The 56,743-nt window shown below is 54.9% G+C and carries 56 protein-coding genes, 1 tRNA gene, 1 pseudogene and 1 riboswitch (1 of these 59 cut by a window edge); of the genes and pseudogenes, 30 read left to right on the top strand and 28 right to left on the bottom strand.

Going from position 1 to position 56,743, the window contains the following annotated elements; translation table 11 throughout:
- From dtd to H7848_RS12875, 9 genes are all read right to left on the bottom strand, one after another.
- A protein-coding gene (gene dtd, locus H7848_RS12915; protein ID WP_208352185.1) for a D-aminoacyl-tRNA deacylase crosses the window boundary here: on the bottom strand, positions 1-193 show its beginning. It extends 245 nt beyond the left edge of the window; the window shows 193 of its 438 coding nt (coding positions 1-193); its start codon is at positions 191-193; its stop codon lies off the left edge, out of view.
- Entirely contained in the window at positions 190-1,116 is a 927-nt protein-coding gene (locus H7848_RS12910) for a carbohydrate kinase family protein (protein WP_208352184.1), read from the bottom strand. Before H7848_RS12910 ends, dtd begins: the two co-directional genes overlap by 4 nt.
- Positions 1,116-2,228, bottom strand: a complete 1,113-nt coding sequence (locus tag H7848_RS12905) for a TFIIB-type zinc ribbon-containing protein (RefSeq protein ID WP_208352182.1) — start codon at positions 2,226-2,228, stop codon at positions 1,116-1,118. The genes H7848_RS12910 and H7848_RS12905 overlap by 1 nt, the downstream gene beginning before the upstream one ends.
- A 104-nt stretch (positions 2,229-2,332) precedes the next feature.
- Complete coding sequence (locus tag H7848_RS12900; RefSeq protein ID WP_208352180.1) at positions 2,333-3,439, bottom strand: SPFH domain-containing protein; 1,107 nt, start codon at positions 3,437-3,439, stop codon at positions 2,333-2,335.
- Between the two features lie 19 nt (positions 3,440-3,458).
- Complete coding sequence (locus H7848_RS12895; protein WP_237072735.1) at positions 3,459-4,409, bottom strand: DUF2927 domain-containing protein; 951 nt, start codon at positions 4,407-4,409, stop codon at positions 3,459-3,461.
- Positions 4,410-4,412: 3 nt separating this feature from the next.
- Positions 4,413-5,606 (bottom strand): toxic anion resistance protein, encoded by a 1,194-nt coding sequence (locus H7848_RS12890; protein WP_208352178.1) that lies wholly within the window; start codon positions 5,604-5,606, stop codon positions 4,413-4,415.
- A 24-nt stretch (positions 5,607-5,630) separates the two neighbouring features.
- Complete coding sequence (locus tag H7848_RS12885) at positions 5,631-6,515, bottom strand: 5-bromo-4-chloroindolyl phosphate hydrolysis family protein (protein WP_208352177.1); 885 nt, start codon at positions 6,513-6,515, stop codon at positions 5,631-5,633.
- A 149-nt stretch (positions 6,516-6,664) separates the two neighbouring features.
- Complete coding sequence (locus H7848_RS12880) at positions 6,665-7,483, bottom strand: TerC family protein (protein ID WP_208352176.1); 819 nt, start codon at positions 7,481-7,483, stop codon at positions 6,665-6,667.
- A gap of 78 nt (positions 7,484-7,561) precedes the next feature.
- On the bottom strand, positions 7,562-8,338 hold the full coding sequence (locus H7848_RS12875) for a pseudouridine synthase (protein WP_208352175.1): 777 nt from the start codon (positions 8,336-8,338) through the stop codon (positions 7,562-7,564).
- Between the two features lie 66 nt (positions 8,339-8,404).
- Between H7848_RS12875 and H7848_RS12870 the strand changes: the two genes are divergently transcribed.
- A complete protein-coding gene (locus tag H7848_RS12870; protein ID WP_237072734.1) occupies positions 8,405-8,866 on the top strand; it encodes a nucleoside deaminase in 462 nt (153 codons plus the stop codon).
- A 352-nt stretch (positions 8,867-9,218) separates the two neighbouring features.
- Here H7848_RS12870 and H7848_RS12865 read toward each other — a convergent pair whose 3' ends face one another.
- Positions 9,219-9,650 carry a DUF1489 family protein gene (locus H7848_RS12865; RefSeq protein ID WP_208352173.1) on the bottom strand — a complete coding sequence of 144 codons (432 nt, stop codon included), beginning with the start codon at positions 9,648-9,650 and terminating at the stop codon, positions 9,219-9,221.
- A gap of 74 nt (positions 9,651-9,724) precedes the next feature.
- On the opposite strand from H7848_RS12865, the pseudogene H7848_RS20400 reads away from it, so the two are divergent.
- Together H7848_RS20400 and H7848_RS12860 are read left to right on the top strand one after the other, a co-directional pair.
- A pseudogene (locus H7848_RS20400) lies at positions 9,725-9,934 on the top strand (ribonucleotide reductase N-terminal alpha domain-containing protein); the annotation flags it as partial.
- 87 nt (positions 9,935-10,021) lie between these two features.
- Complete coding sequence (locus H7848_RS12860) at positions 10,022-13,150, top strand: LAGLIDADG family homing endonuclease (RefSeq protein WP_473774354.1); 3,129 nt, start codon at positions 10,022-10,024, stop codon at positions 13,148-13,150.
- A 302-nt stretch (positions 13,151-13,452) separates the two neighbouring features.
- On the opposite strand, the gene arsC is transcribed toward H7848_RS12860, so the two are convergent.
- The 3 genes from arsC to H7848_RS12845 are packed head-to-tail and all read right to left on the bottom strand — an operon-like array spanning position 13,453 to position 14,890.
- Positions 13,453-13,875: an arsenate reductase (glutaredoxin) gene (gene arsC / locus H7848_RS12855; protein WP_208352169.1), complete on the bottom strand. Its 423-nt coding sequence runs from the start codon at positions 13,873-13,875 to the stop codon at positions 13,453-13,455.
- Positions 13,872-14,558 (bottom strand): MIP/aquaporin family protein, encoded by a 687-nt coding sequence (locus H7848_RS12850; RefSeq protein WP_208352166.1) that lies wholly within the window; start codon positions 14,556-14,558, stop codon positions 13,872-13,874. Before H7848_RS12850 ends, arsC begins: the two co-directional genes overlap by 4 nt.
- Positions 14,555-14,890, bottom strand: a complete 336-nt coding sequence (locus H7848_RS12845; RefSeq protein ID WP_208352164.1) for an ArsR/SmtB family transcription factor — start codon at positions 14,888-14,890, stop codon at positions 14,555-14,557. The genes H7848_RS12850 and H7848_RS12845 overlap by 4 nt, the downstream gene beginning before the upstream one ends.
- A gap of 187 nt (positions 14,891-15,077) precedes the next feature.
- Between H7848_RS12845 and rpsD the strand changes: the two genes are divergently transcribed.
- The 5 genes from rpsD to H7848_RS12820 all read left to right on the top strand — a co-directional run bounded on the left by rpsD (position 15,078) and on the right by H7848_RS12820 (position 20,218).
- The gene (gene rpsD, locus H7848_RS12840) at positions 15,078-15,698 is read left to right on the top strand and encodes a 30S ribosomal protein S4 (RefSeq protein ID WP_208352161.1); all 621 of its coding nucleotides are present in this window, start codon (positions 15,078-15,080) and stop codon (positions 15,696-15,698) included.
- A gap of 159 nt (positions 15,699-15,857) precedes the next feature.
- Positions 15,858-17,525 carry an ArnT family glycosyltransferase gene (locus H7848_RS12835; protein ID WP_208352160.1) on the top strand — a complete coding sequence of 556 codons (1,668 nt, stop codon included), beginning with the start codon at positions 15,858-15,860 and terminating at the stop codon, positions 17,523-17,525.
- Between the two features lie 85 nt (positions 17,526-17,610).
- Positions 17,611-18,696: a histidinol-phosphate transaminase gene (gene hisC, locus H7848_RS12830; RefSeq protein ID WP_208352158.1), complete on the top strand. Its 1,086-nt coding sequence runs from the start codon at positions 17,611-17,613 to the stop codon at positions 18,694-18,696.
- On the top strand, positions 18,696-19,613 hold the full coding sequence (locus H7848_RS12825; RefSeq protein WP_208352156.1) for a prephenate/arogenate dehydrogenase family protein: 918 nt from the start codon (positions 18,696-18,698) through the stop codon (positions 19,611-19,613). The genes hisC and H7848_RS12825 overlap by 1 nt, the downstream gene beginning before the upstream one ends.
- Complete coding sequence (locus H7848_RS12820; protein ID WP_208352154.1) at positions 19,610-20,218, top strand: extensin-like domain-containing protein; 609 nt, start codon at positions 19,610-19,612, stop codon at positions 20,216-20,218. Before H7848_RS12825 ends, H7848_RS12820 begins: the two co-directional genes overlap by 4 nt.
- A 7-nt stretch (positions 20,219-20,225) precedes the next feature.
- Here H7848_RS12820 and H7848_RS12815 read toward each other — a convergent pair whose 3' ends face one another.
- The gene (locus H7848_RS12815; RefSeq protein WP_208352152.1) at positions 20,226-20,612 is read right to left on the bottom strand and encodes a hypothetical protein; all 387 of its coding nucleotides are present in this window, start codon (positions 20,610-20,612) and stop codon (positions 20,226-20,228) included.
- 84 nt (positions 20,613-20,696) lie between these two features.
- On the opposite strand from H7848_RS12815, the gene hemF reads away from it, so the two are divergent.
- A complete protein-coding gene (hemF, locus tag H7848_RS12810) occupies positions 20,697-21,590 on the top strand; it encodes an oxygen-dependent coproporphyrinogen oxidase (protein WP_208352149.1) in 894 nt (297 codons plus the stop codon).
- A gap of 2 nt (positions 21,591-21,592) precedes the next feature.
- Here hemF and H7848_RS12805 read toward each other — a convergent pair whose 3' ends face one another.
- On the bottom strand, positions 21,593-22,924 hold the full coding sequence (locus H7848_RS12805; protein ID WP_208352146.1) for an extracellular solute-binding protein: 1,332 nt from the start codon (positions 22,922-22,924) through the stop codon (positions 21,593-21,595).
- A 217-nt stretch (positions 22,925-23,141) separates the two neighbouring features.
- On the opposite strand from H7848_RS12805, the gene H7848_RS12800 reads away from it, so the two are divergent.
- The 12 genes from H7848_RS12800 to H7848_RS12745 all read left to right on the top strand — a co-directional run bounded on the left by H7848_RS12800 (position 23,142) and on the right by H7848_RS12745 (position 33,683).
- Positions 23,142-25,052: an ATP-binding protein gene (locus H7848_RS12800; RefSeq protein WP_208352144.1), complete on the top strand. Its 1,911-nt coding sequence runs from the start codon at positions 23,142-23,144 to the stop codon at positions 25,050-25,052.
- The gene (locus tag H7848_RS12795) at positions 25,049-25,438 is read left to right on the top strand and encodes a response regulator (RefSeq protein WP_208352142.1); all 390 of its coding nucleotides are present in this window, start codon (positions 25,049-25,051) and stop codon (positions 25,436-25,438) included. The genes H7848_RS12800 and H7848_RS12795 overlap by 4 nt, the downstream gene beginning before the upstream one ends.
- Before the next feature lie 50 nt (positions 25,439-25,488).
- A riboswitch (cobalamin riboswitch) is annotated at positions 25,489-25,690 on the top strand.
- A 114-nt stretch (positions 25,691-25,804) separates the two neighbouring features.
- On the top strand, positions 25,805-27,598 hold the full coding sequence (locus tag H7848_RS12790; RefSeq protein ID WP_208352141.1) for a TonB-dependent receptor plug domain-containing protein: 1,794 nt from the start codon (positions 25,805-25,807) through the stop codon (positions 27,596-27,598).
- Complete coding sequence (locus H7848_RS12785; RefSeq protein ID WP_208352138.1) at positions 27,573-28,397, top strand: ABC transporter substrate-binding protein; 825 nt, start codon at positions 27,573-27,575, stop codon at positions 28,395-28,397. Before H7848_RS12790 ends, H7848_RS12785 begins: the two co-directional genes overlap by 26 nt.
- On the top strand, positions 28,394-29,383 hold the full coding sequence (locus H7848_RS12780; RefSeq protein ID WP_208352137.1) for a FecCD family ABC transporter permease: 990 nt from the start codon (positions 28,394-28,396) through the stop codon (positions 29,381-29,383). The genes H7848_RS12785 and H7848_RS12780 overlap by 4 nt, the downstream gene beginning before the upstream one ends.
- Positions 29,380-30,126 carry an ABC transporter ATP-binding protein gene (locus H7848_RS12775; RefSeq protein ID WP_208352135.1) on the top strand — a complete coding sequence of 249 codons (747 nt, stop codon included), beginning with the start codon at positions 29,380-29,382 and terminating at the stop codon, positions 30,124-30,126. Before H7848_RS12780 ends, H7848_RS12775 begins: the two co-directional genes overlap by 4 nt.
- Positions 30,123-30,779, top strand: a complete 657-nt coding sequence (locus H7848_RS12770) for an adenosylcobinamide amidohydrolase (protein WP_208352133.1) — start codon at positions 30,123-30,125, stop codon at positions 30,777-30,779. The genes H7848_RS12775 and H7848_RS12770 overlap by 4 nt, the downstream gene beginning before the upstream one ends.
- On the top strand, positions 30,772-31,548 hold the full coding sequence (locus tag H7848_RS12765) for a cobalamin-binding protein (RefSeq protein ID WP_208352132.1): 777 nt from the start codon (positions 30,772-30,774) through the stop codon (positions 31,546-31,548). Before H7848_RS12770 ends, H7848_RS12765 begins: the two co-directional genes overlap by 8 nt.
- The gene (locus H7848_RS12760; RefSeq protein ID WP_208352131.1) at positions 31,538-32,188 is read left to right on the top strand and encodes a MotA/TolQ/ExbB proton channel family protein; all 651 of its coding nucleotides are present in this window, start codon (positions 31,538-31,540) and stop codon (positions 32,186-32,188) included. The genes H7848_RS12765 and H7848_RS12760 overlap by 11 nt, the downstream gene beginning before the upstream one ends.
- Positions 32,188-32,565 carry an ExbD/TolR family protein gene (locus H7848_RS12755; RefSeq protein WP_208352129.1) on the top strand — a complete coding sequence of 126 codons (378 nt, stop codon included), beginning with the start codon at positions 32,188-32,190 and terminating at the stop codon, positions 32,563-32,565. Before H7848_RS12760 ends, H7848_RS12755 begins: the two co-directional genes overlap by 1 nt.
- A gap of 3 nt (positions 32,566-32,568) precedes the next feature.
- Positions 32,569-32,949, top strand: coding sequence for an ExbD/TolR family protein (locus H7848_RS12750; protein ID WP_208352126.1), 381 nt, complete (start codon positions 32,569-32,571; stop codon positions 32,947-32,949).
- Between the two features lie 23 nt (positions 32,950-32,972).
- Complete coding sequence (locus H7848_RS12745) at positions 32,973-33,683, top strand: energy transducer TonB (RefSeq protein WP_208352124.1); 711 nt, start codon at positions 32,973-32,975, stop codon at positions 33,681-33,683.
- Between the two features lie 5 nt (positions 33,684-33,688).
- Here H7848_RS12745 and H7848_RS12740 read toward each other — a convergent pair whose 3' ends face one another.
- The 3 genes from H7848_RS12740 to hemE form a co-directional block, all read right to left on the bottom strand.
- Positions 33,689-34,486, bottom strand: a complete 798-nt coding sequence (locus tag H7848_RS12740) for a hypothetical protein (RefSeq protein ID WP_208352122.1) — start codon at positions 34,484-34,486, stop codon at positions 33,689-33,691.
- On the bottom strand, positions 34,486-35,559 hold the full coding sequence (locus H7848_RS12735) for a hypothetical protein (RefSeq protein ID WP_208352120.1): 1,074 nt from the start codon (positions 35,557-35,559) through the stop codon (positions 34,486-34,488). Before H7848_RS12735 ends, H7848_RS12740 begins: the two co-directional genes overlap by 1 nt.
- Before the next feature lie 88 nt (positions 35,560-35,647).
- On the bottom strand, positions 35,648-36,679 hold the full coding sequence (gene hemE, locus H7848_RS12730; RefSeq protein WP_208352118.1) for a uroporphyrinogen decarboxylase: 1,032 nt from the start codon (positions 36,677-36,679) through the stop codon (positions 35,648-35,650).
- 98 nt (positions 36,680-36,777) lie between these two features.
- On the opposite strand from hemE, the gene hemC reads away from it, so the two are divergent.
- Complete coding sequence (gene hemC / locus H7848_RS12725; RefSeq protein WP_208352115.1) at positions 36,778-37,728, top strand: hydroxymethylbilane synthase; 951 nt, start codon at positions 36,778-36,780, stop codon at positions 37,726-37,728.
- A gap of 53 nt (positions 37,729-37,781) precedes the next feature.
- Positions 37,782-37,858 (top strand) — tRNA-Met (locus H7848_RS12720).
- A 110-nt stretch (positions 37,859-37,968) separates the two neighbouring features.
- Here H7848_RS12720 and H7848_RS12715 read toward each other — a convergent pair.
- From H7848_RS12715 to H7848_RS12700, 4 genes are read right to left on the bottom strand one after another with little or no spacing between them, the layout of a single operon-like run.
- Positions 37,969-38,748, bottom strand: a complete 780-nt coding sequence (locus tag H7848_RS12715) for a heme ABC transporter ATP-binding protein (RefSeq protein ID WP_208352113.1) — start codon at positions 38,746-38,748, stop codon at positions 37,969-37,971.
- Positions 38,749-39,807, bottom strand: coding sequence for a FecCD family ABC transporter permease (locus tag H7848_RS12710; RefSeq protein ID WP_208352111.1), 1,059 nt, complete (start codon positions 39,805-39,807; stop codon positions 38,749-38,751). It abuts the gene before it with no gap.
- On the bottom strand, positions 39,808-40,650 hold the full coding sequence (locus H7848_RS12705; RefSeq protein WP_208352108.1) for a heme/hemin ABC transporter substrate-binding protein: 843 nt from the start codon (positions 40,648-40,650) through the stop codon (positions 39,808-39,810).
- Positions 40,647-41,696: a hemin-degrading factor gene (locus tag H7848_RS12700; protein ID WP_208352105.1), complete on the bottom strand. Its 1,050-nt coding sequence runs from the start codon at positions 41,694-41,696 to the stop codon at positions 40,647-40,649. Before H7848_RS12700 ends, H7848_RS12705 begins: the two co-directional genes overlap by 4 nt.
- Positions 41,697-41,913: 217 nt before the next feature.
- Between H7848_RS12700 and H7848_RS12695 the strand changes: the two genes are divergently transcribed.
- From H7848_RS12695 to H7848_RS12670, 6 genes are all read left to right on the top strand, one after another.
- Positions 41,914-43,890, top strand: a complete 1,977-nt coding sequence (locus H7848_RS12695; RefSeq protein WP_208352103.1) for a TonB-dependent receptor domain-containing protein — start codon at positions 41,914-41,916, stop codon at positions 43,888-43,890.
- Positions 43,891-44,055: 165 nt separating this feature from the next.
- Entirely contained in the window at positions 44,056-44,478 is a 423-nt protein-coding gene (locus H7848_RS12690; RefSeq protein WP_336512098.1) for a hypothetical protein, read from the top strand.
- Positions 44,475-45,134: a MotA/TolQ/ExbB proton channel family protein gene (locus H7848_RS12685; RefSeq protein ID WP_208352101.1), complete on the top strand. Its 660-nt coding sequence runs from the start codon at positions 44,475-44,477 to the stop codon at positions 45,132-45,134. The genes H7848_RS12690 and H7848_RS12685 overlap by 4 nt, the downstream gene beginning before the upstream one ends.
- The gene (locus H7848_RS12680; protein ID WP_208352100.1) at positions 45,121-45,507 is read left to right on the top strand and encodes a biopolymer transporter ExbD; all 387 of its coding nucleotides are present in this window, start codon (positions 45,121-45,123) and stop codon (positions 45,505-45,507) included. The genes H7848_RS12685 and H7848_RS12680 overlap by 14 nt, the downstream gene beginning before the upstream one ends.
- Positions 45,507-45,893 carry an ExbD/TolR family protein gene (locus H7848_RS12675; RefSeq protein ID WP_208352098.1) on the top strand — a complete coding sequence of 129 codons (387 nt, stop codon included), beginning with the start codon at positions 45,507-45,509 and terminating at the stop codon, positions 45,891-45,893. Before H7848_RS12680 ends, H7848_RS12675 begins: the two co-directional genes overlap by 1 nt.
- Positions 45,890-46,693, top strand: a complete 804-nt coding sequence (locus H7848_RS12670; RefSeq protein WP_208352096.1) for an energy transducer TonB — start codon at positions 45,890-45,892, stop codon at positions 46,691-46,693. The genes H7848_RS12675 and H7848_RS12670 overlap by 4 nt, the downstream gene beginning before the upstream one ends.
- Here the strand turns inward: H7848_RS12670 and H7848_RS12665 are convergent.
- The 6 genes from H7848_RS12665 to H7848_RS12640 form a co-directional block, all read right to left on the bottom strand.
- Positions 46,690-47,775 carry a DUF1513 domain-containing protein gene (locus tag H7848_RS12665; protein WP_208352092.1) on the bottom strand — a complete coding sequence of 362 codons (1,086 nt, stop codon included), beginning with the start codon at positions 47,773-47,775 and terminating at the stop codon, positions 46,690-46,692. The two genes, H7848_RS12670 and H7848_RS12665, sit on opposite strands and share 4 nt — an antisense overlap.
- 1 nt (position 47,776) lies before the next feature.
- Entirely contained in the window at positions 47,777-48,778 is a 1,002-nt protein-coding gene (locus tag H7848_RS12660; RefSeq protein WP_208352090.1) for an imelysin family protein, read from the bottom strand.
- A gap of 1 nt (position 48,779) precedes the next feature.
- Positions 48,780-50,288 (bottom strand): di-heme oxidoreductase family protein, encoded by a 1,509-nt coding sequence (locus tag H7848_RS12655; RefSeq protein ID WP_208352087.1) that lies wholly within the window; start codon positions 50,286-50,288, stop codon positions 48,780-48,782.
- A gap of 48 nt (positions 50,289-50,336) precedes the next feature.
- Positions 50,337-51,551 carry an imelysin family protein gene (locus tag H7848_RS12650; RefSeq protein WP_419555510.1) on the bottom strand — a complete coding sequence of 405 codons (1,215 nt, stop codon included), beginning with the start codon at positions 51,549-51,551 and terminating at the stop codon, positions 50,337-50,339.
- Positions 51,552-51,850: 299 nt separating this feature from the next.
- Positions 51,851-53,431, bottom strand: a complete 1,581-nt coding sequence (locus tag H7848_RS12645; protein ID WP_208352082.1) for a PepSY-associated TM helix domain-containing protein — start codon at positions 53,429-53,431, stop codon at positions 51,851-51,853.
- Positions 53,428-53,754: a hypothetical protein gene (locus tag H7848_RS12640; RefSeq protein WP_208352080.1), complete on the bottom strand. Its 327-nt coding sequence runs from the start codon at positions 53,752-53,754 to the stop codon at positions 53,428-53,430. Before H7848_RS12640 ends, H7848_RS12645 begins: the two co-directional genes overlap by 4 nt.
- A 294-nt stretch (positions 53,755-54,048) precedes the next feature.
- Here H7848_RS12640 and H7848_RS12635 point away from each other — a divergent pair, with 294 nt between their 5' ends.
- Entirely contained in the window at positions 54,049-56,103 is a 2,055-nt protein-coding gene (locus H7848_RS12635; RefSeq protein WP_208352077.1) for a TonB-dependent receptor, read from the top strand.
- The last annotated feature ends 640 nt before the right edge of the window (positions 56,104-56,743 follow it).

Here is a 56,743-nt window from a genome sequence, read left to right as displayed (position 1 = left end):
AGCGGTTTATTTTGCCTGCCTCATCCTGAAAAATCCGCAGTTTGCTGACCTTGTCCGCCAGTTTGTGCGCGTGATCTTCTGTATCACCCTGCATCGCGCAAACCAGGATCATCATACCTTGCCCGATCTCGCCGATTACGGCGCCCCCAACGCTGACGCGGGCGTCTGTGACACGCTGCAGAAGTGCCCTCATTCCAGATCCCAGGACCACGGCGGGTTGGCACCAGCCCGGCTGACAGTGACGGCCGCCGCGCGGGTGGCCAGTTGCAGGGCCTCGGCCACGATATCATCGGTCGTGAAAGACAGCCACTGTCGCCGCAGCTTGTTGTGCTTACGCAGCACCGACAGGAAACCGGCGTTGAACGTATCGCCCGCCCCCACCGTATCGACAACATCGACCTTTTCGGCGGGCTGATGGATTGCCCCGCTTTCGCGATAAACCGTGGCGCCCCCTGCCCCCTGGGTCAGACAAACCATCGCCGGGCGCCCGGCCAGCAGGGTCTGGATCTGATCGTCAACCGGGGTGTCACCGCCCAGCCATTTCAGATCTTCCTCGGACACCTTGACGATATCCGCGGCCGCCATCAGGCGTTTCATGCGAGTGCGATAGATGCCCTCGTCAGGAATGAAGTCGGGGCGCACGTTTGCGTCAAGAACAATGGCGCGCTCCTCCTCGGCCTCCCACATGTAAAGGGTCTCATAGACCGAGGCGCAAGGTTCAACGGCCAAGGAAATGCCCCCAAAGAACAGCGCCGTGACGTCGTCAGGAATTTCAGGCAGATCGTTACTGCCGATCATCCGACCGGCGGTGTTTTCGTCGTAAAAGGCATATTCAGCCTGGCCGTCTGTCAGCGTGACAAAGGCCAGCGTCGTTGGCCGGTCGGAATAGGCCACAAGGCTGCTGTCGACATTGCTTTCGCTCAGCGCAGCGGTCAGACGCTGGCCAAACAGATCATTCGACAATCCGCTGAAAAACCCCGTCCGCGTTCCAAGTCGGCCCAAAGCAATCGCCGTGTTGAAAACCGATCCGCCGGGATAAGGCGCAAAAGCGGCCTCGCCCCCCGTGGTCTGGCGCGGCAACATATCGATCAGGGCTTCGCCCGCACATAAAATCACTATAGTTCCCCACTTATTGCGATCACATAGCCGATAGCGCCGGCTGCGATCACGCCCAGTACAACAGCCACCGCGATCTTCCACGCAGACCATGGCCGTTCCCCCCGGACACGACCTGTACAACCGTTCACAACAAAACGATAGGTCTTGCCCTGATATTTATAAGCCGCCAGCCAGACGGGTAGCAGAATATGCTTGAAGGTCACGTCGCGGATGCTGGTGTTCATATCGTGGATGCGCTGCCGGTCACCGCCGATGTCAAAACGCACATCGCGTTCGATGATCCGGTTCATGATCTGCTGCGCTTCGGCAAAGCCTTCGTCCAGTTCGACGGTGTAACCTTCAGCCCGGAAACCGGCCAGGTATTCGGGCTGATAGGGTTCAAGCTGCGACAGATCCCAGGGCTGCAGCGCATCGGTATAGCGTTTCGGCAAACTGCGAGAGGCCAGGACAATAACGTCATCAAAGAACCGCGCGACGCGGCCCGACACATTGCGCCAGCGGATTTTGGCGACCCGTTCGGTGCGGCGTTCGCCATTCACCGTGCGCGTGCGGGTTTCGTAGTACACCGTGCCGCGCTGGCCGGAATAGCTGGTCTTGGTGTCGGCATCGAAGGTCCAGTAGGGCACGTATATGCCCTGCATCCTGCGGCCCTTGCGGGCGAAGTCCTGCAGGCCGTTTGGCGCAAACCACAGACTGCCCAGCCATTGGGTCATCGCATCACGCGCCTGATCTTCGTCCAATATGAACGGCAAAACGGCCTTGGGTTTGATATGCCTATGCTGCCCCGTGCCCGTCACCACGGGTGTCGCGCAGAACGGGCATTCGGTCGCGTGGGTCTTTTCGTCAAATTCCACCTGCGCACCGCAATTGGTGCATTGCAGAACGCGGGTTTCTTCGATCTCGTCTTCTGGCAGATCAGCGGCCAGGGCGCGGCGATAGTCCAGTTCCTGAATGGCAGTGCCTTTATAGGCCGCGTTTTCCAAAGTGGCCTGATTGCCGCAATGGTCACAGATCAGGCGGTCCGTGCCGGGGTCAAAGCGAAAGTCCGCCCCGCAATTGTCGCAAGGGAAGCGGTGTTCGGTGGGGGCTGTGGGTGAAGGTGAGGACATCTAAAACACTTAAGTGCTGGGGGCCCAGCCTGCCCGAGGGTGGCGCAACGGGGGCGGGTCGGCGCGGCCCGGTGGTGCCCACCGGGCTGGATAGTGCGTTGAAATCAAGCCCCCGGTGGCGGTGGCGGCGGCATAACGGTGAAAAGCTGGGCCAGTTCGGTCACATCGCCCGCTTTCATCCAGCCGTCCTGACCGGCGGTCCAAACAAATGTCTCGCGCGTCAGGCTGCCGTCGCTGGCCATGCGGCCCAGATCGGCCTTGGAAAACGGGCCCTTGGTCTGACCACCTTCGGCTGTGTGCCAGACGTGTTCGACCGGGGGTGGTGGCGGTGCCGCCGCCGCTGGCTGGCCACCCCATGGGTTCGCCTGCGCCATCTGGTTGGCCATCGCCATACCCATCCCCATGCCAAGGCCCGCGCCCATGTCGCCACTGCCGGGCTGATTGGCCGCTGCGGTCATGGCCTCGGCCGCTGAAAACTGGGTGTATTTGCCCAGATCACCGATCATGCCCATCGACGTGCGCTTGTCCAGCGCCTGTTCGACAGCGGGGGGCAACGAGATATTTTCGATATAAAGCTCGGGCAGCATCAGGCCATAACCGGCAATTGTTTCAGAGATCGCGCTGGCGACCAGTTTGCCCATATCGCCCGTATTCGCCGCCATATCCAGAACCGGAATGCCGGAGGACGCCACAACCTTGCTGTATTCCTGCACGATGATATTGCGGATCTGAAAGCTGATCTCGTCCATCGTGAATTCGCCGTCGGTGCCGACGATTTCCTGCAGGAACTTGCCGGGATCGGTCACACGCACGCTGTATGTACCAAAGGCCCGCAGGCGCACGGGGCCGAATTCAGGATCACGCAGCATGATCGGGTTCTTGGTGCCCCACTTCAGATCGTTGAAGCGGGTGGTGTTAACAAAATAGACCTCGGACTTGAAGGGGCTGGAAAAGCCGTGATGCCAATGCTGCAACGTCGTCAGGATCGGCATATTGTTGGTTTCCAGCATGTAAAGGCCGGGGGTAAAGACATCGGCCAGTTGCCCCTCGTGCACGAAAACCGCCGCCTGCCCTTCGCGCACCGTCAGTTTGGCGCCGTATTTGATCGCATAATCATGCCGTTCAAATCGCCAGACCATAGTGTCGCGGGTGTCATCCGTCCAATGGATGACGTCGATCAATTCACCTTTCAGAAAATCCAGAATGCCCATATTGGTGTTCTCCTTAATCCTAGACAGGACCGCCCATTAGTTCAGCCGCAATGCGTTCGACCACCGGGCGTGCTTCGTTGGCAGTCATCCCACTTGTCAGGCGGGGATCGTAAAGCATTTTCAGCAGCAATTCATCATGATTGGTCAGCAGACCGAATTCCTCGTCATCGTTGAAGATTGACGGACGGGCGAAGGCGCTGTCATTGGCCAACCCCATGCCCTGAGCCAGTTCTTCGTGAATACAGGACAAACGCAACAATTCGGGGTGTTCGCCACGAATGACGGCAATCGCCTTGGAATAGGAACTGCTTTCGACAGTGTCGGCAAAGGCAAACACCAGACAAAGCGTTGATCGCGGCATATCGACGACCGTCCGCACCGCCGCTGGCGAGATGCCCGGAACAATCTGCTTCAATCGCGGCGCCAGGTCACGCCTGTCATCTTCATTGACGATGAAAACATAGAAATTCGGGCGCACATCCGTCAGAACAATGGGCACATTGGTCAAACCTGACAGCCGTTCGGCATAGCTGTTGATCACGCTGATATCAGACGCACGCCGGGTCGCCGCCACCGTTGCGCCGAATTCGACATCCATCCGAATGGGCCTGTCCCACCGCCGCAACCGGCTTTCGGTTTCCCGCGCCACCATGATGTCGCCCGAGGGACGGTATTCATCAAAAAGCGCGATGCGGATGAAGTTCTCGATCAGACTGCGGGTGTTGAATGGCGTATCCCGCCCACCACCGTCCTGCCGCAGCAAACCTTGCGATACCAGATCCCGTTCCAGCCGTGCATAGTGACCTTCCAGCGCAAAGCTGTCGGGTGACCGGCGCGGGGGGGGCGCCTGCACGGGCTTGGGCGCAACCTGGGGCGCTGGCGGCGGGCTATCTTCGACCTGAACACATCCAGCAACCACCAGAAATCCGGCGCCACTGAAAACCAACAGGAAAAGGCGGATATGGTGCAACGATCAGCCCTGTTGTTCAGCCGGTTCCTGGGCCGGTTTCTCGCGCAGCTTGCCCGCACTGGCCGCAGCCAGCGTGTCACGCAGTTCGACTTCCATTGTCTGCAGTTCTTTTTCGGCATCGGCGCGTTTGCGCTTGCCTTCGTCAGCGATCTGCAGGCTTTCCTCGATCGTGGCGATCAGATCGGCGTTGGCGGTCTTGACGGCCTCGATATCAAAGACACCGCGCTCGATCTCTTCGCGGATGGTTTTGTTGGCCTCGCGCAGGTTCGCGGCATTAGCAGTCAGCAGTTCGTTCGTTAGATCATTGGCGTCACGCACAGCCTGGGCTGCCTCGGACGACCGCTGGATGGTGATCGCCTGCGCCAGCTGGTTTTCCCAAAGCGGCACAGTATTCACCAGCGTCGATTTGATCTTGTTGACCAGCGATTTGTCGTTTTCCTGAACCAACCGGATCGAGGGCAACGACTGCATCGTGACCTGCCGCGTCAGTTTCAGGTCATGCACCCGGCGATCCAGATCATCACGGGCGGACCGCAGATCGCGCAGTTCCTGTGCCTTTAGGACCTGTTGATCTTCAGGGGCCGCGTTTACCTCGGCCTCTTTTGCGGGGATCACGGTGCTGTCCAGTTCTTTCAGCTTTTCTTCGCCCGCGGCGATGTAAAGCGCCAGTTCGTCATAGAATTCCAGTGTCTTTTCATAAAGCCGGTCCAGAGATTCAATATCCTTCAAAAGCACATGTTCATGCCCCAGAAGATCGTCGGTGATCTTGTCGATCTGGTCCTGCACGTTTTCGAACTGTGCCATGAATTTCGCGGCCGGTGCGGCGCGGCCCAGCAGCTTTTCCCACCAGGACAGCTTGCGGCGGACATCCAGTTCATTCACCGAAAACCCGCGAATGGTCGAGACGATATCGCGCAGGCTGTCGCCCGCAGGCCCGACATCCTTGTTGCGCACACCGGCCAGCATCGACTGGCTGATCTGCTGCAATTCCCCTTGGGATTTTGATCCGAATTCGATGATCGACTGCGTGTCGGTCATATCGATCTCGGCCATACGTTTTTGAATTTCCGCGCTGGCGGGCGCATCGGCCTGATCCAGAGTGATCAGTTCACCCCTGGGTTCGGGCAAGACCACTTCGGTGATCTTTTCGACCTCTTGCAATGTCGCCTCGGCCTTTTTGCGGATGTCTTCTGACATAATCTATACTCCCTTGTCCCTGACCTATTCGATTTTCAGGCCTTCGCGCTGCAATCTGTCGCGCAGCACTTTGATTTCAATGTCCATATCGGTCCGATCATCCAGCAGCATCTTTTCGGTACGGGCCGAGAAGTTCTGCTCAAGTTCGGTCAAAAACTCTTCGTAGTCCGCGCGAATATCGGCTTCGCGTTTCTTACTGTAAAGATCGGCGAATTTCACGGTCGCATCGCGGGCCCCCAGCAAATAAACGCTAAGATATTTGCGGGCGCCTGCCAGATCGCGCGGGTCTTCCTCGATTGTGCGGAACATCTTGCGGGCGGTCTGGACAAAGCGGTCAACGCGGGCGTCCAGCCTGCGATCTGCCGCCCGCTTGATGGCATCCTGCATGGCGGTCAGATGCTTTTCGGCATCTTCCACAGCACGGGCGACGCGGGTCTGCTGATAGGTATCGATGCCCTCCATCCCCTTGTCGCGCAGGGGGTCCAGACCAAAGGCAAAACTGTGCAGCGCGGTACCTGCAATTGCAAAAATGATCGGCGCAATCAGGTTGTCCAGCCCCGAAAAGCCCGCCACGGCCAGCCCGGCGCCTGTCAGCACTGACGCGAAGATCTTGCGTGGAATGGCGGGGCGTTTGGCGACCTTGCGCGCCTCATAAGCCTCTTGTGCGATCATGCCTTCGCGCGTCAGCCAGGCCGCCAGGATCAGAATGCCAAAGGCCGACAGGTTCAGTGCCAGTCCGACAGGATCAGACCAGAACGCCCGGATCGCCAGCGGAAACGGTGCAAAAAACAACAGGTTGACGCGACCGCCGACGCGGGTGCGCTTTTTGCCGGTAAAGGCGTTCGGTTCATCAGTGGATGTGCGGGGCTGCCCGTCTGGGCTGTACTTCCCGCCAAAACGCTGCGCCATTATGCGCCCCCGAAAATCGCTACATAGAAAATCAATCCAATCAACAGAAAGAATGCAACTTTCTGCAACCCGGTCTCAGACATCAATACCCCCGGTTTGGCACCACATATGGTAAACATAGGTGATGCCAGTTGATCTTACCAGTCAATTCAATACCGCTGGCCTGTGCGGCGTTCGGCATTCAGCTTACGCGTATAACCCGATTGCAGGATTTCCACAGCAAACAGCACGATGACCGCGAAATAGAAGGTCGTTTTCGACATGGGCACCAATGGATATCCAAAGATTTTCAGCTGTAGATCATCGTCGTGCATGGCATGCGATGCAGCAACGCCGGCCTCGCCCAACAGCACCACACCGACGATCAGCAGGATAAACAGGCCCAGAACCTCGTACATCCGGTTCTTCTCAAGAAAGCGCGTCACGCCGTCGGCCAACAGCAGCATCGCCAGCCCCGACAACAGGATCGCGGCAGCCAGGATCGGGAAGACATCCGTGATTGCAATGGCCGATAGAACCGAGTCAAAGCTGAAGATCAGGTTCATGAAGACGATCAGCAGAATGACCTGCACCGCGGATTTGCCTGACTTGCCTTCGACATCGGTGCCCAGGTGTTCGATGGTCAACATGTGGCTGATTTCCTTGACCGCCGTATAGATGATGAAAATCCCGCCAAGAATAAAGACGCAGGTCGCAAAATTCACGCCCCCCTCCAGAACGCCGGTCCAGTTGAAGATGTAAAACGGCTCGGCCAGCAGGCTGATCAGATTAACCATGGCAAACAGCAGAATAACCCTAAGGGCGACAGCGATAATGATCCCCCAGAACCGCACCGCCTTTTGCTGCGCGACTGGCGCACGCTGGCTTTCGATGCTGATGTAAAGCAGGTTGTCAAAGCCCAGAACCGCCTGCAGGAAACACAACATCAGCAGGTTTCCGAGGTTTTCGATGGTTAATAAATCAGCCATAGTCACATGTCCCAAAAATCATTGTTTGGCCGCAGCAATAGCGCCACGACATGGAAAAGCAACAATTCTTAAGGATTATCAGTTCCGTTTGCGTCGTTGCCGTGTGGGTTTGGGCTTGGGCGTTTCGCGCAGGCCAAGCTGATCCTTGACGACGCGCTGCTTTACCTCTTCGACCATGCCCGGCTTCAGATCGCGCAGCTGAAACGGCCCGTAACTGACACGCAACAACCGGTTGACGGTCAGGCCAATCGCCTCTAACGCGCGTCGGATTTCACGGTTCTTGCCTTCACGAATGCCGATGGTCAGCCAGACATTAGCGCCCTGCTGGCGGTCGATTTGCACGTCCATCGGCTGGTATTTCACGCCCTCAACCTCAATCCCGCGGCGCAGCGGAGCCACAGTGTCATCGGTGGGCGCACCTTTGGCTCGCACGCGATATTTGCGCAGCCAGCCTGTCGATGGCAACTCAAGCCGCCGTTTGACCTCACCATCATTGGTCAACAGCAACAGCCCTTCGGAATTCAGATCAAGCCGCCCGATGGACATCACACGCGGCATAGTTTCGGGCAGTTTGTCAAATATCGTCTCGCGCCCCTTTTCATCGCGGGCCGAGGTCACAAGACCCACCGGTTTGTGATACAGCCAAATGCGCGGCGGATCCGGTTCGGCCAGGGGCTGGCCGTCAAACGTAACCTTGTCGGTGGCCGTCACATTCAGCGCCGGGCTGCTGATCTTGCGCCCGTTGACGGTCACGCGACCGGCTTCGATCATCTTTTCAGCCTCACGACGCGAGGCGATCCCAGCGCGGGCCAAAACCTTGGCGATCCGGTCGCCTTTGGGGGTATCGTCTGTCATGGGCCGGGCTTAACCCGTTTTTGCGCCCCTTGCCAGCGGTGGTTTTTGCAGGCAAGGGACGGGCATATGTTTCGCAGTTTCATGGATATCGCGCTGGAAGAGGCACGGATGGCGGCTGACCGCGGCGAAGTGCCTGTGGGCGCCGTTCTGGTCGATCCTACGGGCCAGATCGTGGCACGCGACGGCAACCGCACGCGCGAACTGTCCGACCCGACGGCGCACGCCGAAATCCTGGTCCTGCGCACGGGATGTCAGGCCGCAAAAAGCGAACGGCTGCCGGGCCACGACCTTTATGTCACGCTGGAACCCTGCCCGATGTGCGCCACCGCGCTGTCCGCCGCCCGCATCGCGCGGCTTTACTACGGCGCGCCCGACCCGAAATCCGGCGGCATCGCCCAAGGTCCCCGGGTATTTTCCCATCCGCAATGCCACCATGTTCCGGAAGTCTATGATGGTATTGGTGCACATGACGCAAAAAAGCTGCTGGAAGGTTTTTTCCAAAAACTCAGACACAGCGAAGACCGATAAATCGCGTCGTGAGTATTTGGGCCAAGAAGAAGGAGGTTTAGTGCTCTTAATGCCTTCTTCTTGGTCCAAATACTCAAATCCCAGCGTACGCAGCCCCAACCAGATGTTAGCATCTGAGGCCTAAAACCCATTTCCACGATATCGTAATAGAAATGGTTTTCCAGAACTTGTGTTTTGGCTTCACGACCCAAACCACAAGCCGCCTGAAAGATCATGCATGAGACATAGGGTGGGGGCGTTGCGATCCCTTTCTGGCAAAACCAACCTTTCAAGACGGTGGCGCCACCTTTCTTACCAGATCAGACCCGAAGACCCTGCCGCCGAAAGGCGCAGCGGGGCAAAGGGCGTTTTTTCACCGCACGCCGATCTCGGACAACGCAGCCGTTAGTGATGGTGGCAGCGATTCTTCGTTCTGACGTTCTTGACCCAGATCGCGCGGAGCGTCCGTAGCGGACAAATACCGCCAGCCCTGAAACGGGCGCTTGTTCATAGCCTCGGTGCGGATCAGGCCCGGTTCCAGCACGATACCGCAGCGACGAATACCATCCTGACCAATCACTTCGTCCAACCGCAAAATCTTTTGACGGCACAGGATCACACCTTTGATCACCCAGTAAATCGATCCGCCGGCCAAAATCTCGGCCTCGCGCTTTGGCCACATCCGTGTGACATGGCGTGGCAACCCGTCCGGCCCCTTGGCCGCGCGTTGTCTTTGCCAGTTCGCCAGGCTTTCAACATTTTCACTGCCGACGCTGAGTTTTACAAGGTTCACATATTTTGCCATTACGCCCCCAGATATGGTGACTATCTGTCAACCTAACCTAGCTGTTGCGCAGATCAACCAAAAGCCCTATCGTCATGACCCTGCCCATCTATCCAAGGACCGCCCACATGAGCCGTTTTGCCGCCCCCATAGCCGAGCAGATCTGGGACATGAAATACCGCTTTAAACAGGCGGACGGAACACCAATTGATCTGACGGTCGAAGACACATGGCGGCGCATTGCGCGGTCTTTGGCGGTGGTCGAAAAAGACCCCGCGAAATGGGAAGATAAATTCTATAGCGCCTTGGAAGATTTCAAATACTTGCCCGCCGGCCGCATCACCGCAGGTGCGGGCACGGAACGATCCGTGACGCTGTTCAACTGCTTTGTCATGGGGACAATCCCCGACAGCATGGGCGGCATTTTCGATATGTTGAAAGAGGCCGCGCTGACCATGCAGCAGGGCGGCGGGATCGGCTATGATTTCAGCACGATCCGCCCCAAGGGCGCCGATGTCAAAGGGGTGGCCGCCGATGCCTCGGGGCCCTTATCCTTTATGGACGTCTGGGATGCCATGTGCCGCACGATCATGTCAGCGGGCAGCAGGCGCGGGGCGATGATGGCCACCATGCGCTGCGATCACCCCGATATCGAAGATTTCATCACCGCCAAATCCGACCCCGTCCGCCTGCGCATGTTCAACATGAGCGTCCTTGTCACCGATGATTTCATGAAGGCCGTCAAAGCCGATGCCAGTTGGGACCTGCAGTTCGAGGGCCGCGTCTATCACACGATCGAGGCGCGCGATCTGTGGAACAAGATCATGCAATCGACCTATGATTATGCCGAACCTGGCGTGATATTCATCGACCGCATCAATGCGATGAATAACCTGAATTACGTCGAGACGATCTCAGCCACGAACCCCTGCGTCACGGATGATACTTGGGTCAGCACCACGGACGGGCCGCGACAGGTGACAGACCTGATCGGCACGCCCTTCACGGCTTTGGTTGATGGTACACCCCATCACTCGGGGCCAAAGGGGTTTTTCAAAACGGGCCATAAGCCCGTCAAACAGCTAAAAACCGAGTGTAGGCGCACCCTGCGGTTGACCGCGGATCACCTTGTCCGACGTGTAGCCAGTAAAACCCGCTGGCACCTGGACACCGAATGGACGACTGCCGCCGATCTGAACCCGGGTGATGAGGTGATTATACATAATCACCAAGACGTGTCCTGGGGTACGGGCTGCGACAGCGACCTGGGCTATCTATTGGGCGCACTGATTGGGGATGGAATGATCAAGGATGATAAGGCCGTCATTTCCGTCTGGACCCAGGCCGCTTGCATGAATGGCGACCCTGTCGCCCTTGACCCGGTCATGACGCATATCGAGGCACTGCTGCGCCAGATGCCCGCCCGCGCGGATTTCGCTGGTTGGACGACGATTGCCGACCGGAACGAACATCGCATTTCAACAGCCGCCCTGAAAACCTTTGCCGCCGACTATGGCGTTGTTGCGGGAAATAAGACGCTGACGGATGCCATCGAACGCGCACCGGCAGATTTTGGTGCGGCCGTCTTGCGGGGGCTGTTCGACGCGGATGGATCAGTGCAGGGCACGCAGGCCAAGGGGGTCTCGGTCAGACTGGCCCAAAGCGATCTAGCCCTTTTGCAGCGGGCGCAGCGGATGTTGGCGCGCCTGGGTATCAATGCGAAAATCTACGAAAACCGCCGTACCGAAGGGCACAGACCGATACCGGACGGGTATGGCGGCTCGGCGCTTTATCCGCATAAGGCGCAGCATGAGCTGATTATCGCAGGCAGCAATCTGGCCGTTTTTCAGGACCGCATCGGATTTCTGAATGCGGATAAACACACGCGACTGATGTCGCTGATGACAGGCTACAAACGTGCGCTGAACCGCGAACATTTTACCGCTGTGGTGGCTGAGGTTACCGATGACGGCAATGAAGATGTGTACGACGTGCAAATCCCCGGCATCAACGCGTTCGATGCCAACGGGTTTTATGTGCATAACTGCGGCGAACAGCCCTTGCCCCCCTATGGGGCGTGCCTGTTGGGGTCGGTCAATCTGGCACGGTTGGTGGACAACCCGTTTGAGGAGGACGCCGCGCTGGATCAGGAGGCGCTGGATGATCTGGTCGCCACCGCCGTTCGGATGATGGATAATGTGGTCGATGCCAGCCGCTTTCCGTTGGACGCCCAAGCGGCTGAGGCGCAGGCGAAGCGGCGGATCGGGCTGGGCGTCACGGGCCTGGCTGATGCGCTGTTGATGGTGGGCTTGCGCTATGGCTCGGATGAGGCTGCCGCGCAAACGGAACGCTGGATGCGCCAGATCGCGCGGGCGGCCTATCTGGCCTCGGTCGATTTGGCCCGCGAAAAGGGCGCGTTCCCGCTGTTTGACGCAGACAAATTTTTGGCCACCGGTCACATGCAAGACATGGATGACGACGTCCGCGCCGCCATCGCAGAACACGGCATCCGCAACGCGCTGCTGACCTCGATCGCGCCCACAGGCACGATCAGCCTTTATGCGGGCAACGTCAGTTCCGGCATCGAACCGGTCTTCGCCTATGCCTACACCCGCAAAGTGCTGCAGAAAGACGGATCGCGGACCGAGGAAGAGGTCGTCGACTACGCCGTTCAGCTGTGGCGTGAAAAATTCGGCGATGCGCCCTTGCCGGATTACTTCGTCAACGCCCAGACCCTGCCCCCACTGGATCACGTCAAGATGCAGGCGGCGGCTCAGAAGTGGGTGGACAGTTCGATATCCAAGACCATCAACTGCCCGGAAGACATTGGTTTCGACGATTTCAAGGACGTCTATATGCAGGCCTGGGACACCGGCTGCAAAGGTTGCACGACCTACCGCCCGAACGACGTGACGGGGTCAGTTTTAAGCGTGTCGGAAAAGGACGAAGCGCCGCTGTCCGAGGCCCCGGAGCAAGTCCGGGGCGATGGCGAAGTCGTCTATATCAGCGAACCGCTCGACCGCCCGCAGGAACTGGAAGGCAGCACCTATAAGCTGAAGTGGCCCGACAGCGAACATGCGATCTACATCACGATCAATGATATCGTGCTGAACGGCCACAGGCGGCCCTTCGAGGTGTTCATCAATTCCAAGAATATGGAGCACTTCGCCTGGACCGTCGCCCTGACCCGCATGATCAGCGCCGTATTCCGGCGCGGCGGCGACGTCAGTTTCGTGGTCGAAGAACTGAAGGCTGTCTTCGACCCCCGCGGCGGCGCCTGGATGAGTGGGAAATACGTGCCTTCGATCCTGGCAGCGATCGGTGGTGTCATCGAACGCCACCTCATCACGATCGGTTTTATCGACGGCGAAGGCATGGGCCTGAAAACCGACCCCCAAGCCGCCGTCGTCAACCTAAACGGCCCCCGCGGAAAAGCTTGCCCCAACTGCGGCAGCTACGACCTGCGCATGATCGAAGGTTGCATGACCTGCGGCAGCTGCGGCCATTCGAAATGTCAATAGCCATGGGCTAAGCACTACCTTGGCTTGCTACATGACCATAGAGGAGCAGCTAAGTTGTTAAAATGACTGCCCTTTCTTCGGGTGGCTCCCTTGTTTTTGGGAACCACAGGCGTCCTTCTTTTCAAGTAAATCAGCCAAACCATTAGTTCACTTTTGGATTGTACTAAAACAATGAAATTAAAGGCTTTTCGATCAAGATTGTTTCTTTTGTACAAATCTACGACCAATTGCGGTTGGCGGCATCCTGGCTTTAGGTCAGCTACGCGATTTGAAACCATTGGCTCAACGTAGATTACACTTTGTCAGGCAACTCGATTGCCATCGGCATCAATCAGCAAATCACCATCTTCTTTCGCAAATGGTCCGGCTGGCCATTTATGCAGCATGTCCAACACAGCCTCGCTTGGACGGCAAAGTTTGACGCCTTTGGGCGAACAAACGATGGGCCGGTTGACCAGGACCGGGTGGTCCAGCATTGCATCCAAAAGCGCATCATCGCTGACGGATGGGTCGGTCAGGCCCAGTTCCTCGGCGGGCGACTTGCTGACACGCAACGCTTGTCTGGGCGTCAGGTCTGCAGCGGCAAAAAGGGCCTGTAGCTGCGGGCGCGTCCAGCCGGTTTTCAGATATTCGATCACCACAAAGTCCTCACCCGATGCTTCGATCACTGCCAGCACATTGCGCGATGTGCCACAGTCAGGGTTATGATGGATGACAACGGTCATGGTGTTTGCTCCGTAGTGGATTTTGGGGATGGGCTGATCAACCAGCCTACGATCAGAACAGCGATAACGGCGCCAACCAGTTCTGCCGCGATAAAGGCCGGTACGTCCAGTGGCCTGATGCCAGCAAAGGTGTCCGAAAACCCGCGTGCGATGGCAACTGCAGGATTGGCAAAAGATGTCGAGGCCGTGAACCAATAGGCGGCGGTGATGTAAAGACCAACAAGCCACGGAATAGCATCGGCCCTAAAACGCACCCCGGCCAGGATCGTTGCGACAAGACCGAAGGTGGCGACAACTTCTGCGACCCACTGGCCCGTTCCCGTGCGCACGGTCTGCGAAAATTGAATAATCGATAGCTCAAACATCGCATGGGCAATCAAACTGCCCAGAATGCCGCCTATGATCTGCGCAATGATGTACTGCAATGACTCGGCCACGCCAATCTCGCGCCGCAGGGCGAAGGCGACCGTGACAGCGGGGTTGAAATGCGCCCCTGAAATCGGCCCGAGGATTGTGATCAGCACCACCAGTATCGCACCTGTGGGCAGGGTGTTTCCCAAAAGGGCAAGCGCTGTATCTTCGGTCAGATTGCTGGCCATGATGCCCGATCCGACAACAGTACCCACCAGAAGTGCCGTGCCCAGACCTTCGGCCACCAGCCTGCGTGGCATGTCAAAACTCATTCCTGTTCCTCGCCTATTGTCTGAATGGCGGGCTGGCACAGTTCGGGTTGGCCCCCGCAACATTCTTCCAGCAGAAACGACAAAAGCCCCTGCATTTTTTCGATGTTCGCGAAATATCGGATGACGCGGCCCTGCCGTTCGTTCCGCACCAGGCCAGCCTGTAGCAACACAGACAGGTTTGCCGACATCGTATTCTGCCTGACATCCAGTTTTGTACTTATTTCACCTGCCGCCATACCACTTTTCCCAGCCCGAACCAGTAAACGAAAAACCTCTAACCGCATGGGCTGGGAAAGTGCGGCAAATGAGACAGATGCCGCATTCGTATCCATATTTCATGATATATTGAATTATATACCGACCGTCAACAAAAATGAAGGTGTTGACAGGGCAAAATAGCACGATATAAGCGCGGCTTCATTTGGTGTTGGTGGCCCCCGCAAGGGGATGCCTGTCGGCCCTGGATTTCATCCGGAGCAAAGGACAACGCCCTTCGAACCCTAAAGAAGGAGATCAGCCGTGACGAAACGCACGTCTGCCAAGTACAAAATCGACCGCCGCATGGGCGAAAACATCTGGGGCCGTCCGAAAAGCCCTGTGAACCGTCGCGAATATGGCCCGGGCCAGCACGGCCAGCGCCGCAAGGGCAAGATGTCCGACTTCGGCCTGCAACTGCGTGCCAAGCAAAAGCTGAAAGGGTATTATGGCGATCTGACTGAAAAGCAGTTCCGCCGCATTTACCGCGAAGCCGAACGTGTCAAAGGCGATACAGGCGAAAACCTGATCGGCCTGCTGGAACGCCGTCTGGACGCCGTTGTCTATCGCGCGAAATTCGTGCCAACCGTTTTTGCGGCCCGCCAGTTCGTGAACCACGGCCACGTCAAGGTGAACGGCCAAAAGGTCAACATCCCCTCTTACCGCGTGAAAGAAGGCGACGTGATCGAAGTGCGTGATCGTTCGAAACAGCTGGCCATCGTGCTTGAGGCCGCTCAACTGCCCGAACGCGACGTTCCTGATTATATGGAAGTAGACCATAGCAAGATGACAGCGACGTTTGTGCGTATGCCCGGCCTGTCAGATGTGCCCTACCCGGTCATGATGGAGCCAAACCTGGTCATCGAATACTACGCGCAAAACTAAACTGCGCTGCATTTGAATTTCAGGCCGCGACGGACATCCGCCGCGGCTTTTCTTTTGGGCAGTGTCCAAAACCAAAAGCGATATTTACGGCATCGATTGCCTATCGCGCAACATCATGCATATTGGCCCCAACCAAAACCAATCTACAGGCAGCGTGTCATGCAGCACCGGGCAGACAGCCAGAACATCACCGTACGCATTTGGGTGATATGTGTCCTGTTGATTGCAGCATTTGTGGTGCTGCGAATGCCCTTTGCATTGTGGCAGTTTGAGGTTCATTCGGACGAGCAATATTATTCGATCGGGGCGGCCAAGATGATGGCCACGGGCGATTATCTGGTGCCGCGGGGGGTTGCGGGCGACCTGCGTCTGAAAAAGCCCCCCCTGCCCTATTATTACGCCGTGGCGGGCTATACGATGTTTGGTCAATCGGTACTGGGGGCCAAGATCATGTGGCTTCTGACGGGCGCTATCATTCTAGGCCTGACCTTTGTGCTGGCACGTGTCATCGGTGCGACCGTCGGGGGTGCCTTTGTCGCTATGACGGCACTGGCCGGACATAGGATTTTCGTCGAAAACACCACACAGCACATTCCGGACATGCCGCTGATATTGGGAATAACGATCGCACTGGTCTGTTTCTGCAAAATCATGCAATCCCGCGATGCGCCGCCTCCATGGCTTTATTATCTGGGCTATGGCGGTATCGCATACGCCATTCTGGCTAAGGGTATGCTGGCGCTTGTGTTCCTGCCAGTGTTGCTGATTGTCCGGCTGATCTATCGCAGGCAGATGCCGCCCGGACGTATTGGGCATGAACTGGCAGCCGTCTTGTTAGCCACAGTCTTGGCGACATGGTGGTTTGTGGCGATCTGGTTGCGTTATCCGGATGAGCTGGTCAGCCAATTCGTGGGGGACCAACTGACCGAAAAGGCGTCGTTCAGTGTGATTGACGCCTTGGCCCGCCTGCGTAAGACGATCACAGACCTGTTTTTGCCGTTCATTCCATTCTTGCTGGCCTTTGCATTGGGGCTGAAATGGCCAAAACCTGGGCGGCTACAAAACCCTGCCGTGGCCCTTTGCGTATTCTGGATCGTGGTGGTGCTGGTCCTTTTTGCCTTTTCAACTGCGCTGTTCGAACGCTACATCCTGCCAGCCGCCCCTGCAGCTGCCGCGCTGATCGGGCTTTATGCCAGCCGGTTTGAGCCCGCGTTATTGACCAAACGGCTGGGGCGCAGCATCAGAGTATTCTCTTTCCTGCCGTTGGTTGTCGCGGGTCTGGCTAGCTATTTGTTTTGGGTGGCAAACCAGCAGACAACTGGAATAGGCATCGCAATCACCGCAGCGCTGCTGTTCATCCTGTCGTGGTGGATTGCCGCCAAAGGCGCCATCTGGGCGAAATCCGCGATTTTGGGTGGCACCTATGTGCTGGCTGTCGCGGCCGCACTGCCACTTTACTTCACCCTGATCTATCCAATGCATGGCCATATCGCGGCCAACCATATAAAAGGCATAAGTGCAAAAACCTATGTCCTGAACAATCGCAGGCTGGTTGATCAGACGGGTCTGGTCACAAACAGGATCGAAGACATCAGATACCTGACCACCATCGACGACATCCCCAACACAGGGCCTGCAATCATCCTGGCCACGGATGAAACCGCGATTCTAACCTTGGAAAACCTCGGATACTACATCACCCTTGCGCATGATTTTCCGACCAGCGGTTTCGCCCCCAGCCAACTGATTGATGCATTACGCCAGGATCAGTTGGACAGCTTTCGCAGGGCCTATGGATCGCAATTGATACTGGCTTATTTACCATAACTGCGCACTTACCGCTTTTTTCTGTTCACCTTGGGCGCAGGCCCTGACTATAAGCGAATAAATTTAGACGTAAGAGACTTCGATCATGGGCTCAGCCATTCTTCCCCAACCCGGTATCATGGACATCGACCTTTACGAAGGCGGGGCCAGTCATGTCGACGGCATCGCAAATGTGTTGAAACTGTCGTCGAACGAAAACCCGTTGGGGCCCTCTGAGCCCGCCATGGAGGCCTTTCGTCGTGAGGCTTTCAATCTGCACCGATATCCGTCAACCGACCACGCAGCGTTGCGCGCAGCCATCGGTGAAATGCACAGGCTTGACCCTGACCGTGTGATTTGCGGCGTCGGATCTGATGAAATCATCAGCTTTCTGTGCCAGGCTTTCGTCGGCCCGGGGGATCAGGTCATTCATACTGAACACGGATTTGCACTTTATCGTATTTCGACGCTGGCCGCAGGGGGTACGCCAGTTGAAGTGCCCGAAAGGGAACGCACCACCGATATCGACGCCATTCTGGCCGGATGCACCGACAAAACCCGCATGGTCTTCATCGCCAATCCAAATAACCCGACGGGCACAATGATCGGCCTGGCCGAAATAGGGTATCTGGCTGACAATTTGCCTGACGGCGTTCTTCTGGTGCTGGATGGCGCTTACGCCGAATATGTCGAAGATTACGATGCAGGGCGCGCGCTGATCGAGGCCCGCAACAACGTGTTTATGACACGTACTTTTTCCAAGATGTACGGCTTAGGCGGTATGCGTGTGGGTTGGGGCTATGGCCCGAAACCTATCATCGATGTGCTGAACCGCATCCGCGGGCCGTTCAACTTGTCGAATGCGGCGCTGGCCGCTGCCGAAGCTGCGGTACGCGATACAGATTATGTTGCAAAATGCCGGGCCGAGAACACCCGCTGCCGCGCCTGGCTGGCCGAAGCATTGGCGGAAATCGGCGTGCCTTCGGACACGTCGACCGCGAATTTCATACTGGCCCGCTTCAGCACGACGGATGAGGCGAACGCCTGTGACGACTACCTGAAAAGCCAAGGTATCCTTGTGCGGCGTGTGGGTGGCTATAACCTGCCCCACTGCCTGCGCATCACCGTGGGGGATGAGGCATCCTGCCGCCGCGTGGCCCATGCCATTCGACAATTCAAAGAACGCGCGTAATGACTCAGATCTATGACAAAGTTGCGCTGGTCGGACTGGGTCTGATCGCATCGTCGATGTTTTGGGGGATAAAGCGTGCGGGGCTGGCGGGTCACGTGTCAGGCTACGCTCGATCGCCTGAAACCCGCCAGACCGCCCGTGATATCGGCCTGTGCGACACCGTTTGCGACACCTTGGGCGACGCCGTGCAGGACGCTGACCTTGTCGTTCTTTGCGTGCCTGTCGGCGCAATGGACGATGTCGCGCGCGATATCGCCCCTTTTCTGAAATCCAATGCGACCGTATCTGATGTGGGGTCGGTGAAACGCGCCGTCATTGATGCCGTACAGCCACATATGCCGCCCGATGTGCATTTCATACCTGCCCACCCGCTGGCGGGCACTGAACAGTCCGGTCCGACATCCGGTTTTGCCGAATTGTTTGACAACCGCTTTTGCCTGATCGTGCCACTGGAAAACACCGACCCTGCCGCGCTGCACCGATTGAAAAAACTGTGGCAGGGTCTGGGCAGCATGGTTGAAACGATGGACCCCGATCATCATGATCTGGTTCTGGCGGTCACCAGCCACACGCCACACCTGATCGCATATACCATGGTTGGTGTTGCAGATGACCTGCGCCGTGTAACAGATAGTGAGGTCATCAAGTATTCAGCGGCGGGTTTCCGCGACTTTACCCGCATCGCGGCCTCGGACCCTGTTATGTGGCGCGATGTGTTCTTAACAAACAAGGATGCAACGCTGGAAATTCTGGGGCGCTTCACGGAAGAGCTGTTCGCCCTTCAACGTGCAATCCGAACGGGGGATGGCCAAGCGCTGCATGATTACTTTACGCACACCCGTGCAATCCGGCGCGGGATCATCGAGGCAGGACAAGACACCGACGCACCAAATTTCGGACGAGCACCAAAAAAATGAAAATCAGATCAATAACTCTGGCCGTTGTCGCGGTCATGCTTTTGGGCGGCTGCGGTCGTCAGGATGATGACGACGTCACGCGCGGGTCCATGTGCGGCATCCGTGGGATTGAAGGAACGCGTATCGCTCCGATCATCAGTGACACCAATGGTTGCGGCGTCGCCAACCCTGTCAGCATCACAGCCGTTGCTGGCGTTCAGCTGTCCCAAGCCGCGACGATGGATTGCAACACGGCCCGCGCCTTGCACACTTGGGTGACAGAAGGCGCCAAGCCCGCAGTGGGTCGCCGCGGCGGCGGTCTGGACAGTTTGCGCGTGGCCGCCCACTATGTTTGCCGGACCCGCAACCACCAAAGCGGCGCTCGAATTTCTGAACATGGTCGCGGCAAGGCGATCGATATCTCGGCCTTTATCCTGAATGACGGCGAAACGATCACGGTGCAGGACGGCTGGAGTTCCCCCGCCTACCGCCGCATCCTGCGCAACATGCACAGTTCAGCCTGTGGTCCCTTCGGCACAGTACTTGGCCCCGAAAGTGATCGTTTTCATCAAAATCACTTCCACTTTGATACAGCCGAATACCGTTCAGGTCCCTATTGCAGATAAAAGCCGGTTACCGTTCGGCGTCAGGAAACTGTTGCTGACAGGCAGATATGTCATCCTGGGACCGGGCCGCCAGATCAACGCGTTTTTCGCGAAGGCCCTGCAGTTTTTCACGCTCAGCCTCCAGATCAATGGCGACAGGTTTATCGCGTGTTGAAAATCTGGTGTCGCGACAAAGATGAAACCGGTCATTGCGCGAGACGCACCATTCAAAGCGGGTGCTTGGCACCACCTCTTGTTCGAATGCGTAGCCACGTTCGATGTTCTGTTCCGTCTCAGTGATCAGATCCTGCACAACGCGCAGATCTTTTGTCGCCTCGGATGTGCAGCGTTCATAAGGTGTCGCGCACCCCGCTAGAACACTGGATATACAAATAATAACAAACGCAAACCGCATAAGATCAGGCCTTTCTTTCGGTCCGAGAATAGCTAATGATCCGAACAATGCCAGACCGAATGGCATCACGATAGGATGATAAAGATGACTGATCTGTTCACTGAACGCAAACACCGCGCCTCAACCTGGTTTCGTGAATTGCGTGATCAGATTGTTACAGCATTTGAGACGCTTGAGAACGATCAGACAACAGGGCGCTTTGCAGATCAACAGCCTGGGCGCTTTGACGTCAGCCAGACAAAGCGGACATCAGCAGATAACGAAGACGCAGGCGGTGGTTTGATGAGCGTCATGCGCGGTGGTCGCGTGTTTGAAAAGGTGGGGGTCAACGTATCAACCGTTCACGGCACATTGGGTGAACGCGCACAGGCTGCAATGGCCGCGCGCAAGGGCCTGCCTGGCATGAAGGATGATCCCCGCTTTTGGGCATCCGGCATCAGCCTGGTGGCACATATGCAAAACCCGCATACTCCGGCGGTTCACATGAACACGCGGATGTTTTGGACCCCGCACGCCTGGTGGTTTGGGGGCGGATCTGACCTTAATCCCTGTATCGAATACGAAGAAGACACGGCGTCATTTCATGACGTTCTGAAGTCTTTTTGTGACCCGCATGACGCGTCTTACTATCCAAAATATAAAAGCTGGGCTGATGAGTATTTCTATATTCCACATCGCAATTGCGCCCGTGGTGTCGGTGGTATTTTTTACGACGATCACAATACGGGCGACTGGGACGCCGACTTTGCCTTTACTCAGGACGTTGGTTGCGCGTTTTTGCCCGCATTTGTCCCCATTGTCGAAAAGCGCCGCACCACCCCTTGGGATGATGCCGATAAGGACGCCCAACTGGTGCATCGCGGTCTTTATGCGGAATATAACCTGGTCTACGATCGTGGTACAAAATTCGGCCTGGAAACCGGGCACGATGCAAACGCTGTACTGATGAGCTTGCCCCCCCTGGCAAAGTGGATCTAGCTTCAGCCGTTTGTCAGTTTAATTGCAATCGCTTCAGGATACAATGATTTAAGCCGTTGCCAGCGTTTGATCTGTTGATCCGTCCCGATGTCGCGGGTGATCAATTGCCATTCGCCAGCTGCACGTGACAACGCCGTTGCAGATGGAACTTCGTTATTCAGAGCACTGCTCAACCAACGTGTCAGACTGGACATATATTCGCCGCGCCCGGGCAGATAAAGGTCAGGCATGGCACCCTGCAATGCTTTTCGATGGACATCCAGAAAATCTGGGCTGTAGGTCTGACGAATAACCGCATCCTGGTAGTGTTCTTCGGTGAAAGGATCGAAATACCCATCGCGTTGCCGAACGGCCAATGTCGACTGTTCAGGCAAAGTGGCATAGCAGGCGTAAAGATAGGCCAGTTCTGGAACACGCGATACGGACGGGACGACATAGGACCAGCCCCAATTGAAATAAGGCACCTGATCAACTACTCCGCCAGGCAGTTGTGCATAGGTCAGTTTGCCCTTCACGGGTGAAAGCGCGCGGTTGAAATACTTTTGCGACCCACCCCAACCAATGTTGCAATATACGTCACCTTCGGAAAACAGGCGCCAGTTGTCAAAAAGACCCGCGGACTGTGCGTATGGGTAAAGATGTTCTGACGCACGTTTCATTTCATCTAGCGCTTGCACACCAGTTGCCGTGTCAATGACAGGTGTCATGTCATCGGCAAAGGGCCAGACGCCCTTGGCATGCAATCGCGCCCAATATTCCCAGGCCAGATAACCAGGCGTGCGAAACAACGCCCCGCCGTATCGGTTTTCGTCAGGGGCATGGAAAAACGACATCTGCCGGTCCAGTTCGGCCCAGGTAGCCGGAACTGCAAGTGGTACACCAAATCGATCCGCATAACGATTTTGTATATCGGGATCGGATAGCCAATCCTTGCGGTAAAACATCAGATATGCATCGCCATCGGTCTGATAGCCGTATCTTTCGCCCTCAAATGTATCCCCAAGATCGTATAAACTGGTAGGTTCAGAAACACCCTGCTGAAATGGGCTGAACGACCGAATGATCCCCTTGGACACCAAGTCGGGCAGACCAAAGGTTGCGGGCAACGCCAAATCATAATTTGTACGATTGGCCAGGTGTTCGACCACCATACGGTTATTGATGTCATCGACTGACGCAACAACAAGTGTGATTGCAATACCGGTTTGCGTTTCGAACGCCTTTGCAACCGGATCAATATTCGCCTGACTTCCATTAGGTATAAGGATTTTGATCTGATTATCCTGCGGCTTTTTGATAGCCAATATGCGGTCAAGGATCTGTTTCGAACTCATAGCCCATGCTGGACGCATTGCAGCTGTTGCGGCAAACACAGCGCCCAGGGTGACAAAGCTGCGGCGGTTCAAAGGCATCGGAAGGAATCTTTTACGGTTTTTGCGGCGTCGGACATCTTAATGACGTATTAATAGTTGTTTGTTAATGAATTATTACCACCAAGACGAGAGTCGATGTCATGGAACGCAACCGTTGAAAGTTGTTCAAAAACTCAGGATGGGATTTATCGCAATCGCGGGGCTAAGTTTATGCAGCGCGCTTTTGTCATTGATCGTCATCAACAAAATTGAAAATGGCCATACTGAGATCTCGACCTCGGCGCTGCCTATTCTGCTGGTCTCGGATCGGATCAGTCAGGATGCATTCGAGATTGCCGAATTAGCCAATCAGCTGATCCAGGCCGACAACCTGGAAACACTGGATCGCATTAGCGGCCAAATAGAAAACCGCGAAGATGACATCGAAGCATCGGTCCTGAATCTGGATTCGGCAGATGCCAAAGAACTTTTTCAAAATGTTTTCAATACACTAAGCCAGCTGCGCCTGATACTGCAACAGACCGAAGCTGTATCTCGGCAAACGTTCAATCTACGCACCGAGTTCCGGCAATCGCTTGAACTGGCCCGGCTTCCCATACGGGACCTCAGCAATCAGTCCAAAGCCCGGCAAACCGAACTTGGGCTTGGCATTACGCACCCGATGAGCAACGAAACAATGGACATCCTATCCGAGATGCGGCGTCAAAATGTAATCGCGGGTGCGATCGAAAACATGGAAGACGGCCTGGATCGGCTTCAGGTGACATCTTTGCCAACCGATATATCGCGCATTCAAGCAGAAATCAGTTTCAATTTGCAGGAAATGTTCACAGCCATTTCAAGGCTGGATGATACCCAATATGGCCAACAGCTTTCGGACGCGAGCATCCAATTTTACGACACGCTTCAAGAGTTAGACCCATTTCAGGCCCGCTTAAGACTGCTAGAAAGCGAAGAAAACAAAGATGCATTGCTGTCGCAGACGCTTGATCTGATCGGGCTTCTTAAAACGCAGACGACGCAGATCAACGAATTTCAGGGCGAACGTGTCGCAGCATTGGATCAACGGTTGCTGCGACTGTCCAATATTTCAATATTCATCATGATCTCGGCGGCCACCATTGCCGCTTTGGTTTCCATTCTTTTCATCTTTGTGGTCGTGGAACGGCAGATCAATCGCAGACTGATTGACCTAAGCAAGAACGTCGAACAAATCTCGAACGATAACCTTAATCCACAACCATCAATCCCGGGTTCGGATGAAATTGGCAAATTGGGAACATCTATTGAAAAACTCAGGCGGATGACACTGCAGCATCGATTGATGGAACAGAAGCTGGTCGAAGCCAAGACCGAGGCCGAGCAGTCCGAACGTGTCAAATCTGATTTCCTCGCCATGATGAGTCACGAGGTGCGTACGCCACTGAACACGATCATGGGACTGTTCCAGTTGATCGCGATTGGAGGAGACGCACAGAAAAACGCAGAACGCGCCCAAGTCGGTATTCGCGCAAGTCGCAGATTATCGCAACAGTTGACCGACATTATCGACATGACGCGTCTGGAAGCGGGCTCAATCGAATGCGATATAATGCATCTGGCAATCAGACCGATGATGGCGTCCTGGCGGACCCGGCTTGAAGCACGCGTCGCCGCCGAAGAAAAACCGATCAAAATCATTGTCGAGATCAATGATGATGTACCTGAATTCGTTTTGGCCGATGAATACCGTTTGGACCAGGTGTTCAACAACCTGATGGACAATGCTATCAAATTCACAGACGTCGGCACGATAACAATTGGCGCCTCTGTCGTGCATCTGCCGCATGGTCCGAAACTGAAGCTTTTCATAAATGACACTGGCACAGGTATTTCGAAAGACAAGTTCGATCTGGTGTTCCAGCGGTTCCAGCAGGAAGATACAACTGTAACGCGCAAGTATGGTGGATCAGGTCTTGGTTTAACAATATCTCGCGATCTATGTCACCTAATGGACATGCAACTCGAAATTGAAGAAAAAACTGGTGAAGGTGCGAAATTCGTGATTTATTCGACATCTGTACCCCGTGAGAAAGCGATCAGCGCGTGACCCAGAGTGCACCTAAGGTTTTGATTGTCGAAGATGATCCCCTAAGCCAGTTCATGATGCGTGAGCTATGCGAAGAACTGGGGTATCAGTTTGACATTGCCGATAACGGCGAAACCTGTCTGGCACATCTGCAAAAGCAGCCCGATCGCTACGACATCATCATGATGGACATCCATATGCCCGGTATGTCTGGCGATACCGTTGTGCGCGAAATTCGGCAACGGCCCGACGACCCCCCCAAATCAATGCCCGTTTTTGCAGTGACGGCTGATACGGTCTGGCACAGTCAGTCCCATTGCAGGAATTCCGGCTTTGACGGTTTTCTGGCCAAACCAATTGACGTCGAGGTATTCCGCGACACGGTGCGATCGCACGCACTCCGTTAGGTCAAAACGATGCATAGGCAAGATGTCCTTGCCGCCCCGCAATTCTGCAAGTAAGAAAAATCTACTTCGGTCTGGATGCAACAGCATCTGGTGAAAAGGGAACACGGTGCGCCCCCGGGCAATTCCGTGACTGCCCCCGCAACTGTAGGCGGAGAGTGAGGCTGACAGAAAGCCACTGGCCCATATGGCCGGGAAGGCTCAGCTAAGCGATGACCCGCAAGTCAGGAGACCTGCCGAAGTGATCACCCTGTTCCCCCGCGGGGCGCGTGGCGGGCAACGGTTTTTTCCGTAGTGGTGGCATTTTCACCGTCTGCGGAAGGCATCCGTCTTTCCAATGACATCGTAATATTTGTGGGAGAGACAGGAATGCGATACCCCTTGGCCGCGATCAGTGCGGCATCCGTTTGTATCAGTTTGGCAAACGCGCAAGATGTGACAGAATTGGAAGAAATCATTCTTTCAGCCAACCAATCCGAAACCGAAGCCAGCCGCACAGGTGCAACAGTTGAAGTTGTCACACAAGAGGAGCTTGAGCAGCGCGGCGATATGCGCGTTGCAGATTACTTGAATACACTTCCCGGCATAAGCGTCGGTACGAATGGCGGCCCAGGTACCCAGACCAGCCTGCGTATCCGGGGGCTTTCTGATCGATACATTCCCGTTTTGATTGATGGCATTGATGTGACAGATCCATCGCAGCAACAAATACAATTCAATTTTGGCAGCCTGATGACGTCTGATATCAGTCGGATTGAGGTGCTGAAGGGTTCCCAATCCGCCCTTTATGGATCGGATGCCATTGGCGGGGTCATCAGCATCACGACGAATCGCGCGACAGAGGAAGGCACAGTTGTCAGTCTGGATCTGGAAGCAGGCAGTTACGAAACCTACCGCGGTAGTTTGAATATCTCGACGTTGACCGAACGCGGCGAACTGGCGTTTACCTATTCGCGGGTTACCACGGATGGCTTTTCTGCCGCAGATGAAAATGATGGTAACGACGAAGAAGATGGTCATTCTGCCAGTCAGATTTCTTTTTCTGCCGCACATAATTTGACGGATACTGTCCGAATAGGGCTGTCAGGGTTCTACCTGAAAAGTGAAACTGAATTTGATGCGTCGGGTCCACAAGACGGCGCACATCCGTTCAACGAAATCTCATCTTCTGAACAAAGCGGGATCAGAACTTTCGCTGAAATCCAAGGACGTGAGATAGATCATACGGTGTCATTGTCATACTTCGAAAATGATCGGCTGATCAAAGGAGATTTTCCCGATTTTGACCCCGTCGGACAGCGGAGCTCAGTGTCTTACAAGGGCTATACCGACATCAGCAGCAACCTTGGCCTTAGCTTCGGTGGCGATTGGACCCGCGAAGGTGGCGAAGACGTTCGGGATCAGGAAATCGGGGGGCTGTTTTCTGAAGTCACCTACGCACCAAGCGCCGATCTTGATCTGGCCTTTTCGTTGCGACACGATGAACACTCAAACTTTGGTGGCTTTTTATCCGCAAGAGCCGCAGTTGCCTATCAGATCAATGACGATATGACATTACGCGCAATTGCTGCAAACGGGTTTCGCGCCCCTTCACCGCAAGAGCTCTACGGACCTTTCGGTGCCAACGATGACCTTGACCCGGAAGAAAGCCGAACCTTTGAAGTCGGACTGGAAAGACGGTTTGGGGCAGGCAGTTTTGTCAAAGGAACATTGTTCTATACTGAGATCGATGAATTGATTCAGTTTGATAATGGTTATGTCCAAGTTGATGGCACAAGCCGTACAAGAGGTCTGGAGCTATCTGCTGAACACGCGCTCAACGATAACCTGCAGATTTTCGGGGCCTACACTTTTACCGATGCGCGTAATCCGTCGGACGAAAGGCAGATCAGAGTGCCAGAAAACGATCTAGTTATTGGCCTGAATGCCAGCTTCGCTGATCGGTGGACCGGACAGATCTCGGCCCAACACGTTGCAAACCTGGAAGACGGTGTGGATTTACGCGACTATACAGTTGTTAACGGTCAAATAGGATATGACTTTAATGACAACGCTCAGGTTTATCTACGCGTTGAGAACATAGCGGATCAGGAATATCAGACAATCCGTGGCTACGGCCAGTCTGATCGGGCGTTTTATGTTGGGCTTCGGACGTCTTTCTAAGGCATTCGTGCTGTTGGCGGGGCTGGCAAACAGCGCCGCCGCAGACGATGGGCCGACGCGTGTGGTGTCGATCAATCTGTGCACGGATCAGCTTGCGCTGTTGCTAGCCGACGATGACCAGCTGATATCGGTGTCGCGGTTGGCGCATGATCCGATCAGCTCGGCCATGGCGGATCAGGCGATGGCGTTTCCAACAAATAGCGCCTTGGCCGAAGAGATCTATATGCTAAACCCGGATCTGGTTCTGGCGGGCACCTTCAGCCCGCCCGCGACGCTGTCTATGCTTGATCGGCTTGGGGTCCGCGTTGAACGATTTGAGCCAGCCTATTCCATCAATGACGTCACAGCCAGAATGCGGCAGATGGGGCACGCGCTGGATCGGACCGATGTCGCGGATCAACAGATTCTTGCTTTTGAGACCCGTCTGACAAGGTTGCAGGCCGAGGTGAGGCAGTCACCGCGGGCCGCTTTATACTACGCCAATGGCTACACTTCGGGCGATAAGACGCTAGCGGGCGAAATCCTTGCCTATGCCGGTTTTCAGAATATCGCACCTGAGGCCGGTCTGCGCAGCGGTGGCACGCTGCCGTTAGAACAGCTTTTAATGCTGGCCCCCGACATCGTTATCAGCGGTGAAAAATACCCCGCGGCTTCAAGAAGCGAGGAGATACTGGATCACCCTGTTCTTGACCGGCTGAACCGCGGATCGCTGACGGACCGGGATTGGATTTGCGGCACGCCGTTCGTACTGAACGCGATCCATCAGATGGCAAAGTTACGTGAACGGGTGACGGAATGAGAGATCATATCGTTTTTCCGATCTTGGCAACCCTGACACTGATATTGTTTATGGCATCTTTGCTGATCGGTCCTGCATCCATCGGGATCCTTGACAGCATCACCGCGCTTTTTTCAGATGAAGAAACCCCGTTGGCACTTGTCATGCAGGAAATCCGGCTGCCACGGGCATTATTGGCGGTTATGGTGGGTGTTTCCCTGGGATTATCAGGTGCGGCATTACAGGGGTATCTGCGCAACCCGCTGGCTGAACCCGGCCTGATCGGCATCTCATCCTCGGCCGCATTAGGGGCGGTTATCGCATTGCAAACAGGCTTCGCCGCACAATTTGCACTTGGGTTGCCGCTTTCGGCTTTGTTGGGCGCTTGCCTGGCGGTTGTGCTGATCCTGGCCTTGGCCGGTCCGCGGGGTGGTGCGTTAACCCTGATACTTGCAGGTATCGCAATCAGCGCCCTGGCCGCCGCCCTGACATCCCTGGTACTGAATTTGTCACCGAACCCCTTTGCCGTCAGTGAAATCGTGTTCTGGATGATGGGATCGCTTAGTGACCGGTCCATGACCCACGTATCCTTGGCCCTGCCCTTTATGATTGCTGGCTGGGTTATTTTGCTAACACTTGGCCGCAGCCTGGATGCGCTGACCCTTGGCGAAGACGCCGCAGCATCCATGGGTGTCAAACTTAATCGGCTGCGTTTTTTGTTGATTGTGGGCGTTGCATCCTGTGTCGGCGCGGCAACCGCCATCGCAGGTGCCATTGGTTTCGTGGGTCTTGTCGTGCCACATATCTTGCGCCCCTTCGTTGGCGCACACCCGTCACGATTGCTTTGGGCATCGGCCCTGGGTGGGGCCGCTATGGTTCTGGCCGCCGACATCGCCGTGCGCTTGATCCTTCCGGATCGAGATTTAAAGCTGGGCGTTCTGATGGCCATCGTGGGGGCACCATTGTTCTTACACCTGATCTATAATACGCGGCGGGATCAACTATGATTTTGTTGTCGCTTCAAAACCTAACGGTCATGCGTGGTGAATGCCCCGTTGTGGATCATGTTAATCTAACCGTCGACGCTGGTGCGTTTGTCGGCCTGATCGGCCCGAATGGCGCCGGGAAAACAACGCTGATGCGCGGCGCGCTTGGTCTTGTGCCGACCCAGGGCGACAGTTCACTGCAACAGATGGACCCGGCGCATAGGGCACGTCATGTTGGCTGGTTGCCTCAGTCCCGGGAAATTGCGTGGCCTGTTGATGTCCGCACACTTGTTTCGCTGGGGCGCATCCCGCACAGCGGCCGCCCTAAGGCTACAGATACCGCAGTTGATCAAGCATTGGCACGGATGCACCTGACAGATTTCGCCGACCGGATTGCGACAAAGCTATCGGGTGGCGAACAGGCCCGCGTTTTGATTGCACGGGCATTGGCGCAGGAAACACCGTTGCTTTTGGCGGATGAGGCAATAGCCGGCCTTGACCCAGCCAACCAGATCATGGTCATGCAGCTTTTTTCCCAACTCGCGACCGAAGGACGCGGCATTATCGCCTCGATCCATGATCTTGGGTTGGCGGCGCGGCATTGTTCGCGATTGCTACTGATGCACATGGGGCGCGTTGTGGCAGATGGCCCACCGGACCAGGTGCTAACACCGGATCATATGCGCGACGTTTTCGGGATCAGCGGATATTATGCCGATACGGACCACGGCCCGATCTTTCAGCCGCTTGAGGTTCTGACATGATCCGCACGACCTTGACGCGACCCTGGCTTGAGGCCAGATTTGACACTGAGAAACGCGTCCTTAGCTGGGCCGTGAACAAACCCGGCTTTGCGTTAGCGGACCGTATAGTCTGGCGCGAAGTTCGCAACGCCGACCTGCCTGTTGATCTGGATGTCGATCAATGGCTTTCAGGCGAATTACAGCGCTCCGGTCGGACTGATGCAGTGGTTTTTTTAACCTCGCGCGATGTTTCGGCCTTTGTGGTACGCGAACACACCTGCGATGACATATCTGCTCAATGCGTTGCGACTGTGGGCCTTTCAAATGCCGAACGGGTGGGACATAGGCTGCAGCGTGATCACCAAAGCTGGGGTACGATAAATATCGCGGTCGGGATAAACGTTGGCATGACCGATGCTGCCCGGATCGAGGCACTGACGATCGCTGCGCAAGCCCGGACCCTGGCTGTTCATGATGTTGGTTTGCAGCTGGCAACCGGACCCGCGACAGGCACCGGCACCGATTGCATCGCCATCGCATCCCCACCCGGTGCCGAACGATACGCCGGGCTGCACACCGCGATCGGCGAAGCCGTAGGGCGCGCTGTTTATGACGCCGTTTTGCAGGGCGCGCAGGACTGGATGGCATCTGTTCGCGAGGTCGCAGATGTATAATCGTATCGTTTGCCTGACCGAAGAAACGGTTGAAACCCTGTATCTGCTTGGGCAACAGGATCGCATTGTTGGCGTATCGGGATATGCCGTCAGGCCACCGCAGGTTCGCCAGGAAAAACCGCGCGTTTCTGCCTTTACCTCGGCCGATGTGCCAAAGATCCTGGCGCTAAGGCCTGATCTGGTGCTGACGTTTTCTGACCTGCAGGCCGATATTGCAGCCGAACTTATCCGTCACGGGATCGCGGTTCATGCCTTTAACCAAAGAACCATCGCCGGCATTCTGACGATGATCGAAACCCTCGGTGCACTTGTGGACCAAGGCGACAGGGCAAAGGACCTAAGCCATCAGTATCGTAATCGGATCAATGCGATGAGAGCCAATAAGCCCGACCAACGACCCAAGGTTTACTTCGAAGAATGGAATGACCCGCTGATCAGCGGCATTGGATGGGTCTCAGAGCTGATTGAAATTGCCGGTGGTCAAGACTGCTTTAGCCACCTTCGCACGGAACAGGCCGCGAAAAACCGTATACTGGCACATCGGGATGTGATCGACGCAGCGCCTGATGTTATCCTAGCCTCATGGTGTGGCAAAAAGGTAAGGCCGGAAAAAATCGCAACGCGCCCAGGCTGGGATACGATACCCGCTGTCAGGCAAAATCGCATTTATGAGATCAAGTCGCCCTTGATCCTGCAACCCGGTCCGGCCGCCTTGACCGATGGTCTGGATGCTATACGCGTAGCATTATGGGGGACAAATGGTATCTGATATCCTGGCTTTTCTGGATCGCGGCGGCCCTGCGCTATGGGTGATTGCGGGACTTTCAATTCTGACACTAGCGCTTATCCTTTGGAAAACATGGCATCTGCTGCAGATCGGGGCGTGGTCGGGTCAGGCCGCAACAGCTGCGGTTGGACTTTGGCGGCAAAATCAGGTGCAGCAGGCCGAAAAGACAGTCGCTGATCGTCCGACACTTCGCGCAACCCTGGTGCGTGAGGCGATTGCAAAACGGCTTGATCCGCAGTTGACCGAGGACGCCGCGCGCGAAGAAGTCGCCCAATTCGCACGCAAACAGCTGACGGACGCACGCGTTGGCCTTCGCGCGCTGGATCTGATTGCAACGATTGCCCCCCTGATCGGATTGCTGGGCACAGTCCTTGGTATGATCACGGCCTTTCAAGCCCTTCAGACATCCGGTGCACAGGCAGATGCGGCAGTTTTGGCTGGCGGCATCTGGGAGGCTTTGTTGACCACTGCAACGGGCATGGCTGTAGCGATCCCTGCGTCGATTGCGCTAAGCTGGTTCGAAAGTGTTCTTGAACGCCTTCAGGTCGAAATGGAGGGCGACGCGACCCAGATCTTCACCCGCGGCACCAACAATAATGCCCCCCTGAAAAAGGTGGCCTAATGTTTCAGTTCACCACATCCAGCCGACGCCGCAGACCAAGTCTGACGCCAATGATTGATGTGGTCTTTCTGCTTTTGGTGTTTTTCATGCTGGTGGCGCAGTTTTCAAAGGACTTGACCATACCGCTTGAACTGGCCGGTGGTGGCGATAGCTATAGCGGTCCCCCTCGTTTAATCCAGGTTGATGGCGACATCATATCTTTAAATGGGCGCGTGATTGACTTGCAGAACTTGGCGGTCGGTATCGAACCGCTGATCGACACACCCACGGACACGATTGTTTTGCAACCCCGTACGGAAACGTCGCTTCAGAATGTGATTGATGTTCTGACGGTTTTGTCAGGCACGGGATACACCGGCGTTGTGATCGTGGAGTGAGGCATGCGATTTGATACAACGCCCGAGCGCAGGAAGTCAGAAAACATCATTCCGATGATAAATGTCGTCTTCCTTTTGTTGATCTTTTTCCTGATGACCGCCCAGATCGCCCCCGCCCCGCCTGTCCAAATTGTGCCGCCAACATCGGCAGATGGTCGGTCGCCGGATGAGGCGGACACGCTTTTCATCTCGGCGGAAGGCAAGCTGCATTTCGACGGCAAAACGGGTGACGCGGTATTGACCGCACTCGCCGACCGCGCGCCAAACAGTGTGTTGTTGATCAAGGCGGATGCACAGTTGGATGCAACAGTCATTGCTGCACTTTTGGCGCGCCTTCAGACGATGGGCCTTACATCCGTTCAACTGGTTGTAAAGTCACAGTGATGTATCAGGCTATCAGATTTTCAATGTTTCTTCTGATCGCCACGGGTGTGCATGTGGCGATTTTCATTGGATTTGTTGAAACCGGTCAAAAGGGCAATGATGCGCCGGAAAGCGCCGCACCGATAGTGTTGCAGGCGACTGATGCTGAACTGATTGCCATGGTTGCCGATTGGCAGACGGCACCCTCTGTCGAAAGCAGATTTAAACAGCCAGAACAGACCATGAGACCACAGCAAAACCCGTTTGAGACAAGGACCATGCCGGTACGACCGATGCCTCAGATCCCTGCTTTGCCACATGCATCAGATCGCAGCCTGCCTCAGATTGACCAAAGCGTTATCGAGCAGGAAAAAAGCACAGAAGACGCTGAAAAAGCGCAGGATCGTCCGCAAAGACAAGCATCAACCCAGACACGCCAAGGTCAACAAGGTGGCCCCGCAGCCCAAGCTGCACGCCGCGCCGCCATACAGGAATGGGGATCACGGATCAGAGCCCAGATCGCCCGAAACCAGAACCTGCCTTCGGGTGTTCGAAAAGGAACAAGCGCAACCCTAGTAATTACCGTTGCACGGTCCGGGGCACTGGTTCAGGTCGGTCTTGCAAAATCGTCAGGAAATGGACGCTTTGACCGTGCAGCTTTGGCTGCAGTGAAACGTGCAGGACGATTTCCAGCAGCCCCAGACGCGATAACATCGTCGTCAGAAACATTTACCCTGCCGATCCGAAGTCGCTAGGGACGTTATGGGGTCGTTAAGAAACCAGACGCGGCAACCCTTCGTAGCTGTTCCAACGTCACCGTCTGATCGACCAAAGCGCCCAGTTGTGCACGCGCTGTCAAATACACACGACGCGGGTCATTGCCGACGGTAGGACGTGTTTCAAAATAAATCGTCTCAACGACGCATGATCCGAACGATTTACGAACTGCATCGCAAACCATCTTTGCCCGACCATAATAGTCGGCGCGGGCTGTATGAAGGTGATCGCTGTGAACCTCGATCCCTTCGTTATTCAGGCTTAGATCGACCATCGCATCCATATATGAACTATTATCCGGGTGTGACGTGTCGATACGGTGACCCAATGTATTGAAGGCCAATTGTGCAATCAGAAGATATTTACCTTCGGATCTTTTTTGCACATCGATTTGGTAAAGGGCACAATGATTGGCAAGCTGCTGAACGATCAGTTCACATTCCGACATAGCAATTTTCGATGCCCTTGCATGGATGTAAAGCGGACGCAGATGGCGCGGGGGCAGCGGCTCATCTTTTAGCATGACGTCTCGAATCCGGACAGTCTGGCGAAACTCGATAACTCTGATGCCGTTTGGCGCAGTCCCGTCAAACAGTGCGGCCATATGCTGGGCCTTTTTGGTCAGAACGTATTCCCGACCGCTCAGGGTCGCATGGTCTTCAGAAAATATGTCGTTCGACGTTATGCCAGATGCATGTCCCACCAGCGGCATAGCGTGAAGACAAACCGCAAACAGGATCAGATTTAGCTTTTTATGGAACCATTGCCCGCAATCCAGCATCACTGATCCCGCGCGATTGGTGCGGGGGTGATCGTTTCAACACGACCGCCTGAGGCTTGCTCCAACAGGTTCGAATAAGCGGACAGTGCGTGCGTTGTTGCAGCTTCGGGGGATGGGCTGATGTAGACCAGATCATTTTTGGTCACACGCACCGTTTGACCATCCATCGGAACATAAGACAGGCGCGGTGCATCGGCTTCGGGCACCGGTCCAACGATCACATGGCTGGCCTTGGCAATACCGATAAGAGTTGTTTCGCTCGGAACGCCAAACTGAGATAGAAACCATGTGCTGTACTGGCGAAACCGCATATCGCGCTGGCGGGACAAGTCATAGCTTTCCTTTCTGCTCACTTCACGACCATAATCATAATCTGGCAAAGCGCGTGGATTACGGTCCGGTTGCACGCATTGTTCATTCTGGCTGACATCCAGATATTCGACCGGTATGGCAGGGTCTAACCCAATCACGCCTGCGGTTCCATTTGCAATCACGGCAACCCGCGCGATCCTGGTTTCTGGCATTTTGTGGATATGCCAGATGACGCCAGACTGGCTGCTTTGCAAAACAAGATACAAAATCTGAGTGCTGTCTGTGACCGCAACGTTTACCTTGCCGACAGGCCGCAAAGCGATCTTTTCGCCGATATCCGTTTCCTGGCCATTCGTTGTAGCACTGATCCAGTCAATCAGATCGTTGGCCATATCCGTTTCTGAGTATGCGTATACGCTACTGTCACCACCACCGGTGGCAACCTGCACATTCGCCAGCGCCATGCCGACAGATGGCGGTGTAAAACGGCACCCTTCAACCTGCTCGACAAACTCAAAATCTGCCAGGGTTTCAACAGCTGTCAATTGATCCGGGTTGTCAAAGATATCCTTTGCAAAGAATACTTTGGGCGCATCGGCAGCAACGATTGTACCAGGTGCCTCGTGTCCGTCAGGACCAACCACAAGCAATTGCGATGGATCTTCGGGCGTCGCGTTGCTTCCGGCCATGCCAATCACATCGTATTCAAGCACAAGATAGCCGACGAGTAGCCCGACAAAGGCGAAAACCAGTTTTTGCATCGCATGGCCCTTCAGACAGATTCTGTGTGGCGATCTTTTTACGAGCTTTTGGGCAAAATTATGCAAGCTATAAGAATGATTCCTGACATTAAGTTCGGATTGTATCGATCATCAACTGAACATTGTCAGGATCAGCATCCGGCGTGATCCCATGCCCAAGGTTGAAGATATGCGGACCTTTGGAAAAGGCTTTGACAATCGCGCGTGTCTCATCAATCAGAGCCTGACCACCGGTGACCATATGGGATGAGGCAAGGTTGCCCTGCACACACCCGTCGACCTGCACATGTTCCGCGGCCCATTCTGCTGCGACCGAGTTATCCAGCGCCACGCAATCCGCGCCGGTCCTTTTTGCGAAACCGATGTATTTATCGCCAGCTTCCCTTGGAAACGCGATGACAGGTACATCAGGGTGTTTTAATTTCAGTTCCGAGATTATCCGCCTGGCAGGTTCAACAGCGTATTTCTCAAACGCCTCGCCCTTTAGCGATCCAGCCCAGCTATCAAACAGCTTGACTGTTTCGGCACCAGCTTCGATCTGCATCGACAGATAACTTATCGTCGCCTTGGTCAAACGATCCATCAAGGCGTCAAAAAGTTCAGTATTTTCACGCATCAGGGCATGCGCGGGGGCCTGATCGGGCGTGCCGCGACCTGCAATCATATAGGTTGCAACCGTCCACGGCGCGCCTGCAAAGCCGATCAAGGCCGTTTCTTCCGGCAGCTCTTTTGTCAGAATACGCAAGGTTTCATAGACCGGTGCCAGATGATCGTGGATATCGTTGGCCGGTTTCAACGCATCAAAATCGGCTTGCGTGGTTATGGTCGACAACCTTGGTCCTTCACCCGTCACAAACCAAAGATCTGCCCCAAGCGCATCGGGTATCAGCAAAATGTCTGCGAACAGAATGGCTGCGTCAAAGTCGTACCTGCGAATGGGCTGCAACGTCACTTCGGCCGCAAGATCGGGCGTGTAACACAATGTCAGAAAATCGCCGGCCTTGGCGCGCGTCGCGCGGTATTCGGGAAGGTAACGCCCCGCCTGGCGCATCATCCAAACCGGGGGTACAGGCAGTGTTTCCCCCGCAAGTGCACGCAGCAATTTTTTGTTTTCCGACATTCTCCACCCTTTCTGATTTGATCTGTTGGTCAGGGTTATCAGCATAGATGTCAAGACATCTGGTTGTCAGGCGCGTATGACACCGCTAATGCTTTGGTATGGCACTTAAATTACCAGATCCCGGATCACCGGCCCGCATTGGCACACGGGGGTCACCCCTGGCGCTGGCGCAGGCGTATGAAACACGTGACAGATTGTGTGCGGCATTTGATTTGCCCGAAACCGCATTTGAAATCGTAGTCATCAAAACAACCGGTGACCGCGTTCTTGACCGCCCATTGAAAGAAATCGACGGCAAGGGTTTGTTTACAAAGGAAATCGAGGAAGATCTTTTATCGGGAAAGATCGATCTGGCCGTGCATTCAATGAAGGACATGCCCGTCGAACAACCGCCCGGCCTGCTTTTGAACACGTATCTGCCGCGCGAAGATGTGCGGGATGCGTTTGTCACGATGGGCCAGGCGCAGCTTGACGATCTTGAAGAAGGCGCGACCGTCGGCACGTCCAGCCTGCGCCGGAAAGCGCAATTGCTGAACAAGCGGCCCGATCTGAATGTCGTTGAATTTCGCGGCAATGTTCAAACGCGGATGACAAAGCTGAAAGATGGCGTGGCCCAGGCGACCTTTCTGGCGATGGCCGGTCTGAACCGCTTGGGAATGGATGATGTACCCCGCACAGCCATCGACCCCTCCGCGATGCTGCCAGCCGTCGCGCAAGGTGCCATTGGCATTGAACGCCGCGCCGATGACACCCGCATCGCCCAAATGTTAGAGGCCATCCATGATCTTGAAACAGGTCAAAGGCTGACCGCAGAACGCGCCTATCTGGCCGCCTTGGACGGGTCTTGCGAAACCCCAATTGCCGGGCTTGCGACGATTAAGGACGGTCAGGTGCATCTAATTGGCCAAATTCTGCGACCGGACGGATCTGAGAGCCATAGCGATCGGATGTCCGGCCCAATCGAGGACGGTGCAAAGATCGGTGCTGAACTGGCCCAGATACTGCTTGACCGTGCCGACACAGATTTTTTTGCCTGGCGTCACGGATAACAGATTCCTGCTTGACGCACCCTGACCACGACGATAGATGAAACTTCGTTTTCGGCGGAGTAGCTCAGGTGGTTAGAGCAGCGGAATCATAATCCGCGTGTCGGGGGTTCAAGTCCCTCCTCCGCTACCAAAATTTCTTGAAAACAGTTTGTTTGGACATCCTGATTGCCAACGAAATCAACGATAATCACGCAAACCGCGAAAAAATCCTGAACGAATGAAAAGCCACTGCATCAAAGCTTAAGCAGCATTGGTCCCGGGCAGTAAAAACCAGCGACCGTTGGCAGGTACAGAACGGGTGCGGATTGGGCAGCCGTAAGCGTTTGAAAGACGGTCATCGGTCAGTACGCTATCGACTGTCCCATCTGCTATGATTTGACCTGCATGGACCAACAGCACACGATCAGCAATGCCAGCAGTTAAATTCAGATCGTGCATCACGGCCAGAACTCCTCCGCCCTGATCGGCGAAATCACGGGCGATTTGCATCACTTCAAGCTGATGTCCGATATCAAGGCTGGAAACAGGCTCATCCATTAGCAGCCAGCGCGGTCGGCCATTCACGACGGGTTGCCAGACCTGACAAAGCACACGCGCCAATTGTACGCGTTGCTGTTCGCCCCCGGAAAGTTCCTGATAAAACCGATTGGCGTAACCTGACAGGCCAACCCGGGCCAACGCCGCCTGTGCGATGACATCTTGATGACCAGTGGTACTGGCCTGTGCGCCCAGTCGGACGATTTCAATGACCTGAAAGGGAAAAGCCAGCGTTGAGATTTGAGGTAAAACCGCGCGTTCCTCGGCGATTTGCCAAGGCTTTAGGACCGATAAATCCTGACCGTTCAGCGCCACGGTGCCATCGTATCGTGTATCGCCTGAAATCGCACGCAGCAGAGTCGTTTTGCCTGATCCGTTCGGGCCGACAATCGCTATGACCTGCCCTGATTGCAACGTGGCAGAGGCCGCTTTCAGCACTGTTTTGCGACCGTAGCGGACGCTGATATCCTCAAACGCAAGCATCTACAGATCCACTACGCCGCGGCTTCGTATAAGGATCCAGATAAAGACCGGTGCGCCTAGAATGGCTGTCACAATGCCAATGGGCAGCTCGGCGGGAGCGATCACCACACGGCTGATAACGTCAGCCAGTAACAGCAGACTGGCCCCCAGCAGCGCGGAATTCACGATCAGCATCCGATGATCCGGCCCCGTTGCAAGGCGTAACAAATGCGGAACAACAATACCGATAAAGCCGATCCCCCCTGATATCGCCACGGCAGCCCCGACACCTGCGGCGACGCTTAGAATTGCAATGGTCTTCGTGCGCTGCACCGCTATGCCGATGTGGTTTGCGGCCGCTTCGCCCAAGGCCAGGCCGTTCAAGCCGCGCCCCAGTGTCATCGACACTAGCAGTGCGCCCAGAATGATCGGGCCTGCGATCAGAACCTTTGCCCATGTGGCGCCTGCCAGCGATCCAAGCCCCCAGAACGTCACATCCCGTAACTGATCATCATCAGCGCTATAAATCATCAGGCCTGACAGGGCGCCACCCAATGCAGCCAGCGCTATGCCGGCAAGCAACATGGTTGCGACCGATGTCCGCCCTGCACGTGTCGCAACACGGTAAAGCAGCACCATCGACACCCAGGCACCGACAAAGGCAAAAACTGGCAGCATTGCAGTGCCCAGAAAAGCCAGCGGCAGCAATGGCCCCAGTACAATCGCGATGATTGCACCTAATGTTGCACCCGACGTAACACCGACGATACCGGGGTCGGCCAGCGGGTTGCGAAACAGGCCCTGCATAACGGCCCCTGAAACAGCAAGCGAAGCACCGACCACAATTCCCGTCACCAGCCGTGGCAGGCGTATGTCCCACAGCACCACACGTTCCATTAGATCAAGCTCTTGCCCCTGCGCCAGCTTGTCCAGGGCCGCCCAAAGCGACGTACCCGATGCACCGATGGCCAGACTGGCCACACTGCTGATCAGCAACAGACCGATCAGCCAGATGTGGGCAGCCCTTGCCGTCTGGCGTCTGTCACGCAAAGCGCTACTGTCAGTGGAAAGCGCGACCATCTATCCGTAAAGTGCTGTATTGAGCTGCTTGACAGCCTGACCGGTGCGCGGCCCGAACCCAAGCAACAACAGACCATTCATGCGGATCACCGACCTGTTCTGACCAGCGGGCGTTGTGGCAATCGCAGGCATGTTGAACAACACGTTATCTGGCGCGCCGTGATCTCCGCCACGGTCCATCATCAGGATGGTATCAGGGGCAGCGGCTGTGATCGCTTCGTCTGAGACTTGTTTATAGCCCGTGAACGACGATATTGCGTTTATCCCACCTGCCAGCGAAATCATGCCGTCCGCTGCTGTGTCAATGCCTGACGCTGTGATGCGCCCACCCTGAGTGCTGATGATGAAAAGAACGCGTTTTTGGTCACCATTGGTAATACCGTGAGTTGCCGCTGCAATTTCGCCATCCACTTTGCGGGCAAGTGTTGACGCCTTTTCAGGCACCTGCAATGCATCGCCCACAACACGGATTTTGTCTAAAACGCCCTGTCGCGAGTATGTATCAGGGGCAGTAATGAAGGGAATGTTCGATTGTTCCAGCAAATCAATCGTTTCAGGTGGGCCGGCGCCTTCTTCCGCGATGATCAGTTCAGGGCCAACGCTTAGCACACCTTCAGCAGCCAAAGCGCGGGCATATCCGACATCAGGCAGGTCAAGCGCTTGTGGCGGATAGGTCGATGTGGTGTCGCGCGCGATCAGCCGATGCCCCTGATCCAGCGCATAGATGATTTCCGTGACAGATCCGCCAATCGACAGGATGCGATTATACTGCGCGGCGTGACCCAAGCCCGATTGTGCAGCAAAGGCCAGCCCGATCAATCCGAAATCACGGCGCGTGATCATGCCGCGCCCTCGGAACTTTCCAGGCTGTCAACGATCGCGCGCCATTCCGGGCGACTGTCCATACCTTCTTTGCCGATACCGAAAATCTGGAAAATCAAGCCGCCTTCGTTATCAAAAGCCTCGACCGATAAGGCGGGGCCACGCTGTGTCGGTTTGTCGACGGCCCAGACTTCGGCCACATGATCCAGCCGCAGATGCAGATTGAAACCGGGGTCCATCACGTTTTGCCAAGGCCCCATGGGCGTCAGCGTCTTGATCGGTCCGGAATGTATCTGAATACAACCTTTGTTGCCTACAAAGATCATAACCGACGTGCCTTGATTCGCCAGTTTATGCAGCATGGCATCAACGGCAGACACCGCCAATGGCCGGACAAAGGGCGCACCCGCAATGCGATAGGCCCCAAGCCGGTTCATTTTCAGTTTTGACGTCAGACGCAGGAACTGATGCGTGTCCGTCATGCGTGTCCATTCCTTACGCAGTGTTTCGGCCTTATCAGGGTCGGCTTTCGCCGCCTCAACCGGGGCGCGGGGTTCGACCTGCAGATCGTCGCTCTGATCCGGCAGGGTGTGCTTGTCCATGGCGTTCTGCCAGGCAATCAGGTCGGACCCTTCGCGCAGATAAATCTTGTGCACTGCATCGCCCGCTGCATCAAAAACCTGCACACTGCGCTGCATACCGCTTTCGATTTCCTTTTCGACCATAAAGGCATGGCACCAGTGTTTCGGAAACATCCGTAGATCAATTTCTTCGGTCAGGATCATCGAGGCATGGGCGCCAGGGTGGTAATTGTCATACACGCCGGTCTTTTCATGCACACATGATGGATTACGGGTCAGTGCCATGACTTCACCCAACGTCTGTGCGATCTGCATGATCTGATTAATGTGTGCGCCAATCCGCGTTGCGCCATGCCCGACATGCGCTGCGATCAACTGCGCCTCGGAAATCGATAGCCTGTCGGCCACATCCCTTTCCCGCAGCTTTGCGTTGTCTTTACGGAATTGTCTTATTTCGTCTGGGCTTAACGCCACATCTACCGCCATTGCATCCCCCGGGTTTCACTCTGTTTGATGGGTGTGGCTTCGGCGTCCGTTGACGGCGTGGCTATTGGACAACAGGTCCAAATCTTAGTTGACAATTTTAGTCAAGATTAGATACGAGATCAATGGCCTAATCCAATTATTCACGAAAAAGACGCCAAGACCGCGCCAGCCCCGTGCAAGCCCCGGTTCAGCCAAGCTGACAAAACAGGGGAACGAAATGCACGTATATCTATACCGCACGGTGGGGTTTATTCTGGCAATGACCACAGCCGCAACAGCACAGGACCAGCAAGAGGATGGGTTTCTGGGCACCATTATCTTGGGCGAAAGCAAGCGTGATATCCAAACAGATACAGCTGTTCCAATCACAATCGTTGATGATCAGGAAATCAAAGACCGCCAGGCCGGTACTATTGCCGAACTGATCGATTCGGTTCCCGGTGTGACACTGGTGAATGGGGCGACTGCAGCAGGGTCCGGCATCAACATCCGCGGCTTCGGTGCCAATGATATGTTTGGGACCGATCAAAAAATTCTAATCCAGATCGACGGCGCCACCAAAGGCAGCGAGGAGCTTTATCGCATCGGCAGCCAGCTTTTTACCGACCCGCTGCTTTTTCGCGAAATTCAGGTCATCCGCGGGTCTGTCGGATCGCTTGAATTTGGCTCGGGCGTTGTCGGGGGTGTGCTGCGGATCGAAACCATTGATGCGGCAGATTTGACGGGCGGAGAGATCGGGTTTGCAGGCAATCAGTTGTTCGAATTCACGACAAATGGTGAGGGCATCACCAGTTCAACAACTCTAGCCTGGCAACCGACTGAAACGCTTGAGTTTCTGGCCAACTACACCCGCAGGACTTTGGATGTGCGCCAGGATGGTGACGGTAATGACATCAACCCGGATGCAGGTGATATCGATGATCCTTCGTGGTTGCTGAAAAGCCGCCTGACTTTTGGCCAAAATCTGGATCAGACATTGGCATTCAGCTATACTGAAACTCAGTCGGATCAGCGTGACATTCCATATGACAGTTTTGCCATTGCCGACTTTGGAAATGTTGACCGCTTTGTCGAAAATCAGACGGCTACGCTGCGCTATAACTATAATCCAGTTGGCAACGATCTGATCAATTTCGATATTGAATACGCCTATTCGGACGAAGAGATCACCAATGACGAAGTAGCTTTTGTGCCTTCGCCTTTTTTGCGGAACTTAGTTAACGCAGATCATCAGTATCAAACATCAACCTTGCGCTTCAAGAATACTGCGATGTTTCAGACCGGAACAGTTGAACATGAGCTGCGCAGCGGTATCGAATTTATCCGCCGCGAACGCGAAGATGCGTCAGCCGCGCCGGGCGGCACGGACAATCGGATTGCTGTCTATGCGGTCAATGATATGCAATTGCGCAATTGGACGATCACACCGGCGATCCGCTATGAAGACTCAAGGATCGAAAACGATACAACCGCTACCGACGAAGATTTTGAGAACTCAGGCCTTATGGGCGGACTATCGCTGCGCTATGCATTCGACAACGGCATCGCGGTCTTTACCAGCGCGGCTTATACCGAAAACCTTCCCATCATAGACGATCTGGGCAACAGCGACCTGATGGAGCAAAACGAGAAGGCGCGCACCTTTGAATTGGGTGCTTCCTACGACCGTCCAGGCGTTTTTGCGGAAAATGATGACCTGGCTATCAAAGCGACGCTCTATGACATCGATCTTTGGGATGCCACGTCTTATGGCAGTATGACAGCTGGCGAAGAAATCATCGAAGTAGAACGGCAGGGGCTTGAACTGGAAGCCGCCTACGCTTTGGAAACCGGGTTCTACATTGATCTGAATGCCAATATCTCGACCGGGGACGCATTGCGTGCAAACGGCGAAACATTGGATTGGCAACAAAATCCCGCCGACAGCCTGCGACTGACGGTTGGGCGTCGATTTGATGATGTTCTGGATCTAAGTTGGGAAGCTGTTGCCAACCGCAGATATGATGAAGGCGCTGAAAGATCGCCCGGCTATGCCGTTCACAACCTACGCGCCACATGGCAGCCGCAATTTATGCAAGGGGCCGAGGTGCGTGTGGGGTTGGAAAATGTCTTTGACCACTTCTATACGCCCCGCCTGGCCACCCGCCCCGCTGCAGGTCGTAATTTGAAGCTGACCCTTTCAAAGAGCTTTTAATCATGTGGCGTGCTGCATGTCGCTATTGCGATACATCAAAGGCGAGAGAATATCAGATTAAATGAACTAAAATAGTCAGGTATTGATTTCTCAGGTGCAGTATGATTTTCATAAGCCAGCTCCAGCCAAGTCCTTCCATAGCCAGCGAGCGGCGTTGCGAAGTTTGTGGAGACCTTGATGAAATTCGTTCAATCCGTGCTGTTTTCGGCATTTCTTATAACACCTGTTGTTGCAGATACGCCAGCATCAGAAGTCCTGTCGATTGAGCTGAACAAGCTGGCATCGCAGGACAACGCCTGCACTTTGTCCTTTGTAATCAGCAACGGGTCCAGCCAGCAGATTGATAAGGCGGTGTTTGAGACAGTGCTGTTTGACAGTAATGGCCAGGTACACCAACTGACGCTTTTTGATTTTGGGATCCTTCCTGCAGGCACCCCACGTGTCCGCCAATTCGTCGTGCCTGATGTAGGTTGTGGTGATCTTAGGCAGATTCTGTTCAACGGCATCCATTCATGTGAAGCAGCAAGCAGCACGTGTGCACCTTTGCTAAACGTTTCGTCCCGCACCGAGATCGAGGTGCTGGGATGAGTGGTTTTCTGGATCTTCTGAGGCAAATTCAGGAACTGGGTGGGCCGGTCGTTCTGCTTTTATTGGCGATTTCCATCGTTACACTGGCGGTTGTGCTTTACAAATTCTGGCAATTTAACGCAGCCGGTGTTGGGCGGCATAAGGCTTTGCAGAATGCAATTTCCGCGTGGGATCATGGGGATCGGGCGAGCGCCAGGGATCATCTGAATAAGTCCCGCAGCTATCTGGCCCCCGTCATCGAAATGAGCATCTCTGCGCAGGATATCAGCAAAACCCGGCTTGAAGCCGAAGCCGAAGTCCGTTTCGAAAAACTGGAACGCGGGTTTCGGTTTCTGGATTCAGTTGCACAACTGGCACCCCTTCTTGGGCTGTTCGGCACAGTCCTGGGGATGATTGAGGCATTTCAATCCTTGCAAGAAGCAGGCGCGCAAGTTGATCCCTCCTTGCTAGCCGGTGGCATCTGGGTTGCGCTTTTGACGACGGCTGTCGGGCTGGTCGTGGCAATGCCGACTGCCATGGCGCTAAGTTGGATGGAAGGGCGCATGGATGGCGAACGCGTTCTGGCAGGTCGTGCCATTGAGACAATTCGGTCACCCGGTGGCGCGACCACAGATCAGACATTTGTCACCGAAGGTGCGCTGAATGCTGCGACGTGAACGGCACAGACGGCGCCTGTCGATGACGTCTTTGATTGACATCATTTTTCTGTTGCTGCTGTTTTTCATGCTCAGCTCGACATTTTCACGGTTTTCCGAGGTTGAGCTGGCCTCGGCCGCGTCGGGTACGGGTCAGACAGAGGGTGACCGGCCGCTTTTCCTGCGTTTGGGGTCAGAAAACATCACGCTGAATGGTCAACCTGCCAACATAGGGCAACTGCCCGAATTGATCACTGCTTCTCAGTCATCCGGTTCATCTCAGACCGTTCTGGTCAGTTTGGCGGCACCGGTCAGTTCGCAGCAACTGATTGATGTCATGGTCGTTCTGCGCGCCATTCCGGGCATCTCAGTTGCGGTTCTGGAGACGGGCTGATGCGACGCCACAGAGCCAGACGTAAAGCTGAACCCACGATAGCACTGATCAATATTGTTTTTCTGATGCTGGTTTTCTTTATGGCCGCGGGTACATTGTCAAAGCCCTTGGACGGGGATGTGCAACTGGTCAGCACCGATAATCTGGACGGTGCGCCACCACCGGATACTCTGGTCATACATCGCGACGGTCGTCTGTCGTATGATGGCCAAGATCAGGCCTCGGTTCAGATTTTTCTGTCTAATCATCTATCCCATGATCAAAGCGTCCTGCGGATTTTGCCCGACCGTGAATTGCCTGCACAAGACCTTGTCCGCATCACACAGGTCTTGCAAGCTGCCGGGTTTACACGTGTTCTCGCTGTGACGGAAAGGGGGTTGCAATGATTTGGTCATCGGTGCGCGTAAAAATTGCGGTGTTCGTTGTCGCAATAGGGCTTCACGCGGGTTTTGCAGCGACATTTATCTCGGATTTTGAAATTCACATGGAAAGCCGAGCCGGGATCAGTGAAACAAGATCTGGCACAAGTTTCGCAAATTTCACACAGGGCATTCAGACATCTGAGGAAACCGAGGCTTTAGAAACATCAATGCAACCACCGCCCGAACCTCTGCCCATTGTCGCAGCCGAACCGATTGCCGTCGAAGCACCTCAGCTTGCGACAACACCAACGGCAATACCTCTGGCGATAGCGGCTTTGCCCCCGGAAGCGATTTTACAGGCCGAACCAGAGGCGCAACCTGTCACCCAGTCGCCCCGCCCGGTTCAAAGACCATCCCCCGAACAGCAAAAAGCAGAGGCCCCACCACGCAGTGGCAACAGTCAGCAAAACAGCACTGCAGGCAGCCCGGATGGGCAACGCACCCAGACCGAGGCCCGTCAATCCGGCGCAAATACAGGGCGCAGCAGTCAGGCCGGAAATGCCGCGGCAACGAATTATCCGGGCGAAGTGATGCGCCAGATCGCGCGTGTACCTCGTCCCCAGGTCGGTGCGCGGGGTGAAGCGACGGTGCGTTTCAGCATTGCATCCAATGGCCGACTGCAAAGTGTCTCCATCGCGCGCAGTTCAGGGTCGGCCAGACTGGATCGGGCGGCCTTGCAAGTCATTCAGCGCGCAGCGCCGTTCCCCCCGCCACCGGTCGGTGCGCGGCGCAGTTTCTCGCTTAAGATCGAGGGGGCAAGCTAGGATCGATTGATCGGGACCAGATGGTTGTCCCATTGATAATCATGCCGTGTCGGCGGGGGGGTTAAGCCCGTTTGTATTGTAAAAGCATGCCCCGTCCCTGCAGTGAACATGAAACCCTTGCCCTGTGCTGCAACCCCACAAACATCGGGTTCACGGATCGTTTGACAACAGCGACCATGAGCATCCGTAATGACCGCCATATTGCCCCGCGGCGCGGTCACCGCAATCTGCCGTCCATCGCCGGAAAATGCGATACTGCCCGCATACCCGCGCATATTTCGCTGAACATCGTTACTCATTTCATGAAACATCAAACTGCCCCCACGCCGATGCGTCGCCAAAAGCGCGGGCCTATCTGTCAGATCACCTTGCCATTGGGTGGCGATGGCGACCAAGCCGTCATCGCGCACTGCCAGATGCCGGATTGAGTTCTTATGTATCTCAGGTGGCGGTTCATGCTGTTCGACGATCTCTCCGTCCAAGGTCAGATACGTCAGATTTGGGCGCATGGTCGATATGTTCAGCTTGGCGCGTCCGTTATCCGGATGAGTTTCAATCCCACCATTCGCAATAACAATCGTCTGACGATCCGGCATCAGATGCAGATCATGCGGCCCAATGCCGCCAGATGAAAAGGCGTCAACGCGCCTGATCCGATCGCTCCGCAGCGACCAGACACCAATCTTGCCTTGAGCGTTTTCAAAGTCATTCTCGCCCGTAAAGAACAACTTGCCATCCGCCGAAAACAACCCATGACCGCTGAAATGGTGTCCCGGCGGAGCTTGTATTTCGGCCAAAACCATGCCGGACCGGCAGTCAATCAAAACTGCAAATGTGCCAGGCCTGCGCGCAAAAGCGACCACCAAGGGCCGCATAGGATGTGCTGCCGCCGCATGGCCTCGACCGGGTAGTGGAATGTTGAATGTGATGTTACCTGTTTGCGCCAGTCCCAACATCGAATAGCCATCAGAGGGATGTCTTGCTGCAGATACATAAGCAGGATCGCCTACATCGGCCCATGTCGCCTGGGAGAATGACCCAATAGCCAGAAGCCCCACCAGAAACGAACGTCTGTCAGGCATCTTAGTCGCCATCCAGTGAATTGAAGCCCGCCGCCACACCCAGTTTGGGACCAAGCTGTGTTGCGACCAGGGCGCGGATGTCATCGATTGATTGCTTTAGTGCCTCGACCTCAAACCGCCCCTGTGGTGTGCTGACACCGGCAAAAACCGGGTCGTTCAGATCATTGGCCAACTGCAACGATCTGGCAAAGGCTGCATCAAGCGTAGCATCCCCATCTGACAAAAGCCGGGCCAAGTCGCGGGTGGCCCGCAAAGATAGAACAACATGCCTGAGTGACCGACCCGAGCGCCTGACCTCAGCCCGGTTGGGGCGGGGCCGATCGAATGTGCCCATAGGACGCCCAAGGCGCATGTCTGAGGTGAACTCCAGCCCTGTCGACAGGCTGGTGAAAAACTGCTGCGCGGCCTCAAGATCAGACCTGTATGTTTCATTTTGACCTGCCTGACGCATCAGATCTGCATAGCCGGTTCGCCAGTCTGATAGAATAGCGGCGGCGTTTCTTTCGATGTCCAAGGCGATTGCCTGTACAAGTAGGCAGCGATAATCGGCCGTTGTTTGATCTGCAAAAGCCGGATCATACAACAAAAACTCCAATGCATAGAATCCGCGCGCCGCAACCGAAGCCGTGGCAAAAACATCGGGCGTTTCCAGCACATTGTCTTCTGCTGCGATCATTGCAGACAGCGTTCGTGGCGTGACACCGCGTGTGTCGGGCCAGAAGGCCAGCGCGAAGGCGCGATTACTCTGTTCAGAAGGACCAAAGCGCAGATGACTGACACTGACCCAGGCATCGAACGCGTCGTGATAGGCTGTGCGCAAGGTGTCATTGTCCAGGCTGCAGTCAAGGTTTGCCGCAGCGGTTAGATCCTGTGCTAAGGACACGAGGCGTTCATATCCCGGCAGGACATGCGTATCGACGATCTGATCAATATCCGGCGTTTCCGCAGCGGATGAAAAGGTGCACAGAACCCAGGTGCATGCCGTCAAAATCAACTGACGCATATCAAAGGCTTTCCAGAAAGCGGATCAAAGCGGCGCGGTCTTCGGGCGGCATTTCAACCACCGCATCCCGTTGCGCCTGAGCTTCGCCGCCGTGCCATAATATCGCCTCTAGCAGGGATCGGGCGCGTCCATCATGCAAAAAATAAGTGTGTCCCGAAACCTGTTCGGTCAACCCGATTCCCCACAACGGCGGCGTGCGCCATTCCTGCCCGTTGGCGCGCGCCTCGGGCCGGTTATCGGCCAGTCCCGGCCCCATGTCGTGCAACAACAGATCGGTATAGGGCCAGATCAACTGAAAACTTTGTTCCGGTTGATCGACCAGACGATGGGTGACAAAAGATGGTGTATGGCATGCGATACAGCCAGTGTCATAAAATACCTTTTTGCCGCGCAAGACTTCAGGGGCATCCACATCCCGGCGGGCGGGCACAGCCAGATTCTGGCTGTAGAACGTCACAAGCTCCAACCCCTCTGCATCAATTTCAAAGCCGCGCTCATCGCTATCGCCATGGGGTGCGGCGCGGCAGTTTTCCTGCGCCGGGGTGCATTCGCCATATCCGCCGGGGAAAAGTGGACTGGAGATACCAATGTCACCGGCGAAAGCCGCCGCACTTTGTTCGCGCACTGTGGGTTTACCCGCCTTTAGCCCAAAGCGGCCCAGCATCGGCTGATCATATTCGGCAGACCACACAATATTCGGCCGCCCTGAAATGCCGTCACCATCGGCATCATCAGGATCTGCATTCGCCAGAATATCTGCTGCCGGGATGGCCTCAAGCAGACCAAGACCGATCATCTGCGGTGCGACACGAGGGCTAAGCATCGCCTTGGGGTGCAAGGGCCCATAACCCAGATTGGCGGCGGTATAAGTGGGTTTACGCAGATAGGCGATTTCGCCACCTGACAGGGGAACCTCAATCTCTTCATATTCGATCTGAAGGCTATATTCGGCCGGATGACCCGCAACACCGAAGTCTTGAAGCTGAGTGCCGTATGTCGGGTCTGCTAGCATTGCTATATACCCCTCAATCTGCTCAGCCAATGAGTCATTCTCAGCCGGAATAGAAATACGCAGGAACATGGAAATCGACGTATCATCTGGGCCTTCGGGCGGGTGGCCGCGGCCATCTTTGATATGGCACCGCTGACAGGATCTTGCGTTGAAAAGCGGGCCCAGACCATCCGAGGCAAGGGTTGATGATGGCGACGATACCCAGATTTTCTTGAACAGGCCGTTCCCGACCTTAAAATTCAGTTCGTCCTCAAAACTCATGTTACCCGATGGCTGCGAAAACGCGTCGGCATTGCGGCGCGCGCGTACGGTGGCGGCGCCAGCAGACATTTCTTCGTACTGCTGGGCTGCATTAAATGACGTGGCCGGAGTTGTGACACGCGCAATACGCTCAACTTCTTCGACCGTCCGTGGGACGATTGTCAGATGCGGATCACTCAACACGTCTGCCGCGACCGGAAGCGTGAAAAGCATCAGGATAAAGGCTGGGACTTTCATAGTATCGGCCTGGCTATGGGCGCGGCGGTGAAGCCGCGCCATTTGAGTTTATTGAAAGACAGCGTCGGGGTTATCCAGACTGTCTGACCCTTCAAATTCGATCTGATCCAGGTCCAATGCGGCCACAACCCGTTCAATCGAACGGGTTTGGTCGATCAGGCCATTCACACCACCCATGATCAATGCCTCACCGGCTTCGTTACCACGTTCCAGCATTTGGTCGTAGGCGAAACCGGCTTCGGCTGCTGTTTTGATCCGACCCAGGGCCATCATGGTAGCAGATAACTTTTCTTGCATTTCAGCGTCAAGTTCGGGATCAGTGGCAACGACCAGGTCAGAAACCGACGGCCCAGAGACGATCGTACCATCGATACGAACATATTCCCCCAGATAAACGTTCTGAATGCCCAAACCATCATAATAATGGCTGTTATGAGTGTTGTCGGAAAAACAGTCGTGCTCTTCCTCGGGGTCGTTCAACATAAGACCCAGGCGCATACGTTCACCCGCCTGTTCACCGTAGGACAGCGACCCCATTCCGGTCAGAATAGCGATGATACCGGCATTTTCATCTGCCAGAAGTGTTGTGCGCGCCTCGCCCTCAGCGGCCCATTGCGCGGTGATCCATTCCAGGTCCGAAATCAAAAGATCCGTCGCAGCCTGCAGGTACTGGGCACGACGATCACAGTTGCCGTTGGTACAGGCATCGTCTGTCGCAAAATCAGTCCACGGGCGATTGCCGGCCCCGGGTCCATGACCATTCAGATCCTGCCCCCACAGCAGAAATTCGATGGCGTGATAGCCGGTGGCGACATTTGCTTCAATTCCATCAGCTTCGTGTAGTGTTTCGGACAAAAGCGCAGGTGTAATCGTGGTGGCATCAATCTGCTGACCGGATAATACGAAGCTTGGATTGGCCACAACATTCAGAACAGCAAAATCGTTTTCATCCGATGGCCCACCGTAGGATGCATCGACATAATCGATCAACCCTTCATCAAGCGGCCAAGCGTTTACCTTCCCTTCCCAGTCATCAACGATTGGATTGCCAAAGCGATAAACCTCGGACTGTTGATAAGGCACCCGCGCAGCGACCCAGGCATCCTTGGCATTTTGCAGCGCTTCAGCCGACGGCGCCGCGACCAATGCATCAACAGCGGTCTTCAGACGTTCAGCCAGTATCAGGCTATCATTGTACTTGGCCTGTGCGATATCAGCATAGGTGTTCAGAACAGCCGTCTTGCCGCCCTGTTCATCAGCCATTGCCCCCGACCCAAGGCCCAGCAAAACAGCCAAAGAGCACTTAGCGCATGAAATCCATTTCATCGTTCACTATCCTTTATTCAGTGCAGTGTTTTTGTTTTCTGTATTTCGACAATGCTATCGATGTCGCCCATGCGAATGATGCGTGCTGATTTGTTGGATTGAACAGCATATTTGATCATACTACGGCCCCGACAAAGACGTCACTTCTGTTTGCTGGCCCAAATGCTCAGGTTGGCTGTCAAAATTATTCTGAGTTATTTTGTCAGATAAGTCAATCAAACGCCATTTCCGACAGTTCAAGCCTGGCTTTTCTGATGACTTTGCAACCGAGTGGCGTAACTGCGTTGTGCAGATACGGCGAATACTATGCCCATAAGAATGCAAAATGTATCGATCAACAAAACATCATGCCCCCGCCACAGCACGGCTTCACCCCAAGACAAACCACCTGTTTGCAACCGGAAGAAAGGCAGCACCAGCAATCCGATGCCCAGAGACCCGCAGTAATAGCGTGATATGATTTGGTTGGACAGCTTGCGTGTCAGAAAGCCAATCAATATGATCAATACGCAGATCACGACGAACGCTCTGGGCGTCCAATATATCGGGTCATCGGCAAGATAAGTCAGTAGAAATACATATGCTGTACCAACAATAGCAAGCGGTAGTCCCCAGGCCACAGTAGTCAGAACCCTATCGCCAGCGCGCCAGATTGGATCATCCTGCCTGCGTCGCAACCACAATTGCATGCCGCTGATAATTGTATATGTCATCGCAGCACCCAAAGCGGCCCAGACCAGCCGAGACGTCAGGCCAGCGAAATTTCCGAAATGCAGTGGCGTCATTAACTCAGCCAAGGTAGATCCTGCTGAATGATCCGTGCCCACAAGACGGACCTCTCGAAGGAATTCACCTGTCGATGCTGAATACTCAAAAGTCTTACCACGCAAGGCACTACTGACCGCCGAGTGCGCTGTTTCAACAATCGCATCAGCGCGACCGTAATGATGAATGGTCAAGCCACCAATCGGCATATTGGCCCGGCCCTGGGCATCGGAAATGATTTGCTGCAGGTCTGCCATCCGCGCCGGTGTCGGGTCCACGATTGCATGGGATCCCATCACCGTTTCAAGCGCCTTGTCCTGATCGCCCCCAAAGGCAACCAGTGCAACAACAGGCAAACCCAGAGATACCGCAAAACTTAGAAATGCACCGGTGAACGATAAAAGTATCGCAAAAGGCAATGACCAAACGCCAGCAAGCGTATGCCTGTCGCGGAACGAGACAATTCGTTTGCCGGGGCGCTCGGTTGTGAACAGATCACGCACGATGTGCTTGTGTATCAAAACACCTGTCACGGCAGCGATCAGCATAATGACACCCAGAATACCGGTCATATAGAGCCCTAACCGGCCCGGAACGTGCAGGCGCACATGAAGATCAACCAGAAAATTCGACAAGGCGTATTCAGGGCGATCTGCAATTATATCCGCAAAAAAGCCAACCTTGGCCTGATGGAGCGTGCCAGATCTTGGGTCAATCAGAAAACTATGGCCGAACAAGCCACTTTCGCCGCTTTCCAAAACACGATTGGCACCGAAGAAGACGGAAAGGTTGCCACCGCGGCCCTCTCGGACGATCACATCGTCTTCCAGATCGTCGGGAACTTGTTCTGCAAGCCGTCGAATATGTACGTCGACCGGCCCGTCCAAGGCATTGACCAAACCTGTACGCCCTTCCGACCAGCGCGTGATTTCATTGTCGAAAACAACAATCGTCCCGGTCAACATGACAACATACAGCAAGACCGCCAGAACTGTTGCGGACCATCCGTGCAATGCCACCAATCGCTTAGTCGAGGCTGCTGAGGCGTTCATGTGAATCCTCCGATGACAATCATAAGAATGAACAGAACTGTAAGGCCACCGTAGACACCACCGATCCGATTCAAACGGTGCGACACGACCGGGAAAATGACGAAACCGGCCCATAAGACTGGAAAAAAAACAACCGGTAAAACAAGATGGTTTATGCCACCGCGGCCCGCCGGTAGAACAAAAGGCAAGCTTGCCATCGCCAATATGGATAAAATCAGTGCGACGGGGCCCGCAAATATCCAGCGCCATAGTTTCGGACGCTTCTGCAGCCAAGTCTCAAACGATCTGCTTTTTATTTCTGCTTGGCGTACCAAATCCAGCATGGATATCCTTCAAGATACGAAGATATGCTGGCAAGACGCAGTTGCGCGGGCTGGCAGGATGTCGAACTCTCTGCCGTCAACCAACAGCAAGTGAGCGGCATAATCAAGTCTTTTAGTCAGGTATTGATTTATCAGAATTTTTATGATTGCTGATCTACAGGAAGCTCCAGCAATGCCAGTTCCCAAATACTGTCGCAGCCAGGGTCAAAAAGGCGAAGGCTAAGACAAGGGACCCAATCTGTGTTCAAAAGGCTTCTTATGTGCGGCGTATCGGGGTTCGCACTTTCTTCGAGCATGTTACACGGTCAGGATGAAGGTGATTTTGATCTGGGAACAATTGTTTTGCGCGGCGAGTTGCAAGAGCGCACATTGCAGGACAGCCCAACATCTGCAGCGGTTGAAACCGGCGATGCGATCGAAGATCGCGGCGACACCGATTTGATTGATGTGATCGAGCGCACCCCTGGGGTTACGTCCAGCTTCGGCGAAAAGGGCTTTGCAATTCGAGGTGTGGATCAGCGCGCAAGCGGTGGTTCTGCGTCAAGCCTGGTGGTTTCAACACAGGTTGACGGTGTCGCACTGCCCACAAATCAGGCCACGTTCTATGGCCCCTTTTCTGCCTGGGATATTGATCAGGTCGAGGTGTTGCGTGGCCCGCAATCCACACAACAGGGTCGCAACGCCTTGGCCGGTGCCATCATCATACGGTCGAATGATCCGACCTATTTGCAGGAATTCAAAGTGCTGGGTGAGGTTGGATCACGTGACCATCGCCGCTTTGCTTTAATGGCTAATACGCCACTTGTTGAGGATACGCTGGCGTTTCGCTTCACGGCCGAAACACTTAGAAATGAAGGTTATGTCTATAATCCGGTTCGGGATGAAAACGCTGATGAGCGTGAAACAGAAACATACCGCGCCAAGCTGCTTTGGACACCCTCGACTGATGTCGAGACAATCCTGTCCTACAGCTATTCTGAAAACTTTGGCGGTGAGGATCTGATTGATTTTGCATCTTATCCTGAAGACCGTTTTATCCGTCACGACACGCCATCGCGGGAAGGGTCCGAACACCGCAATCTTGGCCTGCGGGTCAATTGGACATTGTCCGATATCTGGCGCTTGGAAACCGAAACCAACCTGTATCAGCAGGATTATATTCGCCAGGAAGACGGTGATTTCACGCCCGAACCGCTTGGTACATTCGACCGCATAGCCGAAAGCGAAGTCTTTGAGCAGGACATTCGTTTCAGATTTAACACTGATGATATCAGTGGTGTCGTGGGATTATTTTATACAGAAATCGAAGATTCCCAGCCCTCTGATTTCACTATCGATACAGGTTTTGCATTGGGTGGACCGCCGAACGGCGTATTTGTTACGCGCTCGACCGAGTTTCCAACAGAAACAAGAAATGTTGCGATTTATGGTGAGGCAGATATTCGAGCGGATCGTTTGCTTGACGGTTTATCCTTCACCATAGGCGCCCGTTATGATCGCGAGACGTTCAAGTTTTCACAGAGAACAGATTACTCAATACCGTTGGGCCCGCCATTTGAACCGTCAAGCGGTTTTGGCGAAACGACCTATGAGGCCTTCCTGCCGAAACTTGGCGCAACCTATGAATTTACCGAAGCCCAATCCCTTAGCTTCACCTTCCAACGAGGCTATCGCGCGGGCGGAACGGGCGTAAACATTGCCGGGGATTTATTCGAATTCGATCCCGAATACACCACAAACTATGAACTCGCATATCGCGGCAGCTTTTACGACGAACGACTGCGCCTATCAGCCAACCTGTATTACACGGATTGGACAGATCAGCAGGTCAGTGAGCAGATCGATGTGGCACCAACCGGTCAGGGCATCTTCCGAACTATAAACGCAGGCGAGTCCGAGCTTTGGGGCGGTGAATTAAGCGTTCAAGGCGAAGCCAGCGAAAACCTTGAGCTGTTCGCATCTGTCGGCTACTCAAGCACCGAATACAACGAATTTATCAGCAATAACGTCGATCTGTCTGGTAAAAGTTTCCCCAATGCACCGGAAGTCACTGCAGCACTTGGCGGAAAATATCGTTGGGACAACGGCGTCTCACTCGGCGTCGACGCTTCATATACAGATGGCGGATTTTTCGACCCTGAAAACACAGCGCGTTTGAAAAGCGACGACCGCTGGCTGCTGAATGCACATCTTACCTATGAACGTGACGACTGGGTTTTGGGCATATACGGACGTAACCTGTTGGACGAAGATTATGTCACCCAGAAATCCGAAAATGGCGACAATGGCTTCCTGATCCGTACAGGCGAACCTCAGACCTTTGGCGTCTACGTAACAAGAGCGTTTTGAGCGGCAATGCTGTATCTTGGTATCCTTGTCAGCTTGACGGCCATTCTATGGCTGGCATGGCATGACCCCAAACGCCGACGAACATCGGGATTAAATGAAATCAATCCAACAGTGCCTCGCTATATTGGATGGATAGTTTTTCTGTCACCTGGATTTCTACTTGCTGCAGCGGGACAGACCGCCCCCTTTGTCATCTGGTTTGCGGCAGTCGTCACACTAGGTTGGCTTCTGGTTGCCATATCACCCATGATACATCTGAATGTGACGAGGCAATTGGTTGCGCTAATCCTTAATATCTCAAGAAAATTCTAGGTAATCCGTCCAAGCAAAGGATGGACTTTGATACGCAGATTTTCAGACGAACAGATTATTGGGATGATCAAGGAATACGAAGCTGGTATGAAACCCGGGGCGATTCAAGACATATATCGACAACAAAAGCGAATTTTACGCATTTGAAGGTGACCGATGCACCTTGACCCAGGCTGAGGTCGAAGCCATGTACTAGAGCAAGATGAGATCAGGTTGAAGCGTATCCTGAGTTGACAAGGTAATTCGCACATTCCTGCGGGGTGAAGCGGTCGAGCAGCTTACCGATCCTGCGCCATGTTGCCTCTATCGTGCGTTCGGCGGCGTCTCG

The sequence above is a fragment of the Pseudaestuariivita rosea genome (genome assembly GCF_017592335.1).
Classification (GTDB): domain Bacteria; phylum Pseudomonadota; class Alphaproteobacteria; order Rhodobacterales; family Rhodobacteraceae; genus Parasulfitobacter; species Parasulfitobacter rosea.
This window is presented reverse-complemented; position numbering and strand designations above follow the sequence as displayed.

What these genes read in the sequence shown, in the direction of transcription:
- H7848_RS12750 (WP_208352126.1), top strand. Translation starts at nt 32,569, where the DNA reads ATGCGATTTGATACAACGCCCGAGCGCAGGAAGTCAGAAAACATCATT.
- hemF (WP_208352149.1), top strand. Translation starts at nt 20,697, where the DNA reads ATGACTGATCTGTTCACTGAACGCAAACACCGCGCCTCAACCTGGTTT.
- H7848_RS12710 (WP_208352111.1), bottom strand. Translation starts at nt 39,807, where the DNA reads ATGGTCGCGCTTTCCACTGACAGTAGCGCTTTGCGTGACAGACGCCAG.
- H7848_RS12805 (WP_208352146.1), bottom strand. Translation starts at nt 22,924, where the DNA reads ATGAGTTCGAAACAGATCCTTGACCGCATATTGGCTATCAAAAAGCCG.
- H7848_RS12770 (WP_208352133.1), top strand. Translation starts at nt 30,123, where the DNA reads ATGATCCGCACGACCTTGACGCGACCCTGGCTTGAGGCCAGATTTGAC.
- H7848_RS12900 (WP_208352180.1), bottom strand. Translation starts at nt 3,439, where the DNA reads ATGGGCATTCTGGATTTTCTGAAAGGTGAATTGATCGACGTCATCCAT.
- H7848_RS12835 (WP_208352160.1), top strand. Translation starts at nt 15,858, where the DNA reads ATGCAGCACCGGGCAGACAGCCAGAACATCACCGTACGCATTTGGGTG.
- H7848_RS12765 (WP_208352132.1), top strand. Translation starts at nt 30,772, where the DNA reads ATGTATAATCGTATCGTTTGCCTGACCGAAGAAACGGTTGAAACCCTG.
- H7848_RS12785 (WP_208352138.1), top strand. Translation starts at nt 27,573, where the DNA reads ATGTTGGGCTTCGGACGTCTTTCTAAGGCATTCGTGCTGTTGGCGGGG.
- H7848_RS12845 (WP_208352164.1), bottom strand. Translation starts at nt 14,890, where the DNA reads ATGGATACGAATGCGGCATCTGTCTCATTTGCCGCACTTTCCCAGCCC.
- H7848_RS12820 (WP_208352154.1), top strand. Translation starts at nt 19,610, where the DNA reads ATGAAAATCAGATCAATAACTCTGGCCGTTGTCGCGGTCATGCTTTTG.
- H7848_RS12655 (WP_208352087.1), bottom strand. Translation starts at nt 50,288, where the DNA reads ATGAAAGTCCCAGCCTTTATCCTGATGCTTTTCACGCTTCCGGTCGCG.
- H7848_RS12670 (WP_208352096.1), top strand. Translation starts at nt 45,890, where the DNA reads ATGATTTGGTCATCGGTGCGCGTAAAAATTGCGGTGTTCGTTGTCGCA.
- hisC (WP_208352158.1), top strand. Translation starts at nt 17,611, where the DNA reads ATGGGCTCAGCCATTCTTCCCCAACCCGGTATCATGGACATCGACCTT.
- H7848_RS12645 (WP_208352082.1), bottom strand. Translation starts at nt 53,431, where the DNA reads ATGAACGCCTCAGCAGCCTCGACTAAGCGATTGGTGGCATTGCACGGA.
- H7848_RS12700 (WP_208352105.1), bottom strand. Translation starts at nt 41,696, where the DNA reads ATGGCGGTAGATGTGGCGTTAAGCCCAGACGAAATAAGACAATTCCGT.
- H7848_RS12760 (WP_208352131.1), top strand. Translation starts at nt 31,538, where the DNA reads ATGGTATCTGATATCCTGGCTTTTCTGGATCGCGGCGGCCCTGCGCTA.
- H7848_RS12800 (WP_208352144.1), top strand. Translation starts at nt 23,142, where the DNA reads ATGGGATTTATCGCAATCGCGGGGCTAAGTTTATGCAGCGCGCTTTTG.
- hemC (WP_208352115.1), top strand. Translation starts at nt 36,778, where the DNA reads ATGGCACTTAAATTACCAGATCCCGGATCACCGGCCCGCATTGGCACA.
- H7848_RS12735 (WP_208352120.1), bottom strand. Translation starts at nt 35,559, where the DNA reads ATGCAAAAACTGGTTTTCGCCTTTGTCGGGCTACTCGTCGGCTATCTT.
- H7848_RS12850 (WP_208352166.1), bottom strand. Translation starts at nt 14,558, where the DNA reads ATGAGTTTTGACATGCCACGCAGGCTGGTGGCCGAAGGTCTGGGCACG.
- H7848_RS12815 (WP_208352152.1), bottom strand. Translation starts at nt 20,612, where the DNA reads ATGCGGTTTGCGTTTGTTATTATTTGTATATCCAGTGTTCTAGCGGGG.
- H7848_RS12870 (WP_237072734.1), top strand. Translation starts at nt 8,405, where the DNA reads ATGTTTCGCAGTTTCATGGATATCGCGCTGGAAGAGGCACGGATGGCG.
- H7848_RS12775 (WP_208352135.1), top strand. Translation starts at nt 29,380, where the DNA reads ATGATTTTGTTGTCGCTTCAAAACCTAACGGTCATGCGTGGTGAATGC.
- H7848_RS12790 (WP_208352141.1), top strand. Translation starts at nt 25,805, where the DNA reads ATGCGATACCCCTTGGCCGCGATCAGTGCGGCATCCGTTTGTATCAGT.
- H7848_RS12685 (WP_208352101.1), top strand. Translation starts at nt 44,475, where the DNA reads ATGAGTGGTTTTCTGGATCTTCTGAGGCAAATTCAGGAACTGGGTGGG.
- H7848_RS12675 (WP_208352098.1), top strand. Translation starts at nt 45,507, where the DNA reads ATGCGACGCCACAGAGCCAGACGTAAAGCTGAACCCACGATAGCACTG.
- H7848_RS12650 (WP_419555510.1), bottom strand. Translation starts at nt 51,551, where the DNA reads ATGGCTGATGAACAGGGCGGCAAGACGGCTGTTCTGAACACCTATGCT.
- H7848_RS12740 (WP_208352122.1), bottom strand. Translation starts at nt 34,486, where the DNA reads ATGCTGGATTGCGGGCAATGGTTCCATAAAAAGCTAAATCTGATCCTG.
- H7848_RS12875 (WP_208352175.1), bottom strand. Translation starts at nt 8,338, where the DNA reads ATGACAGACGATACCCCCAAAGGCGACCGGATCGCCAAGGTTTTGGCC.
- H7848_RS12640 (WP_208352080.1), bottom strand. Translation starts at nt 53,754, where the DNA reads ATGCTGGATTTGGTACGCCAAGCAGAAATAAAAAGCAGATCGTTTGAG.
- H7848_RS12745 (WP_208352124.1), top strand. Translation starts at nt 32,973, where the DNA reads ATGTTTCTTCTGATCGCCACGGGTGTGCATGTGGCGATTTTCATTGGA.
- H7848_RS12780 (WP_208352137.1), top strand. Translation starts at nt 28,394, where the DNA reads ATGAGAGATCATATCGTTTTTCCGATCTTGGCAACCCTGACACTGATA.
- H7848_RS12755 (WP_208352129.1), top strand. Translation starts at nt 32,188, where the DNA reads ATGTTTCAGTTCACCACATCCAGCCGACGCCGCAGACCAAGTCTGACG.
- H7848_RS12880 (WP_208352176.1), bottom strand. Translation starts at nt 7,483, where the DNA reads ATGGCTGATTTATTAACCATCGAAAACCTCGGAAACCTGCTGATGTTG.
- arsC (WP_208352169.1), bottom strand. Translation starts at nt 13,875, where the DNA reads ATGACCGTTGTCATCCATCATAACCCTGACTGTGGCACATCGCGCAAT.
- H7848_RS12680 (WP_208352100.1), top strand. Translation starts at nt 45,121, where the DNA reads ATGCTGCGACGTGAACGGCACAGACGGCGCCTGTCGATGACGTCTTTG.
- H7848_RS12635 (WP_208352077.1), top strand. Translation starts at nt 54,049, where the DNA reads ATGTTACACGGTCAGGATGAAGGTGATTTTGATCTGGGAACAATTGTT.
- H7848_RS12705 (WP_208352108.1), bottom strand. Translation starts at nt 40,650, where the DNA reads ATGATCACGCGCCGTGATTTCGGATTGATCGGGCTGGCCTTTGCTGCA.
- H7848_RS12825 (WP_208352156.1), top strand. Translation starts at nt 18,696, where the DNA reads ATGACTCAGATCTATGACAAAGTTGCGCTGGTCGGACTGGGTCTGATC.
- H7848_RS12715 (WP_208352113.1), bottom strand. Translation starts at nt 38,748, where the DNA reads ATGCTTGCGTTTGAGGATATCAGCGTCCGCTACGGTCGCAAAACAGTG.
- H7848_RS12860 (WP_473774354.1), top strand. Translation starts at nt 10,022, where the DNA reads ATGGGGACAATCCCCGACAGCATGGGCGGCATTTTCGATATGTTGAAA.
- H7848_RS12885 (WP_208352177.1), bottom strand. Translation starts at nt 6,515, where the DNA reads ATGGCGCAGCGTTTTGGCGGGAAGTACAGCCCAGACGGGCAGCCCCGC.
- H7848_RS12665 (WP_208352092.1), bottom strand. Translation starts at nt 47,775, where the DNA reads ATGCCTGACAGACGTTCGTTTCTGGTGGGGCTTCTGGCTATTGGGTCA.
- H7848_RS12905 (WP_208352182.1), bottom strand. Translation starts at nt 2,228, where the DNA reads ATGTCCTCACCTTCACCCACAGCCCCCACCGAACACCGCTTCCCTTGC.
- hemE (WP_208352118.1), bottom strand. Translation starts at nt 36,679, where the DNA reads ATGTCGGAAAACAAAAAATTGCTGCGTGCACTTGCGGGGGAAACACTG.
- H7848_RS12865 (WP_208352173.1), bottom strand. Translation starts at nt 9,650, where the DNA reads ATGGCAAAATATGTGAACCTTGTAAAACTCAGCGTCGGCAGTGAAAAT.
- H7848_RS12660 (WP_208352090.1), bottom strand. Translation starts at nt 48,778, where the DNA reads ATGCGTCAGTTGATTTTGACGGCATGCACCTGGGTTCTGTGCACCTTT.
- H7848_RS12695 (WP_208352103.1), top strand. Translation starts at nt 41,914, where the DNA reads ATGCACGTATATCTATACCGCACGGTGGGGTTTATTCTGGCAATGACC.
- H7848_RS12890 (WP_208352178.1), bottom strand. Translation starts at nt 5,606, where the DNA reads ATGTCAGAAGACATCCGCAAAAAGGCCGAGGCGACATTGCAAGAGGTC.